The sequence below is a fragment of the Burkholderia sp. Bp9142 genome, from assembly GCF_003853415.1.
In the GTDB taxonomy this organism is placed as follows: Bacteria; Pseudomonadota; Gammaproteobacteria; order Burkholderiales; family Burkholderiaceae; genus Burkholderia.
This window is the reverse complement of record NZ_QTPP01000035.1, coordinates 1-57,381: the sequence shown is the minus strand read 5'-3', so window position 1 is coordinate 57,381 and position 57,381 is coordinate 1. Positions and strand designations below refer to the sequence as shown.

Annotated in this window: 52 protein-coding genes, 3 tRNA genes and 1 pseudogene (1 of these 56 only partly in view); 41 read left to right on the top strand and 15 right to left on the bottom strand. The window is 66.5% G+C overall.

Annotated elements, in window-relative coordinates; all coding sequences use genetic code 11:
* The 6 genes from DIE22_RS29520 to ftsB form a co-directional block, all read left to right on the top strand.
* Positions 1-1,029, top strand: the 3' end of a protein-coding gene (locus DIE22_RS29520; RefSeq protein ID WP_124500753.1) for a DNA internalization-related competence protein ComEC/Rec2. It extends 1,461 nt beyond the left edge of the window; only the last 1,029 of its 2,490 coding nucleotides appear in the window; the start codon falls outside the window, past its left edge; its stop codon occupies positions 1,027-1,029.
* 229 nt (positions 1,030-1,258) lie between these two features.
* The gene (locus tag DIE22_RS29505; RefSeq protein WP_124500754.1) at positions 1,259-2,104 is read left to right on the top strand and encodes an alpha/beta fold hydrolase; all 846 of its coding nucleotides are present in this window, start codon (positions 1,259-1,261) and stop codon (positions 2,102-2,104) included.
* A 182-nt stretch (positions 2,105-2,286) separates the two neighbouring features.
* Positions 2,287-3,945 carry a CTP synthase gene (locus tag DIE22_RS29495; protein WP_124500755.1) on the top strand — a complete coding sequence of 553 codons (1,659 nt, stop codon included), beginning with the start codon at positions 2,287-2,289 and terminating at the stop codon, positions 3,943-3,945.
* The gene (gene kdsA / locus DIE22_RS29490; protein WP_124500756.1) at positions 3,942-4,796 is read left to right on the top strand and encodes a 3-deoxy-8-phosphooctulonate synthase; all 855 of its coding nucleotides are present in this window, start codon (positions 3,942-3,944) and stop codon (positions 4,794-4,796) included. Before DIE22_RS29495 ends, kdsA begins: the two co-directional genes overlap by 4 nt.
* Positions 4,797-4,902: 106 nt before the next feature.
* Complete coding sequence (eno, locus tag DIE22_RS29485; RefSeq protein WP_124500757.1) at positions 4,903-6,186, top strand: phosphopyruvate hydratase; 1,284 nt, start codon at positions 4,903-4,905, stop codon at positions 6,184-6,186.
* 82 nt (positions 6,187-6,268) lie between these two features.
* Positions 6,269-6,697, top strand: a complete 429-nt coding sequence (ftsB, locus tag DIE22_RS29480; RefSeq protein WP_124500758.1) for a cell division protein FtsB — start codon at positions 6,269-6,271, stop codon at positions 6,695-6,697.
* A 94-nt stretch (positions 6,698-6,791) separates the two neighbouring features.
* Here the strand turns inward: ftsB and DIE22_RS29475 are convergent, their stop codons facing one another.
* The 3 genes from DIE22_RS29475 to DIE22_RS29465 all read right to left on the bottom strand — a co-directional run bounded on the left by DIE22_RS29475 (position 6,792) and on the right by DIE22_RS29465 (position 8,780).
* On the bottom strand, positions 6,792-7,145 hold the full coding sequence (locus DIE22_RS29475; RefSeq protein ID WP_124500759.1) for a hypothetical protein: 354 nt from the start codon (positions 7,143-7,145) through the stop codon (positions 6,792-6,794).
* A 134-nt stretch (positions 7,146-7,279) separates the two neighbouring features.
* The gene (gene hslO / locus DIE22_RS29470) at positions 7,280-8,230 is read right to left on the bottom strand and encodes an Hsp33 family molecular chaperone HslO (RefSeq protein WP_124500760.1); all 951 of its coding nucleotides are present in this window, start codon (positions 8,228-8,230) and stop codon (positions 7,280-7,282) included.
* 25 nt (positions 8,231-8,255) lie between these two features.
* Positions 8,256-8,780, bottom strand: coding sequence for a gamma carbonic anhydrase family protein (locus DIE22_RS29465; RefSeq protein WP_124500761.1), 525 nt, complete (start codon positions 8,778-8,780; stop codon positions 8,256-8,258).
* Positions 8,781-8,930: 150 nt separating this feature from the next.
* Between DIE22_RS29465 and DIE22_RS29460 the strand changes: the two genes are divergently transcribed.
* From DIE22_RS29460 to DIE22_RS29415, 10 genes are all read left to right on the top strand, one after another.
* A complete protein-coding gene (locus DIE22_RS29460; RefSeq protein ID WP_124500762.1) occupies positions 8,931-9,782 on the top strand; it encodes a ferritin-like domain-containing protein in 852 nt (283 codons plus the stop codon).
* Between the two features lie 184 nt (positions 9,783-9,966).
* Positions 9,967-10,857, top strand: a complete 891-nt coding sequence (locus DIE22_RS29455) for an alpha/beta fold hydrolase (RefSeq protein WP_124500763.1) — start codon at positions 9,967-9,969, stop codon at positions 10,855-10,857.
* A gap of 79 nt (positions 10,858-10,936) precedes the next feature.
* Positions 10,937-11,767, top strand: coding sequence for a 3',5'-nucleoside bisphosphate phosphatase (locus DIE22_RS29450; RefSeq protein WP_124500764.1), 831 nt, complete (start codon positions 10,937-10,939; stop codon positions 11,765-11,767).
* Between the two features lie 70 nt (positions 11,768-11,837).
* Complete coding sequence (locus DIE22_RS29445) at positions 11,838-12,470, top strand: L-threonylcarbamoyladenylate synthase (RefSeq protein WP_124500765.1); 633 nt, start codon at positions 11,838-11,840, stop codon at positions 12,468-12,470.
* A 45-nt stretch (positions 12,471-12,515) separates the two neighbouring features.
* A complete protein-coding gene (locus DIE22_RS29440; protein WP_124500766.1) occupies positions 12,516-13,178 on the top strand; it encodes a site-2 protease family protein in 663 nt (220 codons plus the stop codon).
* An 8-nt stretch (positions 13,179-13,186) separates the two neighbouring features.
* Complete coding sequence (locus tag DIE22_RS29435) at positions 13,187-14,389, top strand: tryptophan--tRNA ligase (protein WP_124500767.1); 1,203 nt, start codon at positions 13,187-13,189, stop codon at positions 14,387-14,389.
* Between the two features lie 9 nt (positions 14,390-14,398).
* Positions 14,399-15,001, top strand: a complete 603-nt coding sequence (locus DIE22_RS29430; protein ID WP_124500768.1) for a bifunctional 2-polyprenyl-6-hydroxyphenol methylase/3-demethylubiquinol 3-O-methyltransferase UbiG — start codon at positions 14,399-14,401, stop codon at positions 14,999-15,001.
* Positions 15,002-15,048: 47 nt separating this feature from the next.
* Positions 15,049-15,954, top strand: coding sequence for a 4-hydroxy-tetrahydrodipicolinate synthase (gene dapA / locus DIE22_RS29425; protein ID WP_124500769.1), 906 nt, complete (start codon positions 15,049-15,051; stop codon positions 15,952-15,954).
* 106 nt (positions 15,955-16,060) lie between these two features.
* Positions 16,061-17,206: an outer membrane protein assembly factor BamC gene (gene bamC, locus DIE22_RS29420; protein ID WP_124500770.1), complete on the top strand. Its 1,146-nt coding sequence runs from the start codon at positions 16,061-16,063 to the stop codon at positions 17,204-17,206.
* Between the two features lie 4 nt (positions 17,207-17,210).
* The gene (locus tag DIE22_RS29415) at positions 17,211-17,987 is read left to right on the top strand and encodes an MBL fold metallo-hydrolase (RefSeq protein ID WP_059545806.1); all 777 of its coding nucleotides are present in this window, start codon (positions 17,211-17,213) and stop codon (positions 17,985-17,987) included.
* A gap of 310 nt (positions 17,988-18,297) precedes the next feature.
* Here DIE22_RS29415 and DIE22_RS39350 read toward each other — a convergent pair whose 3' ends face one another.
* Both DIE22_RS39350 and DIE22_RS29400 read right to left on the bottom strand, forming a co-directional pair.
* Entirely contained in the window at positions 18,298-18,543 is a 246-nt protein-coding gene (locus DIE22_RS39350) for a hypothetical protein (protein WP_011657350.1), read from the bottom strand.
* A 54-nt stretch (positions 18,544-18,597) separates the two neighbouring features.
* Positions 18,598-19,818, bottom strand: a complete 1,221-nt coding sequence (locus DIE22_RS29400; protein WP_124500772.1) for a cupin domain-containing protein — start codon at positions 19,816-19,818, stop codon at positions 18,598-18,600.
* A 32-nt stretch (positions 19,819-19,850) separates the two neighbouring features.
* Between DIE22_RS29400 and DIE22_RS29395 the strand changes: the two genes are divergently transcribed.
* Entirely contained in the window at positions 19,851-20,399 is a 549-nt protein-coding gene (locus tag DIE22_RS29395; protein WP_124500773.1) for a peptidylprolyl isomerase, read from the top strand.
* Here DIE22_RS29395 and DIE22_RS29390 read toward each other — a convergent pair.
* The 4 genes from DIE22_RS29390 to DIE22_RS29375 form a co-directional block, all read right to left on the bottom strand.
* Positions 20,379-21,650, bottom strand: coding sequence for a hypothetical protein (locus DIE22_RS29390; RefSeq protein WP_124500774.1), 1,272 nt, complete (start codon positions 21,648-21,650; stop codon positions 20,379-20,381). The genes DIE22_RS29395 and DIE22_RS29390 overlap by 21 nt on opposite strands.
* Positions 21,631-24,288: a DNA mismatch repair protein MutS gene (gene mutS, locus DIE22_RS29385; RefSeq protein WP_124500775.1), complete on the bottom strand. Its 2,658-nt coding sequence runs from the start codon at positions 24,286-24,288 to the stop codon at positions 21,631-21,633. The genes DIE22_RS29390 and mutS overlap by 20 nt, the downstream gene beginning before the upstream one ends.
* Before the next feature lie 209 nt (positions 24,289-24,497).
* Positions 24,498-26,120, bottom strand: a complete 1,623-nt coding sequence (locus DIE22_RS29380) for an NAD(P)/FAD-dependent oxidoreductase (protein WP_124500776.1) — start codon at positions 26,118-26,120, stop codon at positions 24,498-24,500.
* 304 nt (positions 26,121-26,424) lie between these two features.
* On the bottom strand, positions 26,425-27,228 hold the full coding sequence (locus DIE22_RS29375) for an inositol monophosphatase family protein (protein ID WP_124500777.1): 804 nt from the start codon (positions 27,226-27,228) through the stop codon (positions 26,425-26,427).
* Between the two features lie 279 nt (positions 27,229-27,507).
* Here DIE22_RS29375 and DIE22_RS29370 point away from each other — a divergent pair, with 279 nt between their 5' ends.
* Positions 27,508-28,329: an RNA methyltransferase gene (locus tag DIE22_RS29370; protein ID WP_124606642.1), complete on the top strand. Its 822-nt coding sequence runs from the start codon at positions 27,508-27,510 to the stop codon at positions 28,327-28,329.
* A 291-nt stretch (positions 28,330-28,620) separates the two neighbouring features.
* A complete protein-coding gene (gene cysE / locus DIE22_RS29365; RefSeq protein ID WP_072437251.1) occupies positions 28,621-29,394 on the top strand; it encodes a serine O-acetyltransferase in 774 nt (257 codons plus the stop codon).
* A gap of 31 nt (positions 29,395-29,425) precedes the next feature.
* Here cysE and DIE22_RS29360 read toward each other — a convergent pair whose 3' ends face one another.
* From DIE22_RS29360 to DIE22_RS29345, 4 genes are all read right to left on the bottom strand, one after another.
* Positions 29,426-30,226, bottom strand: a complete 801-nt coding sequence (locus DIE22_RS29360) for a UDP-2,3-diacylglucosamine diphosphatase (protein ID WP_124500779.1) — start codon at positions 30,224-30,226, stop codon at positions 29,426-29,428.
* A 26-nt stretch (positions 30,227-30,252) separates the two neighbouring features.
* On the bottom strand, positions 30,253-30,744 hold the full coding sequence (locus DIE22_RS29355; RefSeq protein WP_006483987.1) for a peptidylprolyl isomerase: 492 nt from the start codon (positions 30,742-30,744) through the stop codon (positions 30,253-30,255).
* Between the two features lie 88 nt (positions 30,745-30,832).
* Positions 30,833-31,408, bottom strand: a complete 576-nt coding sequence (locus DIE22_RS29350; RefSeq protein WP_124500780.1) for a peptidylprolyl isomerase — start codon at positions 31,406-31,408, stop codon at positions 30,833-30,835.
* A gap of 39 nt (positions 31,409-31,447) precedes the next feature.
* Positions 31,448-32,170: a tetratricopeptide repeat protein gene (locus DIE22_RS29345; protein WP_185640709.1), complete on the bottom strand. Its 723-nt coding sequence runs from the start codon at positions 32,168-32,170 to the stop codon at positions 31,448-31,450.
* A 234-nt stretch (positions 32,171-32,404) separates the two neighbouring features.
* Here DIE22_RS29345 and cysS point away from each other — a divergent pair, with 234 nt between their 5' ends.
* From cysS to tilS, 4 genes are all read left to right on the top strand, one after another.
* The gene (cysS, locus tag DIE22_RS29335) at positions 32,405-33,805 is read left to right on the top strand and encodes a cysteine--tRNA ligase (protein ID WP_124500781.1); all 1,401 of its coding nucleotides are present in this window, start codon (positions 32,405-32,407) and stop codon (positions 33,803-33,805) included.
* 43 nt (positions 33,806-33,848) lie between these two features.
* Entirely contained in the window at positions 33,849-34,718 is an 870-nt protein-coding gene (locus DIE22_RS29330; protein WP_124500782.1) for a DNA-3-methyladenine glycosylase, read from the top strand.
* A 99-nt stretch (positions 34,719-34,817) separates the two neighbouring features.
* Positions 34,818-35,789, top strand: a complete 972-nt coding sequence (locus DIE22_RS29325; RefSeq protein ID WP_124500783.1) for an acetyl-CoA carboxylase carboxyltransferase subunit alpha — start codon at positions 34,818-34,820, stop codon at positions 35,787-35,789.
* 43 nt (positions 35,790-35,832) lie between these two features.
* Positions 35,833-37,254, top strand: coding sequence for a tRNA lysidine(34) synthetase TilS (tilS, locus tag DIE22_RS29320; protein WP_124606641.1), 1,422 nt, complete (start codon positions 35,833-35,835; stop codon positions 37,252-37,254).
* Between the two features lie 122 nt (positions 37,255-37,376).
* Here the strand turns inward: tilS and DIE22_RS39345 are convergent.
* A pseudogene (locus DIE22_RS39345) lies at positions 37,377-37,614 on the bottom strand (hypothetical protein); the annotation flags it as partial.
* Here DIE22_RS39345 and DIE22_RS29315 point away from each other — a divergent pair.
* From DIE22_RS29315 to DIE22_RS29240, 15 genes are all read left to right on the top strand, one after another.
* Entirely contained in the window at positions 37,597-38,850 is a 1,254-nt protein-coding gene (locus tag DIE22_RS29315) for an aspartate kinase (protein WP_124500785.1), read from the top strand. The pseudogene DIE22_RS39345 and the gene DIE22_RS29315 overlap by 18 nt on opposite strands.
* 110 nt (positions 38,851-38,960) lie before the next feature.
* Positions 38,961-39,054: transfer RNA gene (locus DIE22_RS29310), tRNA-Ser, on the top strand.
* A gap of 196 nt (positions 39,055-39,250) precedes the next feature.
* Entirely contained in the window at positions 39,251-40,624 is a 1,374-nt protein-coding gene (locus DIE22_RS29305) for a hypothetical protein (RefSeq protein WP_124606640.1), read from the top strand.
* Positions 40,625-41,075: 451 nt separating this feature from the next.
* Positions 41,076-42,605 (top strand): NADH-quinone oxidoreductase subunit M, encoded by a 1,530-nt coding sequence (locus DIE22_RS29295; RefSeq protein ID WP_124606638.1) that lies wholly within the window; start codon positions 41,076-41,078, stop codon positions 42,603-42,605.
* Positions 42,606-42,652: 47 nt separating this feature from the next.
* Entirely contained in the window at positions 42,653-42,889 is a 237-nt protein-coding gene (locus DIE22_RS29290; RefSeq protein ID WP_124500789.1) for a hypothetical protein, read from the top strand.
* 15 nt (positions 42,890-42,904) lie between these two features.
* Positions 42,905-43,792 carry a ubiquinol oxidase subunit II gene (gene cyoA, locus DIE22_RS29285; protein WP_124500790.1) on the top strand — a complete coding sequence of 296 codons (888 nt, stop codon included), beginning with the start codon at positions 42,905-42,907 and terminating at the stop codon, positions 43,790-43,792.
* A gap of 3 nt (positions 43,793-43,795) precedes the next feature.
* Positions 43,796-45,802: a cytochrome o ubiquinol oxidase subunit I gene (cyoB, locus tag DIE22_RS29280; protein ID WP_124606637.1), complete on the top strand. Its 2,007-nt coding sequence runs from the start codon at positions 43,796-43,798 to the stop codon at positions 45,800-45,802.
* On the top strand, positions 45,802-46,410 hold the full coding sequence (cyoC, locus tag DIE22_RS29275; protein WP_124500792.1) for a cytochrome o ubiquinol oxidase subunit III: 609 nt from the start codon (positions 45,802-45,804) through the stop codon (positions 46,408-46,410). The genes cyoB and cyoC overlap by 1 nt, the downstream gene beginning before the upstream one ends.
* Complete coding sequence (cyoD, locus tag DIE22_RS29270; RefSeq protein WP_011352504.1) at positions 46,411-46,743, top strand: cytochrome o ubiquinol oxidase subunit IV; 333 nt, start codon at positions 46,411-46,413, stop codon at positions 46,741-46,743.
* Positions 46,744-47,103: 360 nt separating this feature from the next.
* A complete protein-coding gene (locus tag DIE22_RS29265; protein ID WP_124500793.1) occupies positions 47,104-47,466 on the top strand; it encodes a hypothetical protein in 363 nt (120 codons plus the stop codon).
* 201 nt (positions 47,467-47,667) lie between these two features.
* Complete coding sequence (locus DIE22_RS29260; protein WP_124500794.1) at positions 47,668-49,551, top strand: extracellular solute-binding protein; 1,884 nt, start codon at positions 47,668-47,670, stop codon at positions 49,549-49,551.
* Positions 49,552-49,603: 52 nt separating this feature from the next.
* Positions 49,604-50,647 (top strand): microcin C ABC transporter permease YejB, encoded by a 1,044-nt coding sequence (locus DIE22_RS29255; protein WP_124500795.1) that lies wholly within the window; start codon positions 49,604-49,606, stop codon positions 50,645-50,647.
* Between the two features lie 75 nt (positions 50,648-50,722).
* Entirely contained in the window at positions 50,723-51,820 is a 1,098-nt protein-coding gene (locus DIE22_RS29250; RefSeq protein ID WP_124500796.1) for an ABC transporter permease, read from the top strand.
* Positions 51,817-53,439, top strand: coding sequence for an ABC transporter ATP-binding protein (locus DIE22_RS29245; RefSeq protein WP_124500797.1), 1,623 nt, complete (start codon positions 51,817-51,819; stop codon positions 53,437-53,439). Before DIE22_RS29250 ends, DIE22_RS29245 begins: the two co-directional genes overlap by 4 nt.
* Before the next feature lie 128 nt (positions 53,440-53,567).
* Positions 53,568-54,242 (top strand): C40 family peptidase, encoded by a 675-nt coding sequence (locus DIE22_RS29240; RefSeq protein ID WP_124500798.1) that lies wholly within the window; start codon positions 53,568-53,570, stop codon positions 54,240-54,242.
* A gap of 101 nt (positions 54,243-54,343) precedes the next feature.
* On the opposite strand, the gene DIE22_RS29235 is transcribed toward DIE22_RS29240, so the two are convergent.
* A complete protein-coding gene (locus DIE22_RS29235; protein ID WP_124500799.1) occupies positions 54,344-55,270 on the bottom strand; it encodes a patatin-like phospholipase family protein in 927 nt (308 codons plus the stop codon).
* A gap of 281 nt (positions 55,271-55,551) precedes the next feature.
* Here DIE22_RS29235 and gltX point away from each other — a divergent pair, with 281 nt between their 5' ends.
* From gltX to DIE22_RS29220, 3 genes are all read left to right on the top strand, one after another.
* Positions 55,552-56,961 carry a glutamate--tRNA ligase gene (gene gltX, locus DIE22_RS29230; protein WP_124606636.1) on the top strand — a complete coding sequence of 470 codons (1,410 nt, stop codon included), beginning with the start codon at positions 55,552-55,554 and terminating at the stop codon, positions 56,959-56,961.
* A gap of 128 nt (positions 56,962-57,089) precedes the next feature.
* Positions 57,090-57,165 (top strand) — tRNA-Ala (locus DIE22_RS29225).
* A 140-nt stretch (positions 57,166-57,305) separates the two neighbouring features.
* Positions 57,306-57,381 (top strand) — tRNA-Glu (locus tag DIE22_RS29220).

Here is a 57,381-nt window from a genome sequence, read left to right as displayed (position 1 = left end):
GCATTCCGGCTCGCGCATGCGGCGCTCGAACCGATGATGGTGCTGCTCGGGCACCTCGCCGACTGGCCTGCCGGCGTGTTCTGGCTGCGCATGCCGGACTGGCCGGTGCTGGCGCTTGCGTGCGTGGGTGTCGTGTGGGCATTGATGCCGCGCGGCTGGCCGCTGCGCTGGGCAGCGCCGATGACGTGGCTGCCGCTGGTCGCGCCGGCGCCCGATGCGCCGCCGCCCGGCGGCTTCCGGCTGACCGTGCTCGACGTCGGGCAGGGCGCGGCGGTACTGGTCGAGACCGCGCGCCGGACCTTGCTGTTCGATGCGGGGCCGGGGGCGGAGTCGACCCATGCCGGTACGCGGATCGTTGCGCCGTCGTTGCGTGCACGCGGAATCCGGACCGTCGATTCGCTCGTGCTCAGCCACGCGGATGCCGATCACGCGGGCGGTGCGGAGGCCGTCTATGCGGCCGCCGAGGTCCGCCAGCTGCTTGCAGGCATTGCGCCGCAGCACCGGCTGTGGCGCGACGCGCAGGCGGCTGGCGTGGCGGATCGGCTGCCTTGCACGGCCGGGCAGCGGTGGACCTGGGACGGTGTCGCGTTCACGATGCTGTGGCCGCCGCGCGTCGCGGGCGCGGGGCCGTCGAACGAACGGTCGTGCGTGCTGCGCATCGACGCGGGCGGCACGTCGGCACTGCTGACGGGCGACATCGAAGCGCGCGCCGAGCGGCGGTTGGTGGCCGGCTCGCGCGATGCACTGGCCGCGCAGATCCTCGTCGTTCCGCACCATGGCAGCCGCACGTCGTCGGTCGAGCCTTTCCTCGATTCGGTCGGGCCGCGCGTCGCGGTATTTCCTGTAGGCTATCGCAATCGCTTCGGGCATCCGCACCGGACCGTCCTTGCGCGCTATGAGGCGCGCGGGATTCCGCTGCCGCGCACCGATTGCGACGGGGCCGTGCGGTTCGACGTCGCGCCGGCGGGCGGCGGTTTCGCGTTCGAGCGTTACCGCGATGCGCAGCGACGGTACTGGATGGACCGGTGATCGGCGTGAGGGCGCGCGCCAAGAAAAGAACCGGGGTAGGCGCTGAAGTGCCAACTTCCGTCGACCGCGAAGCATGGGACGGGGGTAAGTGCTAAAGCACTAACTCCGGTCGACCGCGAAGCATGGGACCGGAGTAAGCGCTAAAGCGCCAACTCCGGTCGACCGCGAAGCATGGGACGGGAGTAAGTGCTAAAGCACTAACTCCCGTCGACAAAGGAGACATCGGCGTTTGAAGGACATCCTCCACTTCTCGCATGCGAACGGTTTTCCGGCATCGACGTACCGGACGATCTTCGCCGAGCTGGCAGACGACTACGAGCTGCGCTACATCGAGCGCATCGGTCACGATCGCCGCTACCCGGTGACGCGCGACTGGCCGCATCTCGTCGAGCAACTGCTCGACGACATCGGCGGCCGCTACGAGCGCCCGGTCTGGCTCGTCGGCCATTCGCTCGGCGGCTACCTGTCGCTGATGGCCGCGCTGAAAAAACCGCAATGGGTGCGCGGCGTGGTGATGATCGATTCGCCGATCATCGCCGGATGGCGCGCCGGCGCATTGCGCGCAAGCCAGTGGGCCGGACTCGACGAACGGCTGTCGCCGGCGGCCGCGACGCGCAACCGGCGCACGCGCTGGGTGAGCCGCGACGAAGCCTGGCGGCACTTTCACGAGAAACCCGCGTTCGCCCGCTGGGACGAGCGGATGCTGTCCGACTACATCGACTACGGCATTCCGCAGGCGGGCGCCGACGGCGAACGCGCGCTCGCCTTCGACCGGCAGGTCGAATACCTGATCTACCGGACGTTGCCGCACACGCTCGGCCCGCGGCTCGCGCACGGCGCGCCGGTGCCGCTCGGTTTTCTTGCCGGCACGCGCTCGCGCGAAGTGCGGCAGGTCGGACTCGATGCGACGCGCCGCGCGGCGCGCGGGCGCATCGAGTGGCTCGAGGGCAGCCACCTGTTCCCGATGGAGCGGCCGATCGAGACGGCCCGCGCATTGCAGCGGATGCTGAATTCGCTGAAGGCGGCGGATGGCGGCGTGCCGCATGACGGCGTGGCGCTCGCGAGGCGCGCCTGACGCCTGATGCATCGTCCGGCGCACCGCGTCCCGCATGCGCGGTTGCACCGACCGGCCCGCCGGTTTGCCCCGGGCGCGCACGGCTGGCGCGGCGCAGCGCGAAAGGGCGGGATCATCGCGTCGATTGCTGAGAGAAGGGCGGGCTTTACGGTATAATCCGTTTTTCCCGCGAGCATCCAGCGATGACCAAATATGTTTTCGTCACCGGCGGCGTAGTTTCCTCCCTCGGCAAGGGTATTGCCGCCGCCTCCCTCGCCGCGATCCTCGAATCGCGCGGTCTGAAAGTCACCCTCCTCAAACTCGATCCCTACATCAACGTCGACCCCGGCACGATGAGCCCGTTCCAGCACGGCGAAGTGTTCGTGACGGAAGACGGAGCGGAGACCGACCTCGACCTCGGCCACTATGAGCGCTTCATCAGCACGAAGATGCGCAAGGCCAACAACTTCACGACCGGCCAGATCTACGAATCGGTGATCCGCAAGGAACGCCGCGGCGACTATCTCGGCAAGACCGTGCAGGTTATCCCGCACATCACGAATGAAATCCAGGCGTTCATCGAGCGCGGGGCGGCATCGGCTACCTGCGGCGAGCCGGACGTCGCGATCGTCGAGATCGGCGGCACGGTCGGCGACATCGAGTCGCTGCCGTTCCTCGAGGCCGCGCGCCAGATGAGCCTGCGCCTCGGCCGCAACAGCGCGTGCTTCGTGCACCTGACGCTCGTGCCGTACGTCGCGACGGCCGGCGAGCTGAAGACGAAGCCGACCCAGCACAGCGTGCAGAAGCTGCGCGAGATCGGCATCCTGCCGCACGTGCTGCTGTGCCGCGCGGATCGCCGCATTCCGGACGACGAATCGAAGAAGATCTCGATGTTCTCGAACGTGCCCGAAGACGCCGTGATCTCGGTGTGGGACGCCGACAGCATCTACAAGATTCCGCAGATGCTGCACGACCAGGGCCTCGACCGGATCATCTGCGAGGAGCTGAAGCTGTCGCCGAAGGACGCCGACCTGAGCATGTGGTCGGAGCTCGTCGAGAAGCTGGAGAACCCGAAGCACGAAGTGACGATCGGCATGGTCGGCAAGTATGTCGATCTGACCGAGTCGTACAAGTCGCTGATCGAGGCGCTGCGCCACGCATCGCTGCATACGTCGACCAAGGTCAACATCGAGTACATCGATTCGGAAGAGATCGAGACGAACGGTGTCGACAGCCTGAAGCACCTGGATGCGGTGCTCGTTCCGGGCGGTTTCGGCCGTCGCGGCACGGAAGGCAAGATCGCGGCGATCCGCTACGCGCGCGAGTCGAAGGTGCCGTACCTCGGCATCTGTCTCGGCATGCAGCTCGCGGTGATCGAATTCGCACGCGACGTCGTCGGCCTGAAGCAGGCGAACAGCACTGAATTCGAGCCGGACACGCCGGAACGCGTGGTCGCGCTGATCACCGAGTGGTACGACCGCGACGGCAAGGTCGAGACGCGCACCGAAGAGTCGGATCTCGGCGGCACGATGCGCCTCGGCTCGCAGCGCTGCCCGATCAAGCCCGGCACGATGGCCGAAGAGATCTATGGCAAGGATGTGAACGAGCGCCATCGCCACCGTTATGAAGTCAATAACCGCTTCGTGCCCCAGCTCGAAGCCGGCGGCCTTATCATCAGCGCCCGTACCCCGAGCGAGGATCTGCCGGAAATGATGGAGCTGCCGCGTTCGATGCACCCGTGGTTCGTCGGCGTCCAGTTCCACCCGGAATTCACGTCGACGCCGCGCGACGGCCATCCGCTGTTCAAGTCGTTCGTCGAAGCCGCGCTCGCCAACAAGCAAGCGCGCGGAGTGAAAGCATGAAGCTGTGCGATTTCGAGGTCGGTCTCGACCAGCCTTTCTTCCTGATCGCGGGTACCTGCGTCGTCGAATCGGAGCAAATGACGATCGACACGGCAGGCCGCCTGAAGGAGATCTGCGAGAAGCTGAACGTGCCGTTCATCTACAAGTCGTCCTACGACAAGGCGAATCGCAGCTCGGGCAAGTCGTTTCGCGGCCTCGGAATGGACGAGGGCCTGCGGATCCTCGGCGAGGTGAAGCGCCAGCTCGGCCTGCCGGTGCTGACCGACGTGCATTCGATCGAAGAGATCGAGCAGGTCGCGTCGGTCGTCGACGTGCTGCAGACGCCCGCGTTCCTGTGCCGCCAGACCGACTTCATCCAGGCGTGCGCACGCTCGGGCAAGCCCGTCAACATCAAGAAGGGCCAGTTCCTCGCGCCGCACGACATGAAGAACGTGATCGACAAGGCGCGCGACGCGGCGCGTGAAGCCGGTCTGTCGGAAGACCGCTTCATGGCGTGCGAGCGCGGTGTCTCGTTCGGCTACAACAACCTCGTGTCCGACATGCGTTCGCTCGCGATCATGCGCGAGACGAGCGCGCCGGTCGTGTTCGACGCGACCCACTCGGTGCAGCTGCCGGGCGGGCAGGGCACGAGCTCGGGCGGCCAGCGCGAATTCGTGCCGGTGCTCGCACGTGCCGCGGTCGCGACGGGCGTCGCGGGCCTGTTCATGGAAACGCACCCGAATCCGGCCGAAGCGAAGTCGGACGGCCCGAACGCGGTGCCGCTGAACCGGATGAGCGCGCTGCTGGAGACCCTCGTCACGCTCGATCAGGCGGTGAAGCGCAATCCGTTCCTGGAAAACGATTTCAACTAAAGATCGAATGAACCTTGCGGCGGCTTCGCGCGTCTGTAGCGAAAGCAGTGTCGGCACGCGTGCCGTCGCAGTTTGAAGAATCCATCGTCATTCTCAGAGGAAACCCATGAGTGCAATCGTAGATATCATCGGCCGCGAGATTCTGGATTCGCGCGGCAACCCCACCGTCGAATGCGACGTGCTGCTCGAATCGGGCACGATGGGCCGCGCGGCGGTGCCGTCGGGCGCGTCCACCGGCTCGCGTGAAGCGATCGAACTGCGCGACGGCGAAACCGGCCGCTACAACGGCAAGGGCGTGCTGAAGGCCGTCGAGCACATCAACACCGAAATCTCCGAAGCCATCATGGGCCTCGACGCGTCGGAACAGGCGTTCCTCGACAAGACGCTGCTCGAGCTGGACGGCACCGACAACAAGTCGCGCCTCGGCGCGAACGCGATGCTGGCCGTGTCGATGGCCGTCGCGAAGGCAGCCGCTGAAGAAGCCGGTCTGCCGTTGTACCGCTACTTCGGCGGCTCGGGCGCGATGCAGCTGCCGGTCCCGATGATGAACATCGTCAACGGCGGCGCGCACGCGAACAACAGCCTCGACATCCAGGAATTCATGATCGTCCCGGTCAGCCAGCCGACGTTCCGTGAAGCTCTGCGTTGCGGCGCGGAAGTGTTCCACGCGCTGAAGAAGATCCTGAGCGACCGCGGCATGAGCACGGCAGTCGGCGACGAAGGCGGTTTCGCACCGAACTTCGGCAGCAACGACGAGTGCCTGTCGACGATCCTGCAGGCGATCGAGAAGGCCGGGTACCGTGCGGGCGAAGACGTGCTGCTCGCGCTCGACTGCGCGGCATCCGAGTTCTACCACGACGGCAAGTACCAGCTCGCGGGCGAAGGTCTGCAACTGTCGTCGGCCGAATTCACCGACTACCTCGCGACGCTCGCCGACAAATTCCCGATCGTGTCGATCGAGGACGGCATGCACGAAGGCGACTGGGAAGGCTGGAAGCTGCTGACCGAGCGCCTCGGCAAGAAGGTGCAGCTCGTCGGCGACGACCTGTTCGTCACGAACACGCGCATCCTGAAGGAAGGCATCGAGAAGGGCATCGCGAACTCGATCCTCATCAAGATCAACCAGATCGGTACGCTGACCGAAACGTTCGCGGCAATCGAAATGGCGAAGCGCGCGGGCTACACGGCCGTGATCTCGCATCGCTCGGGCGAAACGGAAGATTCGACGATCGCGGACATCGCGGTCGGCCTGAACGCCGGTCAGATCAAGACGGGTTCGCTGTCGCGCAGCGACCGCATCTCGAAGTACAACCAGCTGCTGCGCATCGAGGAAGATCTCGGCGATATCGCGAGCTACCCGGGCAAATCGGCTTTCTATAACCTGCGCTAACGCGCTACTATCGGGTTCGTCATCTCGACGCCGCTCTGTGCATGTCGCGCGGAGCGGCGCTTCTTATATCTGCGTCTTCTACATGCGGCTTGTCACTGTCGTCCTGATTGCCTTGCTGGCGCTCATTCAGTACCCCCTATGGTGGGGACACGGCGGCTGGTTGCGGGTGCACGAATTGCGTCAGCAACTCGGCGACCAGTTGCAGAAGAATGCGGACGAGAAGCTGCGCAATGAGCGGATCGCGGGCGAAGTGCAGGATTTGCAAGGCGGCACCGCGGCCATCGAGGAGCGTGCGCGCTACGAGATGGGCATGGTGAAGGACGGCGAAGTATTCGTGCAGTTCGTGTCGCCGAATGCGCCGGCCGTGCCGTTGAACAACGCGCCTTCGAACACGACGTCGACGCGCGGTGCCGTGTCTGCGGCGCCCGTACGTGTCGTGCCGAACCCGCAGTCGATCGCGAAGCCGTCACGGCATCACGGCGGCGAGAAGGGCAAGGCCGCGCATCACTGAGCGCGGTAGTCCGAATCATTGAACAAGCGCGGGAAATGCCGCGCTTTTTTATTTCCTGCCGGTTTTCAATCGACTCGATCGGCGCGGTGAAGCATTACCACCACCAGCCCGGGTAGCCATAGCCGATGCCGGTGCCCCACCGGTTTCCCCAACCGCCGCTGTAATAGCCGCCGTAGACGGTCACGGGCGGCGGCGCGTAATACGCCCAGGCGCGCGCGGCGGCCTCGGCCGCCATCGCGTTGTTCTGCTCGCGCAGCACCTGCCGGTCGATCTCGTCGTAGCGTTTGCGCTCCGCGCTCGACAGCGCTGGCGGCTGGCCGCCCGATGCGCCCGGTTCGGGCAGGCGGCTCAGGATCGTCGACGAAGGCGGCTGCACCGCGCAGCCGGCGAGGGCCAGCGTGCCGGCGGCGACGCCGGTCAGGACGAAGGTGCGGAACGGGCGATTCATGTGTTTCTCCAGCAGCGCGCCGACAGCGGAAAGCGGCTTGCGCCGAAGGCCGGGCCTGCGGCGCCTGAGCCGTGCGTGCGACGCTCGTGCGTCATTATGCGCCCGCGCCCGCGTCGCGGGCACGGGCGCGCGGCTCAGTGACGCTGGTCGGTCGCGGGCGTGATGCCGGTCGCGAGTCCCGGCGCGGCGAACAGCTGCGCGACGTCGACGGGATCGAATTCGTAGCGCTGGTTGCAGAATTCGCAGTGGATCTCGACGTGACCGCGCTCGACGATCACGCTGTCGACTTCTTCGCGGCCGAGCATGCGCAGCATCGCGCCGACCTTCTCGCGCGAGCACGAGCACTGGAAGCGCGTGCCGGCCGGTTCGAAGTGCTGCACGTTTTCCTGCCAGAAGAGCCGGCGGAACACGACTTCCGGTTCGACCTCGAGCAGTTCCTTCGCGGACAGCGTGCCGCCGAGCGTGCAGACGCGCTCCCACGTGTCGGCGTCCGTCTCGGCGTTGCGCGGCACGATGCCGCCGTCGCCTGGAAGCTTCTGCAGCAGCATGCCGACCGCGCGGTCGCGATCGGCCGCGAGCCACAGCCGCGTGTCGAGCTGCTCCGAATGGTGCATGTACTGTTCGAGCATCTGCGACACCGATTCGAGCGGACCGTCGACGCCGTTCAGCGGCACGATGCCCTGGTACGGCTGCTGGCCCGGCAGTTTCTCGGCCGGGTCGAGCGTGATCACGCAACGGCCGTGGCCGCTCGCGTTGACGAGCGACGCGAAGCTGGTGTCGTCGCCGATCGTCTGCGCCGCGTCGCCGGCGAACTTGGCCGTGGCCCGCATCGACAGGTCCGAGCCGCACTGGACGACCAGCATCTGGACCGGCCCGTCGCCGAAGATCTGCATGATCAGGGTGCCGTGAAATTTCAGGTTCGCGGACAGCAGCGCACACGCGGCCATCATCTCGCCGAGCACCGTGCGCACCGGGGCAGGGTAGTCACGGCGGGAAAGCACCTCTTGCCACGTGTTGCGCAGCGACACGATCTCGCCGCGCACGGGTGCCGAATTGAACATGAATTTCTGTAACTGGTCGCTCACTCTTCTTCCTTGAAATCCGCGCGAATCACCCGATCCGCACGAGTTGCTCCTTGAAATGCGCACGCCGCTCGACGTACGTCTTCGCATTTGCGCGCAGCCGCGCGATGTCGTCTGCCGACAGCTCGCGCACGACTTTCGCCGGGGCGCCGACAATCAGCGAGTTGTCCGGGAACGTCTTGCCTTCCGTCACGACCGCGCCGGCACCAACCAGACAGTTGCGGCCGATGACCGCGCCATTCAAGACCACCGCCTGAATCCCGATCAGCGACCCTTCGCCGATCGTGCATCCGTGCAGCATCGCCTGGTGCCCGATCGTCACGTTTTCGGCAATCGTCAGGGGAAAGCCGGGGTCCGTGTGCAGGACCGCGCCTTCCTGGACATTGCTGCCGGTGCCGACCGTGATCGTCTCGTTGTCGCCGCGGATCGTCGCGCCGAACCATACGCTCGCGTTTTCCTCGAGCACGACCTTGCCGATGATGGCCGCCGTATCGGCGACGAATACGCTTTCGTGGATCGTCGGGGCCGTCTCGCCCAGTTTGTAGATCGTCACGGAGTCTCCTGGTCTCTTCGATGATGGGCGCCGGTAGAATGGCGCGTCTGGCGTGCCGTGCGCATTGCGTCGCGGCACAAACACTTATTGTAAACCGTCACGCGCATGCGCTCCCGCGATGCGCGCGGACGGTGCCCCCGTTTGACGAGCATGGAGCCTTCTTCTTTCACCGCTGCGCCGCGCTGCGTGCGCCGCGCGGCGCTCGACGCGCTGCGGATGTCCGAGCCGGCCGCCAAGGCCGCGCGGGTCCGCGCGTTGTACGACGCGCTGCTGGCCGGGCAGGCCGCGATCGCGCCGGCGCTCGACCTGGGCGAGCCGGCCGACCTGCCCGGCCGTCCGGCGCGCCCGCCGCTCGTCGAGCCGCGCCAGCTCGAGCGCCGCAGCATGCGCTCGCCCGCGGGGCGCGCGGTGCTGCTGCACGCGCTCGCGCATATCGAATTCAATGCGATCAACCTCGCGCTCGACGCCGTGTGGCGCTTCGCCGGGATGCCGGACGCGTTCTATGCGGACTGGCTGAAGGTCGCGGCCGAGGAGGCCTGTCACTTTGCGCTGCTGTCCGACCGGCTGGCCGGGTTCGGGCATGCGTACGGCGATTTCCCCGCGCATAACGGGCTGTGGGAGATGTGCGAGCGGACCAAGGCCGACGTGCTCGCGCGGATGGCGCTCGTGCCGCGTACGCTCGAGGCGCGCGGGCTCGACGCGTCGCCGCCGATCCGCGCACGGCTCGTGCAGGCGGGCGACGACGCATCCGCGGCGATCCTCGACGTGATCCTGCGCGACGAGATCGGCCATGTCGCAATCGGGAATCGCTGGTTCCGGCACCTGTGCGACGAGGCCGGCCGCGATCCGGTGCCTACCTACCGCGAACTCGCCGAGCAGTACCATGCGCCGCGGCTGCGCGGGCCGTTCAATTTCGACGCGCGTCGCACCGCGGGATTCGAGCAGGCGGAGCTGGACGAACTCGCCGCGCAGGACGCGGCGGACGGCAAGCCGGCGAGTTAGGGCGGCTACGCGGTGCGAAAGCCGGCGCCGGCCGGCCATGCGACCGTTCGGCGCCATTCCTGGGGTACCCGATGCGGCGGCTCCCTGTCGCTAGAGACGCTAGAGAACTGCCTCGACTGCCGGCCGCCGGAACGGAAGCGTCGTCGCTATAATCGAACGATCATTCTTTTTTCTGGCGGTTGCAATGAGTGCCTCGAGTTCTGTTTCCGATTTCGTCACGGTGCGCGGCGTCAAGCTGCATGTGCGGCGCTGGGGCCGGCCCGATGCGCCGACGCTGTTCATGCTGCACGGCTGGATGGACGTCGCGGCATCGTTCCAGTTCGTCGTCGACGCGCTCGCGGGCGACTGGCAGGTGATCGCGCCGGATGCGCGCGGCTTCGGCCTGTCTGACTGGCCGGTCGCGCGGCAGGGCGGCGGTCATTACTGGTTCCACGCGTACCTGGGCGACCTCGATGCGCTCGTCGATCACTATGCGCCGACTGGCGAAGTGAACCTGATCGGGCACAGCATGGGCGCGAACGTCGTGTGCCTGTACGCGGGCGCGCGGCCGGAGCGCGTGCGGCGCGTGGTCGACCTCGAAGGGTTCGGGCTCGCCCCCGCTCGGGCCGAGCAGGCGCCGCGCCGGCTGCGCGGCTGGCTCGACGAACTGCGCGAGCCGCCGGTGCTGCGCCCTTACGCGTCGCTCGACGACGTGGCGGCCCGGCTGATCAAGACCAATCCGCGGCTCGATCCGGGCCGTGCCGCGTTCCTCGCCGCGCACTGGTCGAAGCGCGGCGACGACGGTCTGTACCACCTGCTGGCGGACCCCGCGCACAAGATGGCGGGCCCGCTGCTGTACCGGCTCGACGAGGTGATGGCCGTCTGGAAGCAGGTGCGTGCGAAGGTGCTGCACGTCGAGGCCGTCAATTCGCCGACGCTCGCATACCTCGCGGGCGACATCCCGCTGCCGGAGTTCAAGGCGCGCTTCGGCGCGTTCCCCGACTGGCGCGAAAAGCTCGTCGACGATGCCGGTCACATGGTCCATCACGACCAGCCGGAGCAGATCGCGGCGCTGATCGAGGCGTTCTGCGCGTAGCCCGGCGGCAGCAGCAGGGCAGGCGGGCGGCGCAATTGCCGCGTTGCAGTAGAATGAAGCCTCACCTGCCATACCGACGATGAACGCTGATCTCCACTGCCATTCGAATGTTTCCGACGGGTTGCTGTCGCCTGCCGACGTCGCGCGCCGCGCCCATGCCGGCGGCGTGACCCTCTGGGCGCTGACCGACCACGACGAGATCGGCGGCCAGGCGGCGGCGCGCAGCGAGGCGGAGGCGCTCGGGATGCGTTACCTGGGCGGCGTCGAGATCTCGGTCACGTGGGCGTCGCGCACCGTGCACATCGTCGGCCTCAACATCGATCCGTCGAACCCGGCGCTCGTCGATGGCCTCTATCGCACGCGCCACGGCCGCGCCGCCCGTGCGCGGGCGATCGCCGCGCAGCTCGAGACGCTCGGCATTCCCGGCGCGTACGAAGGCGCGCTGAAGTACGTCTCGAATCCCGACCTGATCTCGCGCACCCACTTCGCGCGCTTTCTCGTCGAGAACGGCCACGCCGCATCCACTTCCGACGTGTTCGACCGCGTGCTCGGCGACGGCAAGCCCGGATTCGTCCCGCACCGCTGGGCGACGCTGTCCGACGCCGTCGCATGGATTCGTGCGGCGGGTGGCGACGCCGTGGTCGCGCACCCGGGCCGCTACCGCTATACGCCGGTCGAATTCGACGCATTCTTCGCCGAATTCATCGATCTCGGTGGCCGCGCGATCGAGGTCATCACGGGCAGCCACACGCCCGATCAGTACCGCGAATACGCGGACGTCGCGCGCCGCTTCGGCTTCGAGGTGTCGCGCGGTTCGGATTTCCATGCGCCGGGCGAGGGCCGCATCGAGCTCGGCAGCCTGCCGCCGTTGCCGCCCGACCTGAAACCGGTCTGGGAGCGCTGGCTCTGACGCGCAGCGGCCGCTTGCCGTTCGCGCTGCCGTCGGCGCGCATCCGACTTCTCCCTCTTTACGTGTCCCCATGTCCCAGTTCTTCAGGATTCATCCGGATAATCCGCAGCCGCGCCTGATCAAGCAGGCCGCGGACATCGTCAGCAAGGGCGGCGTGATCGCGATGCCCACCGACTCGAGCTACGCGCTCGCGTGTCACCTCGACGACAAGGACGCGGTCGAGCGCGTGCGCCGCATTCGCGGCCTCGACGAGAAGCAGCACCTGTCGCTGCTCGTGCGCGACCTGTCGGAACTGGCCAACTTCGCGATGGTGGACAACCGCCAGTACCGGCAGATCAAGTCGGTGACGCCGGGCCCGTACGTGTTCATCCTGCAGGCGACCAAGGAAGTGCCGCGCCGGCTGTCGCACCCGTCGCGCAAGACGATCGGGCTGCGCGTGCCCGATCACGCGATCACGCTCGCGCTGCTCGAATCGCTGGGCCAGCCGCTGCTTGGCACGACGCTGATCCTGGCGCCGGACGACGAGCCGCTCAACGATCCCGAGGACATCCGCGCGCGGCTCGAAAAGCAGGTCGATCTCGTGATCGACGGCGGTGCGTGTCCGCGCGAGCCGTCGACGGTGATCGACCTGACGGGCGACGAGCCGCAACTCGTGCGAGCGGGGCGCGGCGCGCTCGAACCGTTCGGGCTGTCGGCCGCGTAAGTGCCGATCATTTTTGCGCGAGTGCGCTTGTTACAATAACGCGATATGAATGCTTCCCTGATACAGACCATCGCCGTCTACGCGCTGCCCGTGATCTTCGCGATCACGCTGCACGAGGCCGCGCACGGCTATGCCGCGCGCCTGCTCGGCGACAACACCGCCTACATGATGGGGCGCGTGTCGTTCAACCCGATGCGCCACATCGATCCGCTCGGCACGATCGCGATCCCGCTCGCGATGTATTTCCTGACCGGCGGCGCGTTCCTGTTCGGCTATGCGAAGCCGGTGCCGGTATCGTTCGGCAACCTGCGCGACCCGCGCTGGGGCAGCCTGTGGGTGTCGCTCGCGGGCCCGGCCTGCAACTTCGTGCAGGCACTGATCTGGGGCGTGCTGACCATCGTGCTGCCCGCGGCTGGCATCGACGAGCCGTTCTTCACGCGGATGGCCTATGCGGGCGTCAGCGCGAACCTGGTGCTCGGCGTGCTGAACCTGTTTCCGCTGCCGCCGCTCGACGGCGGCCGCATCCTGGCGGCGCTGCTGCCGCCGAAGCAATCGATCGCGCTGTCGCGCATCGAGCCGTACGGTTTCATCATCGTCCTCGTGCTGGTCGCGACGGGCGTGCTGACGAACTTCTGGCTGCGGCCGCTCGTGAACGCCGCGGCCGGCGTGCTGAGCGCCATCCTGTCTCCATTCGCCTCGCTTTTCTAACGACAATCATGTTCCCAGATCGTATTTTCTCCGGCATGCGACCCACCGGGTCGCTGCACCTCGGCCACTACCACGGCGTGCTGAAAAACTGGGTGAAGCTGCAGTCCGAGTACCCGTGTTTCTTCTGCGTGGTCGACTGGCATGCGCTGACGACGCACTACGAAACGCCCGAGGTCATCGAGAAGAACGTGTGGGACGTGCTGATCGACTGGCTCGCGTCCGGCATCGACCCGGCGCAGGCGACGCTGTTCATCCAGAGCAAGGTGCCCGAGCATGCGGAACTCGCGCTGCTGCTCGGCATGAGCACGCCGCTCGGCTGGCTCGAACGCGTGCCGACCTACAAGGAGCAGATGGAGAAGCTGAAGGACAAGGACCTGTCGACCTACGGCTTCCTCGGCTACCCGGTGCTGATGGCGGCCGACATCCTGCTGTATCGCGGCTCGCTCGTGCCGGTCGGTGAAGACCAGGTGCCGCACGTCGAGATGACGCGCGAGATCGCGCGCCGCTTCAACTACCTGTACGGCCGCGAGCCGGGCTTCGAGGAGAAGGCGCTCGAGGCCGCGAAGAAGCTCGGCGGCAAGCGCGCGAAGCTCTATCACGAGCTGCGCAATGCGTACCAACAGGAGGGTGACGACGAGGCGCTCGAACAGGCGCGCGCGATGCTGCAGGAATCGCAGAGCCTGTCGATGAGCGACCGCGAGCGCCTGTTCGGCTATCTCGAAGGCGCGCGCAAGATCATCCTGGTCGAGCCGCAGGCGCTCTTGACCGAAGCGTCCCGGATGCCGGGCCTCGACGGCCAGAAGATGTCGAAGTCGTACGGCAATACGATCGGCCTGCGCGAGGATGCGGAGACGATCACGAAGAAGGTCCGCACGATGCCGACCGATCCGGCGCGCGTGCGCCGCACCGATCCGGGCGATCCCGACAAGTGCCCGGTGTGGCAGCTGCACCAGGTCTATACGGACGAGACGACGCACAAGTGGGTGCAGAACGGCTGCCGCTCGGCGGGCATCGGCTGCCTCGACTGCAAGCAGCCGGTCGTCGAAGGGATCCTGCGCGAACAGCAGCCGATGCTCGAGCGCGCGCAGAAGTACATGGACGATCCGTCGCTGCTGCGCGCGATCGTCGCGGACGGTTGCGACAAGGCGCGCAAGCACGCGGTCGAGACGATGCGCGACGTGCGCGAGGCGATGGGCCTGTCGTACACCTGACCTGACGGCATGCGCGAACCTGTCATTGCCGCCGCGGGCGGCCACGTCGCCCAGACCGAGCCGTCGCGCTGGGTCGCCCGGTGGTCGCGGCTCGTTCCGGCGGGCGGCGCGGTGCTCGACGTCGCCGCGGGCGGCGGCCGCCATGCGCGCTGGTTTGCGTCGCACGGGCATCCGGTCGTCGCGCTCGACCGCGATCCGGCCGCGCTGGCCGCATTGCGGGCGATTCCCGGCGTCGACGCGCGCGACGCCGATCTCGAGGGCGCGCCCTGGCCGCTGCCGGCCAATGCGTCGTTCGCGGCCGTGATCGTCACCCATTATCTGCATCGTCCGCTCTGGCCCCATCTGCTCGATGCGGTGGCGCCGGGCGGCGTGCTGATCTACGAAACCTTCGCGCAAGGAAACGAAACGGTCGGCAAACCGTCCAATCCCGCGTTCCTGCTCGCTTCGGGCGAGCTGCTGGACGCGGTGCGCGGCCGCCTGCGGGTGGTCGCGTACGAGGACGGATTCGTCGCCGCGCCGCGCGAAGCGTTCGTGCAGCGCATCTGCGCGGTACGCGAGGGTGCGACCCCGACGGCGGGGGCGGGAATTCCACGTTACGAACTGCCCGGCTAATCCGCTACAATCTCAACGTTTACCGGTACATCAATCAATCGCGTTTCATGGCTAACGGCACCCAAGACGGCATTCAAATCCGCGGCAGCATCCCCGCGATCGTCACCCCGATGCTCGAAGACGGCAGTCTCGACCTGCCGGCGTTTCGCAAACTGATCGACTGGCACATCGAGGAAGGCACCGACGCACTCGTCGTGGTCGGCACGAGCGGCGAGTCGGCAACGCTCAACGTCGAAGAGCACATCCTGATGATCCGCACGGCGGTCGAGCATGCGGCGAAGCGCATCCCGATCATCGCTGGCGCGGGCGGCAATTCGACCGCGGAGGCGATCGAGCTGACGAAGCACGCGAAGGCCGTCGGCGCCGACGCGACGCTGCAGGTCGTGCCGTACTACAACAAGCCCACGCAGGAAGGGATGTACCGGCACTTCAAGGCGATCGCCGAAGCGGTCGACCTGCCGGTGATCCTGTACAACGTGCCGGGCCGCACGGTCGCGGACATGGCGCACGAGACCACGCTGCGCCTCGCGCAGGTGCCGGGCATCATCGGCGTGAAGGAAGCGACGGGCAACATCGATCGCGCCGCGCACCTGATCAAGGCCGCGCCGAAGCATTTCGCGATCTACAGCGGCGACGATCCGACCGCGATCGCGCTGATGCTGCTCGGCGGCCACGGCAATATCTCGGTGACGGCGAACGTCGCACCGCGCGCGATGAGCGACCTGTGCCGCGCGGCGCTGGCCGGCGATGTCGCGACGGCGCGCGAGCTGCACATGAAGCTGCTGTCGCTGCACAAGAACCTGTTCATCGAGGCGAACCCGATTCCGGTGAAGTGGGCGCTGCAGGCGATGGGCAAGATGCAGGGCGGCATCCGCCTGCCGCTCACGCCGCTCGACGCGCGCTGCCACGATGTCGTGCGTTCGGCCCTCGTCGAGGCCGGCGTTCTCGCCTGATGCACAGGCGGCCGCGCCCTGCGGCCGCCGACCCCTCATCAACCCGCACCGGCCGGCTCCGTCCGGCGCCGCTCCTGACGAGCGTTCTAGCAAGACGAAGGATTTCATGAAACGTTTCGCCTTTTCCTCTCGCGCCATCCAGGTTTCGGTGGTGGCGCTGGCGCTGGGCGCGCTCGCCGGCTGCGATACGCTGAACGACTATCTGGCTCCTGACCGGGTCAACTACAAGAACACGGGTTCGGCGCCGCCGCTCGCGGTGCCGAGCGACCTGAAGCCGGTGCCGACGACCCAGCAGTTCGTCGCACCGCCGAGCAACGCCGGTCTCGGCACGCTGCCGCCGCGGGCGACGACGGCCGCAGGCAACGCGACCGACGGCGTCCCGAGCGCGCAGGATCCGCTCGGCATGCATATCGAGCGCGACGGCGACCGTCGCTGGCTCGTGGTGGATGGGCGCACGCCCGAGCAGCTGTGGCCGATCCTGAAGGAATTCTGGCAGGAGAACGGCTTCTCGCTGAAGACCGACGCACCGTCGACCGGCATCATGGCCACCGACTGGGCCGAGAACCGCGCGAACATTCCCGACGACTGGTTCCGGCGCACGATCGGCAAGGTCATCGACTTCGCGTACTCATCCGGCACGCGCGACCGTTTCCGTACGCTCGTGAACCGCACGCCGAACGGCAACACCGACATCTCGATCACGCACAGCGCGATGGAGGAAATGATGGTCGGCCCGCAGGGCGGCACGTCGTCGCGCTGGGAAGAGCGTCCGCGCAACCCGGTGCTCGAGGCCGTGTTCCTGTCGAAGCTGATGCAGAAGTTCGGTCTGAGCGACGCGCAGGCGAAGCAACTGCTGACCGATGCGCGTCCCGCGACAGCGCCGGCGCAGGTCAGCGACACGAGCAGCGGCGCCGCGACGCTGCAGCTCGCGGAATCGTTCGACCGCGCATGGCTGCGCGTCGGGCTCGCGCTCGACCGCACCAACTTCGCGGTCGACAATCGCGACCGCGAGAAGGGCCTGTACACGGTCCGCTACGCGAACACGATGGAAGAGCTCAAGCGCGACGGGCTGTTCGGCAAGCTGTTCTATGGCGGCCCGTCGGCGGCCAAGCCGGGCAAGGAATACCTGGTCAACGTGCGCGCGCAGGGCAACGGCGGCACGCAGGTCGCGGTGGTCAACGCGAACGGCCAGGTCGACAACTCGTCGGACGCGCAGCGGATCATTTCGCTGTTGCACGCCCAGCTGAACTGACCGCGTGCGCTTCGCCAGCCTCGGTAGCGGCAGCGAAGGCAACGCGCTGGTCGTCGAGGTCTCGAGCGGCACGACGACCACCCGCGTGCTGCTCGACTGCGGTTTTTCAGCGAAGGAGGTCGAGCGCCGCCTCGGCCGCCTGAATCTCGGCATCGACGATCTCGATGCGATCCTCATCACCCACGAACACAGCGACCACGTCGGCAGCGCGCTGACGCTCGCGCGGCGCGGGTCGTTGCCGCTCTACATGAGCTGGGGCACGGCGCGCGCGGTGGGCGCGGACGAGGCCGATGTCGATCTCCACGTGTTGTGGGGCGACGAGACGGCCGCGATACGCGATCTGGCCGTGATGCCCTATACGGTGCCCCACGACGCGCGGGAACCGCTCCAGTTCGTCTTCATGGATGGTTGCCGCCGGCTCGGCGTGCTGACCGACGTCGGGATGGCCACACCGCACATCACGGCCGTCCTGAGCGGTTGTGACGCGCTGGTGCTCGAATCCAACCACGATACCGCGATGCTGGCCGGGAGCCGTTATCCGCAGTCGCTGAAGGCGCGGATCGGCGGCAATCACGGCCACCTGAGCAACGATGCTGCCGCCGGCATCCTCGCGTCGCTCGAACGCAGCCGCCTCCAGCACCTGGTCGCCGCGCACCTGAGCCAGCAGAACAACCGGCCCGAGCTGGCCCGCCAGGCGTTGGCCGGCGTGCTGGGAACGGACGGGGAGGACGTGGTCGTGGCCACGCAGGACGCGGGCTTCGACTGGCTCACGCTAGGCTGAGCGGCGCGGGAGAGGGCGGAACGGCACCGGGTTGCCGGGCGCGACGTGCGTGCGGAACCGACAGGCATAAAAAAACCGGCCCGAAGGGCCGGTTTTTTTTTCAGCTGATGCTGAGGCTTACTGGCTTGCGCCCGAAGCCGGAGCAGCCGTCGCTGCCGAAGCAGCCGACGCCACAGCAGCAGCTGCGTCGCTCGCAGCAGCCGTCGCCGACGAAGCAGCAGCCGAAGCGTCGCTCGCAGCACCAGCAACTGCCGAAGCAGCCGTCGAAGCAGCAGCAGCTGCGTCGCTTGCAGCCGACGAAGCAGCTTGATCAGCGCTCTTGTTGCAAGCAGCCAGTGCAACAGCAGCCAACAGGGAAGCTACGAGGAGGGATTTCTTCATGATCACGTCCTTTTATGGTTAAAGGTAAGCAACAGCGCGAAACAATACCGGTAATGTGCTCCAACACCGACCTGGGCCGCTGGTGGAGACGCACTTCTAGAGCGTGAATCTTCCCTACGGCTTGGGCGGAAATTATATGCACTTTCCTATCGACCGTCGACAAATGCGGGGTCAATACGTTGTCTTTCCCATACAGAATTTGATCTGCACGGGCATACGGGACGACTCACTAAATCCGGTTTCCGACCCGTATCCAGCCCGCACAATACCACTCGTGCAGCAAGGCTGTCATTGAGGGAACCCGGGATAGTGTTACAAACCGTTTCGCCTCCATGTGGCGCAGATTGGCCAGTTCGGGCAGCCATTCGCTGGCTTGCTCGAGCGGTTCTTCCTCGCCATTAATGAAGTACGAGCGCGCGTTATACATCAATGCGGCCCTTCTGTCGAGATACACGCCTCGGCGTGACGCCTGCGTGACGAACGCGGCCTCGGACAGCGGGCGTGCCGGCGGCTCGAATACGACGTTCGATTTCGGCTCGCTCAGGTAGCAACCGAGGAATTCGGCGACGTCGCGCTTGCGCCAGCGGATCGCATCGACGATCTCGGCGACACGCTCGACCATCGCCGGCGGCAGTTGCGCAGGCGCGTCGACCGCCGGCTGTTTCGGGTCGCGATAGAGCGCGTCGCCGCGCTCGTCACGCAGGCCGCCGCGTTCCGCGAGGTAGTACAGGAATTGTGCGCCCAGTTCGCCGGCGGACGGGGCCCGAAAGCCGATCGAGCAGGTCATGCATTCGCCTTCGGCCACGCCGTCGTGCGCGATGTGCGGCGGCAGGTACAGCATGTCGCCCGGCTCCAGCAACCATTCGTCGCTCGGCTCGAAATGCTCGAGAATCTTCAGCGGCACGTCCGGCTGCAGCGACAGGTCCTTCTGCGCGCCGATGCGCCAGCGGCGGCGGCCCTCGACCTGCAGCAGGAACACGTCGTACGAGTCGAAGTGCGGGCCCACGCCGCCGCCGTCCGTCGCGTACGAAATCATCAGGTCGTCGAGGCGCGCGTCCGGGACGAAGCGGAAGCGGTCGAGCAGCGCGCGTGCCGCGTCGACGTGCAGGTCGAGCCCCTGGACGAGCAAGGACCAGGACTTGCGCGACACGGCGGGCAGCGCGCCCGGCTCGAACGGACCGTGCGCCAGTTGCCACTTGTTACGAAAATGGGTGATCAGTCGCGATTCGGCATCATAGTCGGCTGCCAGCTCGAACAGCGCGTCGCGCGTGACCGGCGGCTTCACGCCGGGGATCGCCTGGCGGATCAGCAGCGGCTTCTTCTGCCAGTAGCGGCGCATGAACTGCGCTGGCGAGAGACCGCCGAGCAGCGGCGTGGGAAGATCGGAGGGCGGCGCGCCGAGCGGGGTGGCAGCGGCATCCCGCGGTTCGGCTTGAGACCGGTTGCGCATCGTATAATGAGATTTGTATTTGGGAGAATTGGATGAAAATCGCAAAAAACACCGTCGTGTCGGTCACTTACAAGCTGTCGGATGCGCAAGGCAATCTGATCGAGGAAAGTGACGAGCCGATGGTCTATCTGCACGGCGGCTATGATGGCACGTTCCCCAAGATCGAGGAACAGCTCGACGGCCACGAGCCCGGTTACCAGGCGCAGATTCAGCTCGAGCCGCAGGACGCGTTCGGCGACTATGATCCCGAACTCGTGAAAATCGAGCCGCGCGACCGTTTTCCCGAGCCGCTCGAAGTGGGCATGCAGTTCGAAGGCACGCCGGAAGACGGCGACGAGGAAGTGGATTCGCTGATCTACACGGTCACCGACGTCGCCGAAGACAAGGTCGTGCTCGACGGCAACCACCCGCTCGCGGGCATGGCGCTGCGTTTCGCGCTCACGGTCAAGGACGTTCGCGAAGCGACCGAGGACGAGATCGAGCATGAGCACGCGCACGGCGCGGAAGGCCTCGAAATCGTCGACGAAGACGAGGACGAAGACGAGGACGGCGACACGCCGTCAGGGCGTACCCTGCACTGAACTGGCAGGCAGGCCCGGCGCCGGCCCTGAAGCAGGGGGCGGCGCGGGCCACGAGGCGCCGCCCGGCGTCGTGCCGTCGCCCTGCAGCGGCGGCGCGACCGACGACGAGTCGGGCAGTGCCGGCAAGGCCGGGATTTCGGGCATCTGCGGCAGCGGGACATCGTCACGCGGCACGGCCGGCAGCGTGGGCGGGATCGGCAGGTTCTTCGGGACGTCCTGCAAGCTGACATTGAAGATCGTCTGACGGGCCGGCGACACGCTGACCTTCACCCATTGATTCGCCGGATGACGCGGTCCGATCGCGACGCGCGTCACATTTCCCACCAGCACACCGTCGTCCGCATGCAGCGGGCGATCGATCAGGAAGCCGTTCGCAAGCGGCTCGCTGCTCGCGTGCATCACCAGGATCGGGCCGCGGAAAGTCGCTGCCGCCTTCACCAGCGTTCGTTTCAGCTCACGGAAGCCGTCGCGGACGCGCGGCCGGTTGAAGCGCAGCCATGCAAAGCGTTCGGCGCGCTCATAGCGATCGAATTGCGGATCGCCTTCGAAAATCACCACCATTGCGCGCGCTTCGCGCCGCTTCGCATATTCGGCCGCATGGTCGATCCAGAAGCCGTTCGCGATGATGCGGTCCTCGAATTCGCCGTTGCGGCCGCCGGCCGTCAGGTAATGGTTGTTCGGCGCCGGTGCGTTCAGCGCGACGTAGACGACGTCGTCGTGCATCCAGCGCGCGTTTTCGCGATAGGGCCGGAACCGCGCGACTTCGCTTTCGCGCGTGATCTGCAGCGCGCCGGGGTCGGGCAGCGCTGCGTCGGCAAGCAGCGTCTGGCGCAGGAAGTCCAGGCGTTCGACCGGGTCGTAGCCACCGCCGGCCGCCGTATTGCACGTCACCCAGTCGTCGTGGCCGGGAATGAACACGAGCGGCACGCGCGACGCGTCCAGGATCGCGCCGCGCTGCGTGTACAGCGAGTCGCGGCACGCTTCCTTCGCACCCTTGAGGTCGCCCGCATAGACGACGAAGGCCAGGTTGCGCTCGCGCGCGATCGACTCGAACAGCCGCTGAGCGGCCGGCTCGTCGGCCGGCACGTCGATCACGCCCGACACGACCGCGAACGAGTAGGGTGCGGCGGCACGCTTGGGCGGCGCCGCCAGCGCGCCGGCCTGCGTCAGCACGAGCACCGCCGCGACCAGCGCGGCGGCGGCGCGGGCCGGCCGGCCCGGCGGGACGCGTTTACGCGTGCCCGTCGGCATCGTGCGAGCGGAGGAGCGTGCGCAGCTCGTACAGCAGGTCGAGTGCTTCGCGCGGCTTGAGGTCGTCGGGATCGATGTCGCGCAGCTTTTCGAGCGCCGGATGCGGGATATCGGACGGCGCCGGCGCTTCCGCGCATTCGAATTCGTCGGCCGTGGCGGGCGGCGCGCTGAACAGGTCGAGCTGCGGCGTGTGCTGCGTGGCCGACTGCTGTTCGAGATACGCGAGATGCTTGCGAGCGGCGCGGATCACCGGCGCCGGCACGCCCGCGAGCTGCGCAACCTGCAGCCCGTAGCTCTGGTTCGCCGGGCCTTCGTTGACCGCGTGCAGGAACACGATGCCGTGGCCGTGCTCGACGGCCGACAGGTGGACGTTCGCAGCTTGCGGAAATTCGGCCGGCAATTGCGTCAGCTCGAAGTAGTGTGTCGCGAACAGCGTGTAGCAGCCGTTTTGCGCCAGCAGGTGGCGCGCAATGGCCCACGCAAGCGCGAGGCCGTCGAACGTCGACGTGCCGCGGCCGATTTCGTCCATCAGCACGAGGCTTTGCGGCGTCGCGTCGTTGAGGATCGCGGCGGCTTCGGTCATCTCGACCATGAAGGTCGAGCGGCCACCGGCGAGGTCGTCGGCCGCGCCGATCCGCGTGAAGATGCGGTCGATCGGGCCGAAGCAGGCCGACTTCGCGGGCACGTAGCTGCCGACGTATGCCATCAGCGCGATCAGCGCCGTCTGCCGCATGAACGTCGACTTGCCGCCCATGTTCGGGCCGGTGATCAGCAGCAGCTTGCGCTCGGCGCCGAACCGGCAGTCGTTCGCGATGAACTGCTCGACCTGCGCTTCGACGACCGGATGGCGACCCTGTTCGATCTCGATGCCGATTTCGTCAGTGAAGGCGGGGGCGACCCAGTCGAGCGTGCGGGCACGCTCGGCGAACGCGGCGAGCACGTCGAGCTCCGCGAGCGCCGACGCGACGCGCTGGCACTCGGGGATGAACGGCAGCAGCGCCTGCAGCACGCCGTCGTACAGCGCGCGCTCGCGGGCCAGCGCGCGCTCCTGCGCGGACAGCGCCTTGTCCTCGAAGGTCTTCAGTTCGGGCGTGATATAGCGCTCGGCGTTCTTCAGCGTCTGGCGGCGGCGATAGTCGTCGGGTACCTTGTCGGTCTGGCCGCGCGTGACCTCGATGTAGAAGCCGTGCACCTTGTTGTATTCGACGCGCAGGTTCGCGATGCCGGTGCGGGTGCGCTCGCGCGCCTCGAGATCGATCAGGAATTGGCCGCAGTTCTCGGAGATGTCGCGCAGCTCGTCGAGTTCCGCGTCGTAGCCGCGCGCGATCACGCCGCCGTCGCGCACCATCGCGGCCGGCTCGGGGGCGATCGCGCTCGTCAGCAGGTCGAGGCATTCGGCGGGCGGCGCGAGTGCCGCGTCGACGCGCATGAGCGCATCCGCGTTGGCGACGATCGCGCTGATGCGCTCGCGCAGTGCCGGCAGCGCGGCGAACGTATCGCGCAGGCTCGACAGGTCGCGCGGCCGCGCGGACAGCAGTGCGAGGCGCCCGGTGATCCGCTCGACGTCGGCGATCTGGCGCAGCGCGCTGCGCAGTGCGTCGAGGCTCGCGTTCGCGGGCGCATCGAGCAGCGCGCCGATCGCTTGCTGGCGCGACTGCGCGGCGACCGACGCGCGCGGCGGATGATGCAGCCAGTGACGCAGCAGGCGGCTGCCCATCGTCGTGCAGCAGGTGTCGAGCAGCGAGTACAGCGTCGGCGATTCGGTGCCGCGCAGCGTTTCGGTCAGCTCGAGGTTGCGGCGGGTCGCCGGATCGAGCCCGATGTATTCCGTTTCGTTCTCGACCTTCAGGCTGCGCACGTGACGCAGTTGCTGGCCCTGCGTGGCTGCCGCGTACAGTAGCAGCGCGCCCGCGGCGCCGCACGCGCTCGTCAGCGAATGCGCGCCGAAGCCGTCGAGGCCGGCGACGTCGAGCTGGTCGCACAGGCGCTGCGTGCCCGATGCGATGTCGAAGTGCCATGCCGGCACGCGCTTGATCGCGCCGGCGCCCGCGGGCACCGCGTCGGTCGTGCCGTCCGCCGTCAGGATCTCGGCCGGGCGGATGCGTTCGAGCGCGGCGCCGAGCTGGTCGGGTTCGATTTCGGCGAGCCGCAGCGCGCCGCTCGCGAGGTTCAGCCACGCGAGGCCGATGTTGACCGCGACGCCGCGCTTGTTGTGGCCCGTGCACATCGCGAGCAGGTAGACGTCGTTCTTGTCGGACAGCAGTGCGGCATCGGTCAGCGTGCCGGGCGTGACGACGCGCACGACCTTGCGCTCGACCGGCCCCTTCGACGTGGCGGGGTCGCCGATCTGCTCGCAGATCGCGACCGATTCGCCCATCTTCACGAGCTTCGCCAGATACTGTTCGACCGCGTGATGCGGGACGCCGGCCATCTTGATCGGCGTGCCGGCCGATGCGCCGCGCTGCGTGAGGGTCAGGTCGAGCAGGCGCGCGGCTTTCTCCGCGTCTTCGAAGAACAGCTCGTAGAAGTCGCCCATCCGGTAGAAGACGAGCGTGTCGGGGTGATCGGCCTTGATGCGCAGGTACTGCTGCATCATCGGAGTGTGGCCAGCAAAGGCCTCGGGCGACAGCGTGGTCATAGATCCGGCGTAAAGTTGTTGCTTGAGTTGCCCGAGTTTACCAGTGGCTTCGGTGCACAAGCGCGAAGTTCGCCGTTCGGCCAGTTGTCGGAGATCGCGATAGGCGGCGGTCAGCCCGATACGGCGATTTGATGTTGTTCCCGGGCAGGCATTGAAATGCCGGCTTCACCCGGCGCACGGACCTTCGTGCGCCGAGTCTCGCCAGCCAGTCAGGACGCGTGCGCCGACATCAGATCGAGCGCCACCGCCTGCGCGACTTCGATACCGTCGATGGCCGCCGAGTAGATGCCACCCGCATACCCGGCGCCTTCACCGGCCGGATACAGCCCTTCGACGTTCACGCTCTGGTAATCGTCCTTGCGTCGAATGCGGATCGGCGACGACGTGCGCGTCTCCACGCCGGTGAGCACCGCATCGTGCATCGCGAAGCCCGCGATCTTCTTGTCGATCTGCGGCAGCGCTTCACGAATGGCTTCGATCACGTAGTCGGGGAGCGCGGTGCTGAGATCGGTCGGGCGCACGCCCGGCTTGTATGACGGCACCACGGAGCCCAGCGACGTCGACGGCCGGCCGGCGATGAAATCCCCGACCAGCTGGCCCGGCGCGCTGTAATCGCCGCCGCCGAGTTCGAACGCGCGCTCTTCCCACTTGCGCTGGAACGCGATGCCCGCGAGCGGGCCGCCCGGATAGTCTTCCGGCGTGATGCCGACGACGATGCCCGCGTTCGCGTTGCGCTCGGCGCGGGAATACTGGCTCATGCCGTTGGTGACCACGCGGCCCGGCTCGGAGGTTGCCGCGACCACCGTGCCGCCCGGGCACATGCAGAAGCTGTAGACCGCGCGTCCGTTGCTGCAGTGATGGACCACCTTGTAGTCGGCCGCGCCGAGTTGCTTGTGGCCCGCAAACTTGCCGAAGCGGCTGCGATCGATCACCCCTTGCGGATGTTCGATCCGGAAACCCAGCGAGAACGGCTTCGCTTCGACGTAGACGCCGCGATCGTGCAGCATCTGGAACGTGTCGCGCGCGCTGTGGCCCACGGCCAGCACGACGTGGTCGCAGCGGAGCGTTTCGCCGTTCGACAGCTTCAGCGAGCGCACCTTGCCCTGATCGATGTCGATGTCCTCGACCCGGGTTTCGAAGCGCACTTCGCCGCCCAGTTCGTGGATGTTCGCGCGCATCTTTTCCACCATGCTGACGAGGCGGAACGTGCCAATGTGCGGCCGGCTCAGATACAGGATGTCTTCCGGTGCGCCGGCCTTGACGAATTCGTCGAGCACCTTGCGACCGTAGTGGTGCGGATCCTTGATCTGGCTGTACAGCTTGCCGTCGGAAAACGTCCCGGCGCCGCCTTCGCCGAACTGCACGTTGGACTCGGGATTGAGGACGCTCTTGCGCCACAGGCCGAAGGTGTCCTTGGTGCGCTCGCGCACGGCCTTGCCGCGTTCGAGGATGATGGGGCGGAAACCCATCTGCGCGAGGATCAGGCCCGCAAACAGGCCGCACGGCCCCATGCCGATGACGACCGGGCGCAGGAAGTCGCCGTGCTCGGGCGCCTTTGCGACGAAGTGGTACGCCATGTCGGGCGTGACGCCGCAATGCGGCGTGCCGGCGAGTCGTGCAAGCACGGCCGCTTCGTCCTTGACCTCGACATCGACGATATACGTGAGCTTGATGTCGGAGCGCTTGCGCGCATCGTGCGCACGGCGGAACACCGTATAACGGAGGAGGCCGTCTGCCGCCACGCCAAGTTCCTCGAGGCGCGCGCGAATCGCGGCTTCCAGGGCGCTCTCGGGGTGGTCGAGCGGGAGTTTAAGTTCGCTTAGCCGTAACATGAATATTCGGATACGGTCGCCACGAAGTCGTGGCGGTGTTGAGACGGGCGGGGGCCGGCGTGCAGGCCGCGTGCGCTGCCCGGGCATCCCGGAAGCCGATCATTCGCCATCGGAAAGCGCGGTACGCGCGGCGGCACACCCAGGCCGGACCACTCGGGCAATGTCGGGACGGACGCCTGAAGCAACCCCTGCGTAGAGAAGATTACCTTGCCTCCCGGACAACCGGAAGGCAACGCGCGCTCCATCGTGACGGTGCCGGCGAGTGGTTGATGCGAAAGCCGCGCCGCACGGGCGCGGCCCTGGCTTACTCCGCTGCCGGATGCAGGCGGCTGTAGCGGTTCAGGATCGGGATCATCTGCGCGTAGATCTTCGGGTTCGCCGCGACGATCTCATGGCGATGCAGGAAGTCTGCGTCGCCCGTGTAGTTGCCGACGAGGCCGCCGGCTTCGGTGATCAGCAGGCTGCCCGCCGCCATGTCCCACACGTTGATGCCTTGCTCGAAGAACGCGTCGAGACGGCCGGCCGCGACGTTCGCAAGGTCGAGTGCGGCCGCGCCCGGACGGCGCAGGCCCGTACAGGCCTGCGTCATTTCGGTGAACAGTCGCGCGTATGCGTCGAGGCCGTCCTTCTCGCGGAACGGGAAGCCCGTGCCGACCAGCGCGTCTGCCAGGCGGTCGCGGCGGCCCACGCGGATGCGGCGGTCGTTCAGGTACGCGCCGCGGCCGCGGGTGGCCGTGAACAGGTCGTTCTTGTTCGGATCGTAGACGACGGCCTGCGTGACGACGCCCTTGTGCTCGAGCGCGATCGACACGCAGTAGTACGGGAAGCCGTGGATGAAGTTGGTCGTGCCGTCGAGCGGATCGATGATCCACTTGAATTCGGATTCGTTCTCCGATTCGCCCGATTCTTCCGCGAGGATCGCATGGTCGGGGTAGGCGGTCTTCAGCGTCTCGATGATCGCCTCTTCGGCGGCCTTGTCCACTTCGGTGACGAAGTCGTTCTGCTGCTTCTTGCGGATCTCGATCAGGTCGAGGTCGAGGGAGGCACGGTTGATGATCTGTCCGGCGCGGCGCGCAGCCTTGACAGCAATGTTGAGCATGGGATGCATGAGCCTGGATCCTGTAGCCGGCGGCACGGGCCGCCACGAAGTGGAACACGCCGCCTGGAACGGCGCAAACGTGCCGGGCGGGATGAGACGCGAATTGACAAAGAGCGGGGTACGACCCGCGCCGCACGGGATGCGACGCGTAAACACATGATTTTACCCGATTTTCGAGCGTTTCAGGTGGCCCGAGTGCGGGGAAACCCCACTGGCCGTCCGGACGAGTGGGTTTGCCGGGGCGAAGGCGATACCATACTGCCATTCCGATGAACCGAGTCGTATGTAGTGGAAACTCCGCAGAACCCCGCCGCGCCGTCCGAACCGGGCGCGGCCATGTCCCGGCTGCCGTCCGGCGGCTTCACGTCCACCCGTTTCGTGCTCGTCGAGCCGAGCCACCCCGGCAACGTCGGCGCGGCCGCTCGCGCGCTGAAGACGATGGGTTTCTCCAGGCTCGTGCTGGTCGCGCCGCGCGTGCCGCACGTGCAGAGCGACCCCGAGGCGATCGCGATGGCGAGCGGCGCCGACGACGTCCTGGCGTCCGCGCATGTCGTGCCCACGCTCGGCGACGCGCTGTCCGGCGTCCACTGGTCGATCGCGCTGACCGCGCGCACGCGCGAATACGGGCCGCCGCGCCTTGCGCCGCGCGCGGCCGCCGAGCAGGCGTGCATGCAGGTCGGCACCGGCGACATCGCGCTCGTGTTCGGCAACGAGCGCACGGGCCTCGCGAACGAGCACGTCGAGCAGTGCAGCGTGCTCGCGCACATTCCGGCGAATCCGGCCTACAGCTCGCTGAACCTCGCGCAGGCCATACAGGTGCTCGCGTATGAGCTGCGCGTCGCGTTCCTGGAGCAGGGGGCCGAGCCGCACCAGGCGCAGGCCGAGGCCGGCACGCTTGCGCAGAGCGACGAGATCGAGCGGATGTACGCGCACCTCGAGAACGCGCTGATCGCGCTCGATTTCCTCGACCCGCGCAACCCGAAGAAGCTGATGCCGCGGTTGCGGCGCCTGTTCGCGCGCACCGGTCTCGAGCGCGAGGAAGTCAACATCCTGCGCGGCATCGCGAAGCACATCCTGCTGAAGTCCGGTACGCCTGACGGCGACGCGTAAGCGGCCGGACCGTCGGCTGCCGGGCGCTCAGGCGTTCGGTGCTGCTGCATATCCGCCTGCGCGGCCGCGTTGTATCGGCCGTCCGATGGCTGCGCCCCGGCACGCGCGAATCCACGCGGATCGTGCCGCCCGAGTCACAACAAGGGTCCCGCGCGAATACCCGCGCCGCCGGCGGGGTGAACGCGCGACGTTGTGCGGCCGGGCGCGAGTGGCCCTACAATCGCCGGACGTCATAAGCAAATTACCCGGCGCGATAACGGCCGGCCTTTTCCCCCCAGCCCAGACCAGATCATGTTCACAAGACTGCGCGAAGACGTTGCGACGATTCGCGAGCGGGATCCCGCCGCTCGCAGTGCCTGGGAAGTGCTGACCTGTTATCCGGGGCTGCACGCGCTCGTGCTGCATCGTTTCGCGCATGCGTGCTGGCGCGCGAAACGCTACTGGCTCGCACGTTTCGCGTCGCAGGCCGGGCGCTTCCTGACGGGGATCGAGATTCACCCGGGCGCGACGATCGGCCGGCGCGTGTTCATCGATCACGGGATGGGTGTCGTGATCGGCGAAACCGCGATCATCGGTGACGACTGCACGATCTATCAGGGCGTGACGCTCGGCGGCACGTCGCTCACGCGCGGCGCGAAGCGCCATCCGACGCTCGAGGCCGGCGTGATCGTCGGCGCGGGCGCGAAGGTGCTCGGCGGTTTCACGGTCGGTGCGGGCGCGAAGATCGGTTCGAACGCGGTCGTCGTGAAGCCGGTACCGGCAGGCGGCACCGCGGTCGGCAATCCGGCGCGCATCGTGATGCCGGCGCAACCGAAGCCGCAGCCCGAGCGCGCCGCGTTCTGCGCATACGGGATCACACCGAACGCGGACGACCCGATGTCACTCGCGATTCACGGGCTGATCGATCACGCGGCGAAGGAAAGCCGGCGCGTCGACGAGATCGTCGCGGCGCTCGAGCGACTCGGCACGCATCTGGAAACGTTGCAGGGCGCGGACGCGGCGCGCCTCGACCTGCGCAGGCTGTCGGCGGTGCTGGAAGGCAAGGCGGTCGAGCGCCAGTCGTAACGCGGCGCTGCCGCCAGCGCCGCCGATCGCGTCAGTCGAGCGGCATCGCGTGGATGCCTTCGGCGTCGACGCGCAGATAGCCACCGCGCCGCATGCCGTGGTCGAGATCCCAGTCGGGCAGTACCCAGCGAATCCCGCCTGGTTCGACGTGGCACGCGGGGCGATGCGTGTGGCCGTGAATGATCACGCTGGCGCGGCTCTTCCGGAACAGCGCGGCCACGCCTTCACGCGTGACGTCGTAGATCGCCGAAACCGGGCGCATCCGGCCCGCTTCGCTGTTCGAGCGCATCCGCTGCGCGAGCGCGCGGCGCCAGCGGAACGGCCAGGCGAGAAACAGTGCCTGCGCGACGCGATTGCGGGCAAACCGGCGAAATACCTGATAACCGCGATCGGCCGTGCATTGCGCGTCGCCGTGGGCGAGCACGATGCGCTGGCCGAACGCCATGATCAGCGCCGGGTCGGGCAGCAGCATCGCGCCGGCCGCCTTCATGAAGCGCCGGCCGAGCAGGAAATCGCGGTTGCCGTGCATCACGTAGAGTGCGATGCCGCGCTCGGAGAACGTATGCATCAGCGCGGCCATGCGTGCCGCGAACGGATCGTCGTCGAGCACGTCGTCGCCGATCCAGTATTCAAACAGGTCGCCGAGGATGAACACCGAGTCGGCGCTGTCGGCGGTGTATTTCACGAAATGCTCGAACGCGGCGACCGTCTTCGGAATCGCCTCGCTCAGGTGCAGATCGGAGAGAAACAGGAACGGGCGTGCGGCTTGCGCGTATTCGCGCTCGCCCGGCACGCCCGCGGAGACGCTTCGCGGCGGACTCTCCTGCAACATCGAAGTGCCTCCGTAACAACCGTGGGTCAGACCACCACGGCCTTTTCGATCACGACATCGTCGGTCGGGACGTCCTGGTGGAAGCCCGCGTTGCCCGTCTTGACGCCCTTGATCTTGTCGACCACGTCCTGGCCTTCGACGACCTTGCCGAACACTGCGTAGCCCCAGCCCTGCGGCGTCGGCGACGAGTGGTTCAGGAAGTCGTTGTCGTTCACGTTGATGAAGAACTGTGCGGTCGCCGAGTGCGGATCGTTCGTACGCGCCATCGCGATCGTGTAGTTGTCGTTCTTCAGGCCGTTGTTCGCTTCGTTGTCGATCGGCGCGTCGGTCGGCTTCTGCTTCAGGCCCGGTTCGAAGCCGCCGCCTTGAATCATGAAGCCGTTGATCACGCGATGGAACACCGTGCCGTCATAGTGGCCCTTCTTCACGTAGTTGAGGAAGTTCTCGACCGTCTTCGGTGCCTTCGCGGCGTCCAGCTCGAGCTTGATCACGCCGTGGTTCGTGTGCAGTTCAACCATGATGAATCCCTTCGGTAAGGCGGTTTAAATGGCACGCGGCCGGTCGTGCGACGCGGCCGCGTGTGGCGCCGGACGTGCCGGCAGGTGCTTATTTCGAGACGATGCTGGCCGATTCGATCAGGACCGGCTGGGCCGGCACGTCCTGCATCGGGCCGCGCGAGGTCGTCGCCACGCCTTCGATCTTCTTCACGACGTCGAGGCCCGACACGACCTTGCCGAACACCGCATAGCCGTTGCCGTCCGGGTTCGGGTAGTCGAGGCCGCTGTTGTCGACCGTGTTGATGAAGAACTGCGCGGTGGCCGAGTTCGGATCGCTGGTACGCGCCATCGCGATCGTGCCCGTCAGGTTCTTCAGACCATTGCGGCTTTCCAGCGGGATCGGCGCGCGGGTCGGCTTCTCCTCGAAGCTGCTCTTGTAGCCGCCGCCCTGGATCATGAAGCCCTTGATCACGCGATGGAAGATCGTGCCGTTGTACTGGCCGGCCTTCACGTAATCGAGGAAGTTGGCGACCGTTTTCGGCGCTTTCTCCGGGTAGAGCTCGACACGGATGTCGCCCTGCGAGGTCTTCAGCTGCACGACGGGGTGCGCGGTAGCCGATTGCGCGAAAGCAGGCGCGCTCGCGAGAAGGGCGGCGCCGCCAAGCGCCAGCAACAGACGTTTCATTGCGATCCTCAGGTTGGGAGGGAAGGAAGGTTGCGCCGCTTACTGCGACGGCGCGACGTACGGCGCCGCCAGCGCACCGGACGGACCGTTGAACTGGAACGTCGGCGACATCGGCAGCGTGGTGGTGCTCACGTTCGCGGCGGCGCGATCGGTGTACGCGCGCGTGGCCGGCGTGACGGTGCGCGCGTTCGGTGCCGCCTTCGGCGGCGACACGATCTTCTGCAGGTCGGCGAGGCGCTGCGCGGTCGCGCCGCTCGTGCGGCCGAGCGATTGCGCGCGCTTGTACGATTCGGCCGCGAGGCGCAGGTAGAGGTCGCCGAGGTTCTCGTACGCGAGCGAGTAGCTCGGGTTCGATTGCGTCGCGGTGACGAGCGCGCTGCGCGCTTCGTCGTAGCGGCCGTGCTTCGCGTAGAGCGCAGCGAGGTTGTTGTACGGTTCGGGCAGTTCGGGGTAGGCCTGCGTAATCGCGACGAACTGCTGGATCGCGTCGTCGTCGCGGTTCAGGCGGGCGAGCACGGTGCCGCGCTTGAACTGCGCCTGCACGTCGTGCGGATTCGCCGCGATGCGCGCGTCGAGTTGCGCGAGCGCCTGCTTCCACTGCTTGCCGGTGATCGACGCGTCGATTTCGGGCGTGCCGTCGGCGGTGGCCGGGGCCTTTTGCGCATGTGCCGAGGGGGCCGCGAAAAGCGTTAGCGCGACGCCCATGACGGCGGTCGCAACGAGGGTCGCAGCGCTCGGCGCGCGGCCGCGATGAGGTTTCATAGGCGTAAATCGGAATGTTATACTCCGAGCCATTCTAACAAAACGTCTGCGCGTTCCGGCGAGCGGCAGACAGTCTTTCTTTGCCTCTCGTGGCCGTCACCGCTGTGCTTGCAGCCTGACCGCCCCATGTGATATCGAGGACGCCCGGTGTCGTGCTGCGGCAGAGGGTCCGTCCGTTTCGCATGCAGGGCGAGCTTCGCCAGGGCGGTTTCCTTCGGCTCACGGTTCATCTCTATGGAATCACTGCGCATCTACAACACGCTCGCGCGTGACAAGCAAGTTTTCGTGCCGCGCCAGTCCGGCGAAGTGCGGATGTACGTATGCGGGATCACCGTCTACGACTATTGTCACGTGGGCCACGCGCGCATGCTGGTCGTGTTCGACCTCGTCCAGCGCTGGCTGCGTGCGATCGGCTATCGCGTCACGTACGTGCGCAACATCACCGACATCGAGGACAAGATCATCCGCCGCGCGGTCGAGAACGGCGAGACGATCAAGTCGCTGACCGACCGGTTCATCGGCGCGATGCACGAGGATGAAGCCGCGCTCGGCATCCAGCGGCCCGACATCGAGCCGCGCGCGACGCAGTTCATTCCGCAGATGCTCGGGATGATCGAGCAGCTCGAGGCGAACGGCTACGCGTACCAGGCGACCGACGGCGACGTCAATTATTCGGTGCGCAAGTTCGCGAACTACGGGAAGCTGTCGGGCAAGTCGCTCGACGACCTGCGCGCGGGCGAACGCGTCGCCGCGAACGACGCGAAGCAGGATCCGCTCGATTTCGTGTTGTGGAAGCGCGCGAAGGCGGAAGATCCGGAAGGCGCGTCGTGGGCATCGAAGTACGGGATGGGCCGGCCGGGCTGGCACATCGAATGCTCCGCGATGGGCTGCACGCTGCTCGGCGAGCATTTCGACATCCACGGCGGCGGGCAGGACCTGCAATTCCCGCACCACGAGAACGAGATCGCGCAAAGCGAAGGCGCGACCGGCCAGACGTTCGTCAATTACTGGATGCACAACGGCTTCGTGCAGGTCGACAACGAGAAGATGTCGAAATCGCTCGGCAACTTCTTCACGATCCGCGAGGTGCTCGAGCGGTACGACGCCGAGGTCATGCGCTTCTTCATCGTGCGCACGCACTACCGGTCGCCGCTCAATTACAGCGACGTGCATCTCGACGATGCGCGCGCGTCGCTCACGCGCCTGTACACGGCGCTGAAGGATGTCCAGCCCGACACGCTCGCGCTCGACTGGAACGAGCCGCATGCGCGGCGTTTCGCGGCCGCGATGAACGACGACATCAATACGCCGGTCGCCGTGGCGACGCTGTTCGAGCTGGCGGGCGAGGTCAATCGCACGGGCGATGCGTCGCTCGCGCGGCAACTGAAGCAACTGGCGGGCCTACTCGGCCTGCTCGGCCGCGAACCGCGCGCGTTCCTGCAGCAGGGCGCCGGTGCCGCCGCGCAGGCAGGCGGGCTCGCAGCCGACGAAATCGAAGCGAAGATCGCCGCGCGCGTCGCGGCGAAGCAAGCGAAGGACTATGCCGAAGCGGACCGGATTCGGGCGGAACTGCTCGACGCCGGCATCGCACTTGAAGACAAACCGGGCGGATCGACCGAATGGCGTCGCGTATGAGCGCGGTGCGTTCCACTGACCGATCCGTCAGGTAGGAGGCAAGATGGCAACGGCCAGAAAAGCGCCGGTCAGGCGTGCGACTCCGGTCGCCGTGCGTCCGGCAGCCAAGCGCGCGCCGGCGGCGAAGGCGGACGCGACGCGCGCCGTGCCGAACGGCGCGCTCAACGGTCATGCGAAGCCCGCACGGGCGAAGGGCGCGGATGCGGCGCAGCCGGAGGTCGCGATGGCAGCCGCCGACGCGGCCCGCAAGGTGCGTGCATCCGATGCGGCAGCCGACGGCGCCGATGGCGTCGTGCGTCCCGCATACTGGGATAAGGCGTGCGCCGATCTCGTCAAGCGCGACCGCATCCTGAAGAAGCTGATCCCGAAGTTCGGGCCCGCGCATCTCGTGAAGCGCGGCGACCCGTTCGTCACGCTCGCGCGTTCGGTCGTCGGCCAGCAGATCTCGGTGCCGTCCGCGCAGGCGCTGTGGGCGCGCATCGAGGATGCGTGTCCGAAACTCGCACCGCAGCCGGTCATCCGGCTCGGCGCGGACAAGCTGATCGCGTGCGGACTGTCGAAGCGCAAGACGGAATACATTCTCGATCTCGCGCAACACTTCGTGTCCGGCGCGCTGCACGTCGACAAATGGACGTCGATGGACGACGAGGACGTGATCGCGGAACTCACGCAGATCCGCGGCATCAGTCGCTGGACGGCCGAGATGTTCCTGGTCTTCAACCTGTCGCGGCCGGACGTGCTGCCGCTCGACGATCCGGGCCTGATCCGCGCGATCAGCGTCAATTACTTCAGCGGGGAGCCCGTCACGCGCAGCGAGGCGCGCGAAGTGGCCGCCAACTGGGAGCCGTGGCGTACCGTCGCGACCTGGTACATGTGGCGCAGCCTCGACGCGCCTGACGCCGACGCCGATTGAAGGCTATCGGGTTTTAAACATCAATAGTTGAGAGCCGGTCTTGCATATCGCCCGCGCGGGTAGAATACGCGCTGCCGCAAGACCCAAGGATTCGAACACATGAAGACCACGTTTCTGGATTTCGAACAGCCGATCGCCGAACTCGAGGCCAAGATCGAAGAGCTGCGATTCGTGCAGGACGACTCGGCTGTCGATATTTCGGAAGAAATCGAGCGGCTGTCGAAGAAAAGCCAGCAACTGACGAAGGACCTCTACGCGAACCTGTCGCCGTGGCAGGTCTCGCAGATCGCGCGGCATCCGCAGCGTCCGTACACGCTCGATTACGTTGCGGAACTGTTTACCGATTTTCACGAACTGCATGGCGACCGCGCATTCGCGGACGATCTGTCGATCGTCGGCGGTCTCGCGCGCTTCGGCGGCCATCCGTGCATGGTGATCGGCCACCAGAAGGGCCGCGACACGAAGGAGCGCGCGGCGCGCAACTTCGGGATGCCGCGTCCGGAAGGCTATCGCAAGGCCGAACGGCTGATGCGTCTCGCCGAGAAGTTCGGGCTGCCGATCTTCACGTTCGTCGATACGCCGGGCGCATACCCCGGCATCGGCGCGGAAGAGCGCGGCCAGTCGGAAGCGATCGGCCACAACCTGTACGTGATGGCCGAACTGAAGACGCCGATCATCACGACCGTGATCGGCGAGGGCGGTTCGGGCGGTGCGCTCGCGATCGCCGTGGCCGACACCGTGATGATGCTGCAGTTCTCGACGTACTCGGTGATCTCGCCGGAAGGCTGCGCGTCGATTCTGTGGAAGAGCGCCTCGAAGGCGCCCGAGGCCGCGGAAGCGCTGGGCCTGACCGCTCATCGCCTGAAGGCGCTCGGCCTGATCGACAAGATCATCAACGAGCCGCTCGGCGGCGCGCACCGCGACCCGAAGGGCATGGCCGCGCTGCTGCGCCGCGCGCTCGCCGATTCGCTGCGCCAGTTCCAGGGCATGAGCATCGATGCGTTGCGCGAGCGCCGCTTCGAGCGCCTGATGGCCTACGGCAAGTTCAAGGAAACCACGCCCGGCGCATGACCGGCGTGTTCGCATCGCGCGCCGTCCGGCGCGCGTCCGTCTCGTGATCCCCCCGACCGAATTCTCCGCCGACCGCGTCGTACTCGATGCGGTCGGCGTTGCGCTTGCCGATCTGCCGGCCGATGCGCGCATCGCGATTGCGTACAGCGGCGGCCTCGACTCGACGGTGCTGCTCGACGCGGCCGTGCGCGTCGCGGGCGCGGCGCGCTGCGTCGCGCTGCACGTGCATCACGGCCTGAGCGCGAACGCCGACGCATGGGTCGCGCACGCGCAAGCGACGGCCGAACGACTCGGCGTCGCGTTCGAATCGGAGCGTGTCGACGTGCCGCGCGACAGCGGCCTCGGCATCGAGGCGAGCGCGCGCGAGCGCCGATATGCAGCGCTCGATGCGATGTGCGAACGTCATGGCGTGGCGGCGCTCTGGGTCGCGCAGCATGCGGACGACCAGGCCGAGACCGTCCTGCTGCAACTGCTGCGCGGGGCAGGGATCGCGGGCCTGGCCGCGATGGCGCCGCGCTATCGCCCCGACGGCGCGAGCGTCGAGCGCGTGCGCCCGCTGCTGCGATTGTTGCGAGCGCAACTGGAGCGCTATGCGGCGCAGCGCGCGCTCACGTGGATCGATGACGAATCGAACGACGACACGCGCTATGCGCGTAATGCATTGCGCATCGACGTGCTGCCGACGCTCGCCGTGCATTTCCCGGGCTTTCGCGATGCGCTGGGCCGTGCGGCCCAGCATGCGGCGGCCGCGCAGCGGCTGCTCGACGACCTGGCCGAACTGGATTTCGCCGGCGCCGCGCGCAACGAAGGCCGCGCACTGTCGCGCGATGCGCTGGTCGCGTTCGACGACACGCGCGGCGCGAACCTGCTGCGTTTCTGGATGCGCCGGCTCGGCCTGCCCGGTGCGTCGGCAGGCCGGCTCGCGAACATGATGCGGCAACTGCGCGCTGCGCACGACGCGCATGCGCTGCGGGTCGATCACGCGGGGCAGTGCCTGCGGCTCTATCGCGATATCGTGTACTGGGAGGCGGGCGACAGCGCCGAGCCGGCCGACGACGGCACCGGGACGCCGCGTCCCGAGTCTTCGCTTGCATGGGACGGACAAGAAGTCTGGCGCGTGCCGGCATGGCGCGGCACGTTCGTGTTCGCGCCGGCCGAGGCCCGCAGCGACGGGGCGGTGCCGGAGGCGCTGCTGCGCGGCGCGCCGCTCGCCGCGCGAGCCCGTGCGGGCGGCGAGCGGCTGCGTACGTCGCCCGGCGGCCCGGGACGCACGCTGAAGAACCTGTTCCAGGAGCGCGGCGTGCCGGCCTGGCAGCGCGACGTCCCGCTGCTGTTCGCGGGCGACCGGCTCGTCTACGTGCCGCGGCTCGGCGTGAATCATGGCGACGGGCTTTCCGGCGACGGGCTATCCGGCGACGGCGGGTGGCGCCGGATCGAATGGCGTCCCGACCTGCTGATCGCGTAGCGGCGGCACGCTTTCCGGCGCATGATCGCGCGCCGGTTTTCACCATTTGGTAAACAGCGCCGGAACGCTTGCCAAACCGGCGAGCGGCTTGTCAAGCGGGCCTCTATCGGGTACGCTCGGTCGTTTGCTCGGCTCGATTTTTGAGCGTTTTGTGCAGGTTTTCCGCGTGACGTACCCGGTTTGCGCGGCCTGATCGGCCTTCCGGGCAAAATCCGTCACGCTTGCGTGTTGCGTCCCAGCCGTTCCCCTCGTCGTCCGTCCACAGCCACAAGCCGCGTGACCGAACGGCAACGCGGCCTGCCCAGCGCGCCCGTGCGGTTTCTCCTCCAGTTCAGAACGACAATGGCACTCATCGTACACAAATACGGCGGCACTTCGATGGGCTCGGTCGAGCGCATCAAGAACGTCGCGAAACGCGTCGCAAAATGGCATCAGGCCGGGCACCAGATGGTGGTCGTGCCGTCCGCGATGTCCGGCGAAACCAACCGTCTGCTCGGTCTCGCGAAAGAGATTTCGAGCCAGCCGAGCCCGCGTGAGCTCGACATGATCGCGTCGACCGGCGAGCAGGTCAGCGTCGGCCTGCTGTCGATCGCGCTGCAGGAAATCGGCGTCGAAGCCGTGAGCTATGCCGGCTGGCAAGTGCCGATCAAGACGGACAGCGCGTTCACGAAGGCGCGTATCCACTCGATCGACGACGAGCGCGTGAAGGCCGATCTGAACGCCGGCAAGGTCGTGATCATCACGGGCTTCCAGGGCGTCGATCCGGACGGTCACATCACGACGCTGGGCCGTGGCGGCTCGGACACGTCGGCGGTGGCGGTCGCGGCCGCGCTGGATGCCGAAGAGTGCCTGATCTACACGGACGTCGACGGTGTCTACACGACCGACCCGCGCGTGGTCGAAGAGGCGCGACGCCTCGACCGCGTGACGTTCGAGGAAATGCTGGAAATGGCCAGCCTCGGCTCGAAGGTCCTGCAGATCCGCTCGGTCGAATTCGCCGGCAAATACCAGGTGAAGACGCGTGTGCTGTCGAGCCTGACCGATCCGCTGATTGCGCTCGACGAAGAAATGCGCTCGGGCACCCTGATTACTTTTGAAGAAGACGAGACCATGGAAAAGGCAGTCATTTCCGGCATCGCGTTCCAGCGCGACGAAGCACGCATTGCGGTGATGGGCGTGCCCGACAAGCCGGGTATCGCGTATCAGATCCTCGGCCCGGTCGCCGACGCGAACGTCGACGTCGACATGATCATCCAGAACCAGAGCGTCGAAGGCAAGACGGACTTCACGTTCACGGTCGGTCGCGGCGATTACCAGAAGGCGATGGACATCCTCACCAATCAGGTGAAGGGTCATGTGAGCGCCGAGCGCGTGCAGGGCGACCCGAAGGTGTCGAAGGTGTCGGTCGTCGGCGTCGGCATGCGTTCGCACGTGGGCGTCGCGAGCAAGATGTTCCGCACGCTGTCGGAAGAGGGCATCAACATCCAGATGATCTCGACGTCCGAAATCAAGATTTCGGTGCTGATCGACGAGAAATACATGGAGCTGGCCGTCCGCGCGCTGCACAAGGCATTCGAACTCGACCAGGCGGCGTGAATTTTTTGTGATGCATTGAAGAAAATGCATCACGGAAATTGACGAGCGGTTCGAAACCCTATATTATTTCGTTCTCGTCGCACTGCCTCCCTGGTGCGAGCGAAAGTTTGGGAGACGTGGCCGAGAGGTCGAAGGCACTCCCCTGCTAAGGGAGCATCTGGGCCAAAACCTGGATCGAGGGTTCGAATCCCTCCGTCTCCGCCAAAAGCGGTGACAAAGCCCCGCAAGTTCTCGGACTTGCGGGGCTTTTTCTTTTCCTGATTCTTTTCACGCTTCCTTTCCGGACTTGCCGCTCGGCGCCACGTTTCGTCCGGGCTTCCAATCAAGGCTCGACTTGAGCGACGCTCATGCGCTAAATAGGCGTATCGCCTCGCGCGGCTCACGTGGAGTTCCTGCACGCATGCATTCCGTTCTGACCATCCTTTCGCATCGACCCGTCGACGGGCTCGTCGACAATCACGAGCGATACGCGAGAGGCCACGGCTATCGGCACGCGATCGTCGACGGCACGCACGTGTACGGCGAGCGCCAGCAGGCGCTGCACAAGTACCACGCGATCAACGCGCAGCTCGTCGCGATGAGGCAGGGCGCGTTGCTGCTCGTGCTCGATCCGTTCTCGGTCGTGTTCGGCCAGCATGCGTTGCCGGATGTCGCGCACGGTTATGACGCGATCGTCACGACGCAGACGTCGAAGTCGCCGTTGCCGGCGGCGAGCGGCATGATCTTTCGCAACGTGCCCGATGTGCGCGAGCGCCTGCGCAAGCTGGCGCTCGACCTGGGCAAGTGGGCGATGCGCGTGCCCGAGCGGCAACACGCATGCGAGGCGACGCTGCTGGCGGAGCATTTCCCGCCGTTGCCGTTCGACCAGCCGCTTGCGACCGGCTATTTCGCGTCGGCCCAGACGGTGTGGAGTGACGGGCATGCGATCGACGCGGTCGTCGGCGCGCATCCGCTCGTAGCGCACCAGGCGCCCGAATGGCGGCAGATCGATGGCGTATGGGCGCCGACGCCCGACTACGACTTTCGCTACGTGCTCGCGCTCGTCGACGATGCGGCGCGGGTCCGGCAGGGCGAGCAGCCGCGCGCGATGGACGATTGGCGCGCCGCGCAGCAACGAACGCGCGAGCCGGCGCGGCACCTGAACCCGCACGCAGGCATCGCGTTCGTGAGCCTGCACACGTCGCACATCGCCGGTTACGGCGATCTACACGAAGAGAACTTCGTTCGCTACTGCACGCGACACGGCTATGCGTACCACGCGTATCGCGAACCGCCCGCGTTCCTGCCGGCCGGCGTCGATGCGAACTGGGCAAAGCTGCACCTGATTCGCGAACATCTGCCTGATCACGCGTTCGTGTTCTGGGTCGACGCCGACATTCTCGCGATCGACCAGCGCCAGACGATCGACAGCGTGATCGACGGTCGCGATTTCGTGATCGGCACCGACCACACGGCCTGGGCGATCAACTCGTGCATGATCGGCGTGCGCAACGTCGCGCCGATGCGGGAACGGGTCGAGCGCATGTGCGCGCGCATCGAGAGCTTCGACGATCGGTCGTCGGTCTACGCGAGCGGCGGCGACCAGCAGGCGATCTATGTCGAACTGCTCGAGGCGGGCATGATCGACGCGCGCTACATCGTCGACGCGATGTCGCTCGCGTCGTCACCGGTCTACGCGACGCGCGACAGCCGCTTCGTCCATTTCCCCGCGCAACACAACCACTATCGTGCGGTGACGATGCGCGTGTGGGACCGGCTCAGCCACCAGCGCTGACAGAGTGCGCCGCAAGTTCCGGTGCATTCCGGATCGCGGCGCCCGGCACCCGGTGAAATAAAAATGAAAGAAAGCGTGTAAGAAAAGAATCGCCCCCATTCATCCTTCCCCTCATTTTCTTCTCGCGCCCCCAAGCGCCGCGTTTCCGAAAAAAATGCGGCATCGCATCGATTCGCGCGATTGATGCAGCGTCGCAATACAAAAAATTACGCATGAAAATCAGTGGCCTATCTGTACGCCACGAAATGGCGCTCTGTTGCGCTGCAAAAAATAATCGTTCGCCTTATGCTCGTTAACCCGATTGCGCTTGAGCGGCGTCAAGCTTTGCCCTGATTCCGCTTTACATTTTGCCAACATTGTCGATCCACGAAATCTATCTGTCGATTTGATTTCGTTCCTTTCGTCACGCCTGTTCCCGATGCAGTGCGCGACCTTCCCAAGGCCTGTTGACATGCATGATTTCCCTTTCCTGAGCCTGGCGATCTGGGTTCCGATCCTGTTCGGCGCGTGCCTGCTGCGCGCCGGCTCCGACCGTCATCCGCATCGCACGAGGCTGATCGCGCTCGTCGGCGCACTCGCGGGGCTGGCGGCCGTCGTGCCGCTCGTCGCCGGTTTCGATTCGCACTCGGCCGCGATGCAGTTCGCCGAAACCCGCAACTGGCTGGCGGCCTTCAACGCCGGCTGGCGCGTCGGGATCGACGGCGCGTCGCTGTGGCTCGTCGTGCTGACCGCCTTCACGACGCTCGTGGTCGTGATTGCGTCGTGGGAGTCGGTCACGGTGCGCGTCGCGCAGTACCACGCGTCGTTCCTGATCCTGTCGGGGCTGATGGTCGGCGTGTTCGTCGCGCAGGACGGGCTGCTGTTCTTCATCTTCTTCGAGGCGACGCTGATCCCGCTGTATCTGCTGATCGGCACGTGGGGCAGGGAGCATCGCGTCTACGCGGCCGTGAAGTTCTTCTTCATCTCGTTCGCGGGTTCGCTGCTGCTGTTGATGGCGATGCTGTACCTGTTCGCGAAGTCGCATACGTTCGACATGAACGCATGGCGCACGCTGCAGCTCGGCTTCGCGCCGCAACTGCTGGTGTTTCTCGGTTTTTTCGCCGCGTTCGCGGTCAAGGTGCCGATGTGGCCCGTTCATACGTGGCTGCGCGACGTCTACACGGACGGCCCGACGGGCGCCGCGCTGATGCTCGCGATGCTCAAGCTCGGCGGTTACGGCTTCCTGCGCTTCGCGCTGCCGATCACGCCGGACGCGAGCCACTTCTTCGCGCCGGCCGTGATCGCGCTGTCGCTGTTCGCGATTGTCTACGCGAGCCTGATCGCGCTCGCGCAGACCGACCTTGGCAAGCTGCTCGCGTATTCGACGGTCGCGCATATGGGGATCGTCACGCTCGGGTTGTTCCTGTTCAACCGGATCGGCGTCGAAGGTGCGATCGTGCAGCTCGTGTCATACGGCTTCGTCGCGGGCGCGATGCTGCTCTGCGTGAGCGTGCTGGTCGATCGCACGAAGCAGCGCGAGATCGCCGCGTACGGCGGCGTGGCGGGCGTGATGCCGCGCTTCGCGACGTTCGCGCTGCTGTTCGCGATGGCCAACATCGGCCTGCCGGGCACGTCGGGCTTCGTCGGCGAGTTCATGGTCATCATGGGCGCGATCCGCGTCAACTTCTGGATCGGTGCGATCGCGGCGCTCACGCTGATCCTCAGCGCGTCGTACACGCTGTGGATGGTCAAGCGCGTCGTGTTCGGCAAGATCGCGAGCCCGCGCATCGCGAAGCTCGCCGACTTGAGCCGCCGAGAGATCGTGATGTTCGCGTCGCTCGCGCTGATCGTGCTGATGGTCGGGGTCGATCCGAAGCCGTTCACCGACGCGATCGATCCGACCGTCGCACGGCTGATCGACGACGCCAGCCATTCGAAGCTGCCGGCCGGGGACGGCGGCGCACCGGCGCAGCCGGCGTACATGGCATCGGCGCACGGCTGATCGCGTGACGTCGCGCCCGACGGGCCGCATCGCACGACGATGCGGCCGTGGCGCGCACCACCATCGGGGCAGGGCGGGCCCTGTCCGGCGTCTTCGGCGGGTTTCCTGTCGGCTCGCGGCTGGCTTCCGCCTGCGTGAAATTGCCCCGCGACAATCTGTCTCACAGCAGATTTTGCAATGATGATTTGCCGCATCCATCGGTTTTTCATCGCGCCCGCGCGACGTATGATTCGGCCACTTTCGTGGATCGAATGCGCATCGGGCATACGCAACGGATTCAATGACCCTCGGGCTGTGTGATGAAAAGAAGAGCTTCAAAAGGCTGGACGGCGCTGATGTCGATCGGCGCGGCGTTGAGCCTGTCAGGCTGTAATTTAGATGTACTAAATCCGAAAGGAAGCGTCGGCGCTGCCGAAAAGGCGCTGATCGCAACCTCCACTTGGGCGATGCTGCTCGTCGTCGTGCCGGTGATCCTGCTCACGCTGTGGTTCGCGTGGCGATACCGCGCATCGAACCGCAACGCCACCTACGCGCCGAACTGGTCGCACTCGACCGCGATCGAGGTCGTGATCTGGACGGTGCCGACGCTGATCATCCTGTTCCTCGGCGTGCTCACGTGGAAAACCACGCACGAGCTCGATCCGTACAAGCCGCTCGAGTCGTCGGTGAAGCCGATCGACGTCGAGGTCGTCGCGCTCGACTGGAAGTGGCTGTTCATCTATCCGGAACTCGGCATCGCGTCGGTCAACCAGCTCGCGATTCCGGTCGGCACGCCGGTGAACTTCCGCATCACGTCGGATTCGGTGATGAACTCGTTCTTCATTCCGCAGCTAGGCGGCCAGGTCTACGCGATGGCCGGCATGCAGACGCGCCTGCACCTGATCGCCGATGAAGCCGGCGACTACGCGGGCACGTCCGCCAACTTCAGCGGCCGCGGCTTCTCCGACATGAAGTTCCGCACGCTCGCCGAGCCGCGCGAGCAGTTCGACGCATGGGTGCAGAAGGTGAAGGCCTCGCCCGAGCGGCTCGACGCGACCGTGTACGGCAGCGTCGCGCAGCCGAGCGAGAAGGCGCCCGTGCGCTACTTCTCGTCGGTCGATCCGCGGCTCTTCCACAACATCATCGCGAAATACAACGACGGCCACGTCCTCGACCTGAAGGACGCCGCCTGCGGCACGAAGGGGTAACGCATGTTCGGCAAACTCACACTATCGGCGATCCCGTTCGATCAGCCCATCATCATGGTGGCCGGCGCCTTCATGGGGCTGGTCGTGCTGGGCATCCTCGCCGCGCTGACGATCACCGGCCGCTGGAAGTGGCTGTGGACGGAATGGCTGACGACGGTCGACCACAAGAAACTCGGCGTGATGTACATCATCGTCGCGCTGATCATGCTGCTGCGCGGCTTCGCCGACGCGATCATGATGCGCATGCAGCTGGCGCTCGCGTACAACGCGCCCGGCTACCTGCCGCCGCACCACTATGACCAGATCTTCACGGCACACGGCGTGATCATGATCTTCTTCATGGCGATGGTGTTCATGGTCGGCCTGATGAACCTGGTCGTGCCGCTGCAGATCGGCGCGCGCGACGTCGCGTTCCCGTTCATCAACTCGCTCTCCTTCTGGATGACGGCGGTCAGCGCGATCCTGATCAACATCTCGCTCGTGATCGGCGAGTTCGCGCAGACGGGCTGGCTCGCGTATCCGCCGCTGTCGGAGCTGCAGTTCAGTCCGGGGGTAGGAGTCGACTACTACCTGTGGGCGCTGCAGATCTCGGGCGTCGGCACGCTGCTGACCGGCGTGAACTTCTTCGTGACGATCATCAAGATGCGCGCGCCCGGCATGACGCTGATGAAGATGCCGGTGTTCACGTGGACGGCCCTCTGCACGAACGTGCTGATCATGGCGTCGTTCCCGATCCTGACCGCGACGCTCGCGCTGCTCGGCCTGGACCGTTACCTCGGCATGCACTTCTTCACGAACGAAGCCGGCGGCAACGCGATGCTGTACCTGAACCTGATCTGGGCGTGGGGCCATCCGGAGGTGTACATCCTGATCCTGCCGGCGTTCGGCATCTTCTCGGAAGTCATCGCGACGTTCTCGAAGAAGCCGCTGTTCGGCTACAAGACGATGGTGTACGCGACCTGCGCGATCATGGTGCTGTCGTTCCTCGTGTGGCTGCATCACTTCTTCACGATGGGTTCCGGTGCGAACGTGAACGCGTTCTTCGGGATCATGACGATGATCATCGCGATCCCGACCGGCGTGAAGGTGTTCAACTGGCTGTTTACGATGTACCGCGGCCGGATCGAATTCACGACGCCCGTGCTGTGGACGATCGGCTTCATGGTCACGTTCACGCTCGGCGGGATGACCGGCGTGATGATGGCGATCCCGGGCGCGGACTTCGTGCTGCACAACAGCCTGTTCCTGATCGCGCACTTCCACAACGTGATCATCGGCGGCGTGCTGTTCGGCTATCTCGCGGGCTTCAACTACTGGTTCCCGAAGGCGTTCGGCTTCAAGCTGAACGAGAAGCTCGGCAAGGCTGCGTTCTGGTTCTGGCAGGTCGGCTTCTACGTCGCATTCGTACCGCTCTACGTGCTCGGCTTCATGGGCATGACGCGTCGCCTGAACCACTACGACAACCCGGCGTGGCATCCGTGGCTGCTGGTTGCCGCGTTCGGCGCCGTGCTGATCGCGATCGGCATCGCATGCCAGCTGCTGCAACTGGTCGTCAGCATCCGCAACCGCAACCTGCCGGCGTATCGCGACACCACGGGCGATCCGTGGGGCGGCCGCACGCTGGAATGGGCGACCTCGTCGCCGCCCGCCGACTACAACTTCGCGGTGATTCCGCCAGTGCGCACGCTGGATGCGTACGCCGACATGAAGGCACGCGGCGACGGCCGGCCGAACCCGGCGACGATCCGCGACATCCACATGCCGTCGAACACGTGTGCGGGTCTCGTGGTCGCGATCTTCAGCCTGGTGCTCGGCTTCGCGCTGGTGTGGCACATCTGGTGGATGGCGATCGGCGGCCTGGTCGGCATCGTCGCGACGCTCGTGGTCTACAGCTCGCGTGACAACGACGGCTACTACATCCCGGCGTCGAAGGTGCGCAAGATCGAAGAGAAGCAACCGGCGGCGCGCGTGGCCACGCGTGTCGACGACGTGGAACTGGAGGCCAACTGATGCTGCAGAAAACCTTGAGCGCAACCCTGCTCGAGCACGACGACCATCCGCCGTCGCACTCGGTGTTCGGCTTCTGGCTGTACCTGATGACCGACTGCGTGATCTTCGCGGCGCTGTTCGCGACGTTCGCGGTGCTCGGCAACCAGTACGCGGGCGGTCCGACCGCTAAGGACCTGTTCGACATTCCGGGCGTCGCGGTGGAAACCGCCGCGCTGCTGCTGTCGAGCATCACCTACGGCTTTGCGATGCTGGCCGCGTACCAGCAGCGGCGTGGCGCGCTGCTCGCGTGGCTCGCGGTGACGTTCGTGCTCGGCGCGGCGTTCCTTGCGATGGAACTGCGCGAGTTCTCGCACCTGATCGCGGAAGGCGCGGGCCCGCAGCGCAGCGCGTTCCTGTCGGCGTTCTTCACGCTGGTCGGCACGCATGGGCTGCACGTGACGGCAGGCCTCTTGTGGATGATCGTGCTCGCGGGGCAGATCGTATTGCGCGGCGGTGACCTGACCGATCGCGACCTGCGGCGCCTGACGTGCCTGAGTCTCTTCTGGCACTTTCTCGACATCGTGTGGATCTGCGTGTTTTCCTTTGTCTATCTCGCGAGCGTGATCTAAATGGCCCATTCGCATTCGTCTCAACTCGAAGAAGGGCACGGCAGCGTCGGCGGCTACGTCGCCGGTTTCATCCTGTCGGTGCTGCTGACGGCCGCGTCGTTCGGCCTCGTGATGGGCGGCGTGCTGTCGCCGCACGCGTCGCTGATCGCGCTGGCCGTGCTGGCATTCGTGCAGATCGTCGTGCACCTCGTGTACTTCCTGCACATGAACGGTTCGTCCGGCCAGCGCTGGAACGTGATGGCGTTCAGCTACACCGTGCTGACCGCGGCGATCCTGATCGTCGGCACGCTGTGGGTGATGCACAACGTCAGCATGAACATGATGTCGCGTTGAACGGCATCGCGGCGCGATGCGCCGGTCATCGAGAAGCGGCACGCGCGTGCCGCTTTTTTTTCGCCCGCCGGATGCCGGCGCATCGCTTCGACGATGGTGAGCCGACGAGGGAGCCAGCAGGCCGGAAGCAGTATGATTTGGCCCGCGAAGGGCGCCTGACAGGCGCAAATCCGGCGCGAAAGCCGGTGGCGGCGGACGGGAAGGGCCGCCGCGGCCATGCCGGGCCGCCAGTTGTTACAAGACGTTAGCGAGCGCGTCCTGGTGCGACGCTGCGCATCAGTTCTTACAAACTTGAAATATGCCGACACGGCGCTTGCCGTTATAGTCGAATCACACATCAAACAACTCGAAGAGGAATCCATGAAGACTTTGCGTGTTGCCTCGCTCTTGACCGGTATGACGGCCTTGCTCGTGTCGGGCGCAGCAATGGCGGGAGTCAATGTCGGGATCAACGTCGGCGTGCCGGCTCCGGTCTACGTCGCTCCCGCGCCGGTGTATGCGCCGCCGCCGCCGCCGGTCGTCTACCAGCCGGCGCCTGTCTATGCGCCGGCGCCCGTCTACGTGCCGGCACCGGCGATCGTGATCGGCTGGCACGGCGATCGCTACTGGGACGGCCGACGCTACTGGGGCCGCGACGAGTGGTATCGCCATCATGGCCGCGGCTGGGGCGGCGATCGCGGTCACGGTCACTGGGATAACGGCCGCCACAACGGCTGGCGCTGATCGACATGCGGCGCACGCGCGACGTGTGTGCCGCACGAGAAAAAACCGCCCGCGTGGCGGTTTTCTTTTATCCGCGCGGGCCGCGCGCGGATGGCGTGACGCACTGACGCCACGCACGAAAAGCCGAGAACTGGCTCGACGTCGAACTGAATGGGTAGAATCGACCCGTGTTCCATCCCTCAATCGACCGACAGGGCCTCTATGACGAAGGGTTCGCCCCGGGCCGCCGCCGCGCGCATCCGTTTCGGCGTCGCGCATGCGGTACGAGCCGCCGGCCGCACGGCGGCAGCATGGGCAATACAGGCGGTGCTGGCCGCGACGGCCGCGCACGCGGCCTATGCGATCGCGCAGTACGGCGAGCCGAAATATCCGCCGGGCTTCAAGCATTTCGACTATGTGAACGCGGATGCGCCGAAGGGCGGTACGCTCGTGCTCGCGAACCCGAGCCGGCTGACGTCATTCGACAAGTTCAATCCGTTCACGATGCGCGGCAATCCCGCACCGGGCATCGACATGCTGTTCGAGAGCCTGGCGACCGGCAGCTCGGACGAACCGGCGTCCGCCTACGGGCTGCTCGCCGACGACATCGAGATCGCGCCGGACCGCCGCTCGGTCACGTTCCACCTGAATCCGCGCGCGCGTTTTTCGAACGGCGACCCGGTCACGGCCGACGACGTCAGGTTTTCGTTCGACACGCTGAAGAGCAAGCAGGCCGCGCCGCAGTTCGGCGCGTATTTCGCTGAAATCGCGAAGGCCGTGGTGATCGACCGCGCGACCGTGAGGTTCGAATTCCGCAGCGCGAACCGCGAGCTGCCGCTGATCGCCGGCGGCGTGCCGGTGTTCTCGCGCAAGTGGGGGCTGCGCGCGGACGGTACGCGGATCCCGTTCGACCAGATCGCGTTCGAGCAGCCGATCGGCAGCGGCCCGTACCTGATCGAGCACTACGACAACGGCCGCACCATTACGTACCGGCGCAATCCCGCGTACTGGGGCGCCGACCTGCCGGTGCGGGTCGGCACCAACAACTTCGAGCGGATCGTCTACAAGCTGTACGGCGACGGCGTCGCGCGGCTCGAGGCGTTCAAGGCCGGCGAGTACGACGTGCTGGTCGAATACATCGCGCGCAACTGGACGCGGCGCGACGTCGGCAAGCGCTTCGACAGCGGCGAGCTCGTCAAGCGCGAATTCCGCCAGCACAACGGCGCGGGCATGCAGGGTTTCTTCATGAACCTGCGCCGGCCGCTGTTTCGCGACGCGCGCGTGCGCCAGGCGCTCGATCTCGCGTTCGATTTCGAATGGCTGAACCGCCAGTTGTTCTATGGCGCGTACACGCGCCTCGACAGCTATTTCGCCGACACGGACCTGCAGGCGACCGGTACGCCGGGCCCGGGCGAGCTGAAGCTGCTGGAACCGTTGCGCGCGCAGCTCGACCCGGCCGTGTTCGGCCCGATGGTCACGCAACCGAGCACGAACCCGCCGGGCTCGCTGCGCGCGAACCTGCTGAAGGCGCGCGCGCTGCTCGCGCAGGCCGGCTGGACCTATCGCGACGGCGCGCTGCGCAACGCGCAGGGCGAGCCGTTCACGTTCGAGGTCCTCGACGACGCAGGCGGCGCGATGCAAGGTGTCGTGACCGCCTATCAGCGCAATCTCGCGAAGCTCGGCATCGACGCACGCTTTCGCACGGCCGATTACGCGCTGCTGCAAAAGCGGCTCGACGCGTTCGACTACGACATGACGACGGTCCGCCTGCCGGGCGTGCAGGTGCCGGGCGCGGAGCAGTTCTCGCGCTATGCCAGCAAGTTCGCCGACGAACCGGGTTCCGACAACATCATCGGGCTGAAGTCGCCGGCTGTCGACGCGCTGCTGCACGCGCTCGGCGCCGCGCAGACGCGCGACGACCTGCTCGACGCGACGCATGCGCTCGACCGTGTGCTGATGCATGGCTACTACGCGGTTCCGCAGTGGTACAGCACGACGCACCGGATCGCGTACCAGCGCACGCTCGACTATCCGCGCACGCTGCCGCTGTACTATTCGGCCGAGGGCTGGGTCGTGTCGACCTGGTGGGCCAAGCCCGATCACTGAGGCCTGCCGGCCCTTCGTTCAACCCAGCCTATCGATCGCGAGTCGACGCCCTATGTGGAGCTACATCCTCAAACGCCTGCTGCTGATGATCCCGACGCTCGCCGGCGTGCTCACGCTCACGTTCGCCGTGATCCAGTTCGTGCCGGGCGGCCCGGTCGAACAGGCCGTGCAGGAGCTGCGCAAGGGCGCGACGGAGCAGGGCGCGACGCCATTCGGCATGCGCGCGCATACGGGCGTCGACGCGCAGCAGCTCGCGCAGCTCAAGGCACTGTACGGCTTCGACAAGCCGCCGCTCGAGCGCTACTGGCTGATGCTGAAGCGCTTCGCGCGCTTCGATCTCGGCGACAGCTACTTTCGTCACCAGAGCGTATGGTCGCTGATCGTGCAGAAGCTGCCGGTCTCGATCAGCATCGGGCTGTGGACGTTCTTCGTCACGTATCTGATCTCGGTGCCGCTCGGCATCGCGAAGGCCGTGCGCAACGGCTCGCCGTTCGACGTCGCGACGAGCCTCGTCGTGCTGATCGGCTATGCGATTCCGGGCTTCGTGCTCGGCGTGCTGCTGCTCGTGCTGTTCGGCGGCGGCTCGTTCTGGCAGCTGTTCCCGCTGCGCGGTCTCACGTCGGACAACTTCTCCCAGCTGTCGCTGATCGGCAAGGTGCTCGACTATCTGTGGCACATCGCGCTGCCGATCACCGCGTCGGTCGTCGGCAGCTTCGCGGTCATCACGATGCTCACGAAGAACGCGTTCCTCGACGAGATCCGCAAGCAGTACGTGCTGACCGCGCGCGCGAAAGGGCTCGCCGAGCGCACCGTGCTATGGAAGCACGTGTTCCGCAACGCGATGCTGCCGCTGATCGTCGGGTTTCCGGCCGCGTTCATCGGCGCGTTCTTCACCGGCAGCCTGCTGATCGAGACGCTGTTCTCGCTCGACGGCCTCGGGCTGCTGTCGTACGAGTCGGTCGTGCGGCGCGACTACCCGGTCGTGCTCGGCACGCTGTACCTGTTCACGCTGATCGGGCTCGCGACCAAGCTGATCTCCGACCTTTGCTACGTGTGGGTCGACCCGCGCATTCAATTCGACAACCTGGAGCGCTGACATGAAACCGACCGTCCGCACGCCGCTTGCCGGCGCGCCCGTCCGCCTGCCCGCGCTCGCCGGGCGAGGTGCGCGATGAACCGGGCCGTCGTGTCGCCCCGCATCGACGCCGCGCGCGCGCGCGTGTCGCCGTCGCCCGCGCGCCGCGTCTGGCAGCGCTTTCGCCAGCAGCGCCTCGGCTACTGGAGCTTCGTGATCTTCGTCGTCGCGTTCGCCGCGAGCCTCGCGGCACCGTTGTGGTCGAACGACAAGCCGCTCGTCGTGCGCTACGACGATCACTACTATTTCCCGATGTTCCATGCGTACCCGGAGACGACCTTCGGCGGCGACTTCCCGACGCCGGCCGACTATCTCGACCCGTACGTGCGCAAGCGGCTCGAGGCGCCGGGCAACTTCGTCGTCTATCCGCCGAACCGCTATTACTACGACACGCTGAACTACTTCTCGAGCGCGCCGAACCCGGCGCCGCCGTCGCGCGCGAACTGGCTCGGCACCGATGCGCAGGGGCGCGACCTGCTCGCGCGGCTCGTGTACGGGTTCCGCGTGTCGGTCGAGTTCGGGCTGGTCCTGACCGTGATCGGCACGCTGCTCGGGATCGCCGCGGGCGCGGTGCAGGGCTTCTTCGGCGGGCGCATCGACATCGTCGGGCAGCGGCTGATCGAGATCTGGAGTTCGCTGCCCGAGCTGTACCTGCTGATCATCTTCGCATCGATCTTCGAGCCGAGCTTCCTGCTGCTGATCGTGCTGCTGTCGCTGTTCGGCTGGATCGGCCTTGCCGACTACGTGCGCGCCGAGTTCCTGCGCAACCGCACGCAGGACTACGTGCGCGCGGCCCGCGCGATGGGGCTCACGAACTGGCAGATCATCTGGCGCCACGTGCTGCCGAACAGCCTGACGCCCGTGATCACGTTCCTGCCGTTCCGGATGAGCGGCGCGATCCTCGCGCTCACGAGCCTCGACTTCCTCGGGCTCGGCGTGCCGCCGCCGACGCCGAGCCTGGGCGAGCTGCTCGCGCAGGGCAAGGGCAACCTCGATGCGTGGTGGATCTCGCTGTCGACGTTCGGCGTGCTGGTCGCGACGCTGCTGCTGCTGACCTTCATGGGCGACGCGCTGCGCAACGCGCTCGACACGCGGATCGCCGACTCGGTGCGCGCGGCGGGAGGCCAGCGATGAGCGACACGGTCGTATCGAAGCCGGGCGAGCTGCTGCTGTCGCTCGAGCATCTGCATGTGCGCTTCGGCGACACGGTGGCCGTCGACGACGTGACGCTCGCGATCGGCCGCGGCGAGCGCGTCGCGCTCGTCGGCGAGTCGGGGTCGGGCAAGAGCGTGACCGCGCTGTCGATCCTGCGGCTGCTGCGCGACGCCGACGTGAGCGGCACGATCCGCTTCGCGGGGCACGACCTCGCCGGCAAGAGCGAGCGCGAGATGCGCGGGCTGCGCGGCTCGGACATCGCGATGATCTTCCAGGAGCCGATGACGGCGCTCAACCCGCTGTATACGATCGGCACGCAGATCGGCGAGACGATCGTGCTGCACGACGGCGTGACGGCGGCGGAGGCGCGCAAGCGCGCGATCGCGCTGCTCGCGCGCACCGGCATCGCGGAGCCGGAGAGGCGCGTCGACAGCTACCCGCACCAGCTGTCGGGCGGCCAGCGGCAGCGCGTGATGATCGCGATGGCGCTCGCATGCCGGCCGCGCCTGCTGCTCGCGGACGAGCCGACCACCGCGCTCGACGTGACGATCCGCGCGCAGATCGTCGACCTGCTGCTCGAGTTGCAGCGCGAGGAGGCGGAAAAGCGCGGGATGGCGGTCCTGCTGATCACGCACGACCTGAACCTCGTGCGGCACTTCGCCGAGCGGGTCGCGGTGATGGAGCGCGGCAGGCTGGTCGAAAGCGGGCCGGTCGAGCGGATCTTCGCGGAGCCGGAGCATCCGTATACGCAGCGGCTGCTGAACAGCCGGCCGCAGCGCGCGGTCGCGCCGGTGATGCCGATCGCGCCCGTGGTGCTCGACGCGCGCCACGTCAGCGTGCAGTTCGCGCGCAAGCGGCCGGGCTTCGCGGGCTGGTTCGGCACGACGCCGGTGACGGCCGTCGCCGACGTGTCCGTGTCGGTGCGGCAGGGCGAGACGCTCGGGATCGTCGGCGAATCCGGCTCCGGGAAGTCGACGCTCGCGATGGCGCTGCTCGGGCTGCAGAAGACGGCTCACGGCGAAATCGAATTCCAGGGACGCGCGCTGTCGACCTATCGCGGCCGCGAGCAGACCGCGCTGCGCTCGAACATGCAGGTCGTCTTTCAGGATCCATTCAGTTCGCTGTCGCCGCGCCACACGATCGAGCGAATCGTCGGCGAGGGGCTGGAACTGCATCGCCCGGAACTGACACCGGACGCACGCCGCGCGAAGTCGGTGGCGGTGCTGCGCGAGGTCGGCCTCGACCGCACGGTGCTGCATCGCTATCCGCACGAATTCTCGGGCGGGCAGCGCCAGCGGATCGCGATCGCGCGCGCGCTCGTGCTGGAGCCGCGCATCCTGATCCTCGACGAACCGACCTCCGCGCTCGACGTGTCGATCCAGCAGCAGGTGCTGAAACTGCTCGCGAATTTGCAACAGAAATACAACCTCGGCTATGTATTCATCAGCCACGACCTGGAGGTGATCGGAGCGATGGCGCACCGTGTCGCGGTGATGCAGGGCGGGGCGATCGTCGAGTCCGGCGACGTGGCCGACATCTTCACGAGACCGTCACATCCTTACACACAAAAGCTGTTGAAAGCGGTCTGGAAAGCGTGATAGGCGTCCAATGGTCTGATCATCTCGATTGTATTTTTTAATTTGTTTTGACAAACGATTACGCGCTGGCTAGTATCGACCGAAATTTTCCGCCAATCAGCTGATTTTTAAGCAAATTCCATCGACCAATGCAGCATCGATCCCTGACCCAGGCATGCGCGCGCACCCTCGCCGGGCTGTTCATCGGCGCCCTGTTCGCAGCAGCTCCCGGCGCGTTCGCCGACGAAGTCAGCAGTTTTAACCAAAATGTCACCAATTCGACTCAGATCGGGTCGGGTTCCTCCCTCCAGCAGACCAGCGCGCAGCCGTCGACCGGCGGCGCGAAGTCGTTCCTCGCCGGCATGGCAGGCAAGGCAGGCGACGTGGTCGTCGGCGCGCTGAACATGATCGGCGTGCGCTATCGCTGGGGCGGTAACTCGCCGGATTCGGGCCTCGACTGCAGCGGCTTCGTGCGCTACGTGTTCCAGGACACGCTCGGCATGTCGCTGCCGCGCCGTGCGGAAGAAATGAGCCGCGTCGGCGAGAAGGTCAGCATGAGCAACCTCAAGCCGGGCGACCTCGTGTTCTTCAACACGATGCGCCGTACGTTCTCGCACGTCGGCATCTACATTGGCGACAACAAGTTCGTGCATTCGCCGTCGACGGGCAGCACGATTCGCGTCGACGATCTCGACAACGGCTACTGGGAAAAGCGGTTCACCGGCGCGCGCCGGCTCGAGTCGGAGTTTCCGATGAAGGCCGACGACCTGCGCCAGCGCGTGCGCGCAACGATCGGCGACGACGCGGCGAACGGCAGCAACTGACGCTCGCCGGCGCTCCGCCGGATCAAGGAAACCCTGTCACCGAAAGGCGGCAGGGTTTTTGTTTTTGGGGCGCGCCGTTACGCACCCCGCGCCGAGTCCGCTTACGCCGCCGCGGCGCCGCGGGCCGCCGCGAGCTTGCGCTGCAACTCGGGCATGATGCGCGCGACGGCTTCCTCGCCCGCGAGGATCGCGGCGTTGCGCTGGTTGAAGTCGCTGCCGCCCATCGCCGCGAGGTTCGGGCGGATCACGACGTCCGCGTATTTGTCGAGCTCGTAGGTCTTGATCGTCTGGCCCATGATCGTGAAGGTCTGCAGCAGCATCTCGATCGGATTGTTGGTCGCCGCGCCGTCAGGCCGCGACGAGATGTCGACCGCGATCACGAAGCTCGCGCCCATCTTGCGCGCGAACGACGCAGGCACCGGGCTCACGAGGCCGCCGTCGACGTACTCGCGGTTGCCGATCTTCACGGGTTCGAACACCGACGGCACGCTGCACGACGCGCGCACCGCGAGCCCCGTATTGCCCTGCTGGAACAGGATCGGCTGGCCGTTCTGCAGGTCGGTCGCGACGATGCCGAGCGGCTTCGCCATCTTTTCGATCGGCCGGTTGTTGAGCGTCTTGTTCAGGAAGTTCTGCAGCGCGACGCCCTGCAGCAGCCCGCGCGAGCGGAACGGCAGCGCCCAGTCGCTGATTGCCGCCTGATCCATGTCGAGCGCGATCTTGTTGATCTGCAGCCCGTTCATCCCCGACGCGTACAGCGCCCCGACCACCGAGCCCGCGCTCGTGCCCGCGACGATGTCGACCGGGATGCCGCGCGCCTCCAGCGCCTTCAGCACGCCGATGTGCGAGAAGCCGCGGGCGGCGCCGCCGCCGAGCGCGAGGCCGATCTTCACGGACTTCTCGCGCGACTGCGAGGGATTCGCGGTGTTGTCGGGGCGGGACTTGTCGCCGAACGACGTGCAGGCGGCGAGGCTGGCGGACGCGCACGCGATCGTGAAGTGGCGGCGCGACAGGCGAGGGGACGACATCGAATGGTTCTCCGGCGGCTTGGCAGCGGGCCGTGCGGCCCGCTGCGGCGATAGGTTCCGAGCGGCCGGCGCGGCGGAAACCGTGCGGCCGGCGCGGCGCCGGCTGGCGGCCGCGGCGCGGACATCATAAAGCAAGCCGCGCGCTTGGCGCGAAGACCGGCGCGAGTATAATTCCGGCTTCTTTCCCGTCCCGGGCGCGGCCGGCCCCATTGCTGTCCGGGCCGTCGCCGTCGATCCCGCGTCGAATCATTCATGCGCCCCAGGCGTTCGAGTTACCGTTTATGACCCGTCCTGTCCGTACCCGCTTCGCGCCGAGTCCCACCGGCTTCATTCACCTCGGCAACATCCGCTCCGCGCTCTATCCGTGGGCGTTCGCGCGCAAGATGAAAGGCACGTTCGTGCTGCGTATCGAGGACACCGACGTCGAGCGCTCGTCGCAGGAAGCCGTCGACGCGATCCTCGAGGGGATGCAGTGGCTCGGCCTGGATTTCGACGAAGGCCCGATCTACCAGATGCAGCGGATGGACCGCTATCGCGAGGTGCTCGCGCAGATGCTCGACCAGGGCCTCGCGTACCCGTGCTACATGTCGGCCGAGGAACTCGACGCGCTGCGCGAACGCCAGCGCGAGGCGGGCCTCAAGCCGCGCTACGACGGCACGTGGCGTCCGGAGCCGGGCAAGGTGCTGCCCGAGCCGCCGGCCGGCGTGAAGCCGGTGCTGCGTTTCCGCAACCCGCTGACCGGCACGGTCGTGTGGGACGACGCGGTGAAGGGGCGTATCGAGATCTCGAACGAGGAACTCGACGACCTCGTGATCGCGCGCCCGGACGGCACGCCGATCTACAACTTCTGCGTGGTCGTGGACGACATGGACATGAACATCACGCACGTGATCCGTGGCGACGACCACGTGAACAACACGCCGCGCCAGATCAACATCCTGCGCGCGCTCGGCGGCGAGCCGCCCGTCTATGCGCACCTGCCGACCGTGCTGAACGAGCAGGGCGAGAAGATGAGCAAGCGGCATGGCGCGATGAGCGTGATGGCGTATCGCGACGCAGGCTTCCTGCCGGAGGCCGTCGTCAACTATCTCGCCCGTCTCGGCTGGTCGCACGGCGATGCCGAAATCTTCTCGCGCGAACAGTTCGTCGAATGGTTCGACCTCGAGCATCTCGGCAAGTCGCCCGCGCAGTACGACCACAGCAAGCTGAGCTGGCTGAACGCCCATTACATCAAGGAAGCGGACAACGCGCGCCTTGCCGCGCTCGCGAAGCCGTTCCTCGACGCGCTCGGCATCGACGACGCGGCGATCGCGACGGGCCCGGCGCTTGACGCGGTGGTCGGCCTGATGAAGGATCGTGCGACGACGGTCAAGGAGATCGCCGAAGGCGCCGCGATGTTCTACCGCGTGCCGGCGCCGGACGCCGATGCGCTCGCGCAGCACGTGACCGATGCGGTGCGCCCGGCGCTGGCCGACCTCGTCGCTGCGCTGAAGGCGGCCGACTGGACGAAGGAAGCGGTGTCCGCCGCGCTGAAGGCGACGCTCGGCGCCCACAAGCTGAAGATGCCGCAGCTCGCGATGCCGGTGCGCCTGCTGGTGGCGGGCACGACGCATACGCCGTCGATCGACGCGGTGCTCGTGTTGTTCGGTCGCGATGCCGTGGTGTCGCGTATCGAGGCCGCGCTGGCCTGAGGTTGGGGTGGTAGCGAGGCCGCCCGCACGTGACGTTGCGGCGGTTTCGCAAAAAAATTCGCTCGAATCGCAAAAAGGGTATTTACAAGTTCAAAATCGGTCCATATAATCTCATTTCTGTTCTGCAAGGGGGTATAGCTCAGCTGGGAGAGCGCTTGCATGGCATGCAAGAGGTCAGCGGTTCGATCCCGCTTACCTCCACCATCAGAGCAGAACGGATTGATTTGCGAAGCAGTGGTGGTAGTAATAAATGCTTCACAAAATGATTTAAAGCAGTTAGAATTTCGGCCTTCGCTGTTGACGATGAGTGAATAGCGAAAGTCAGACAGATCTGAAAAGATCATGTCCCCTTCGTCTAGAGGCCTAGGACATCACCCTTTCACGGTGAGTACAGGGGTTCGAATCCCCTAGGGGACGCCA

Bases quoted from the DNA above. Each gene is read 5' to 3' on its own strand.
- DIE22_RS29495 (WP_124500755.1), top strand. From the start codon at position 2,287: ATGACCAAATATGTTTTCGTCACCGGCGGCGTAGTTTCCTCCCTCGGC.
- kdsA (WP_124500756.1), top strand. From the start codon at position 3,942: ATGAAGCTGTGCGATTTCGAGGTCGGTCTCGACCAGCCTTTCTTCCTG.
- eno (WP_124500757.1), top strand. From the start codon at position 4,903: ATGAGTGCAATCGTAGATATCATCGGCCGCGAGATTCTGGATTCGCGC.
- ftsB (WP_124500758.1), top strand. From the start codon at position 6,269: ATGCGGCTTGTCACTGTCGTCCTGATTGCCTTGCTGGCGCTCATTCAG.
- DIE22_RS29475 (WP_124500759.1), bottom strand. From the start codon at position 7,145: ATGAATCGCCCGTTCCGCACCTTCGTCCTGACCGGCGTCGCCGCCGGC.
- DIE22_RS29460 (WP_124500762.1), top strand. From the start codon at position 8,931: ATGGAGCCTTCTTCTTTCACCGCTGCGCCGCGCTGCGTGCGCCGCGCG.
- DIE22_RS29455 (WP_124500763.1), top strand. From the start codon at position 9,967: ATGAGTGCCTCGAGTTCTGTTTCCGATTTCGTCACGGTGCGCGGCGTC.
- DIE22_RS29450 (WP_124500764.1), top strand. From the start codon at position 10,937: ATGAACGCTGATCTCCACTGCCATTCGAATGTTTCCGACGGGTTGCTG.
- DIE22_RS29445 (WP_124500765.1), top strand. From the start codon at position 11,838: ATGTCCCAGTTCTTCAGGATTCATCCGGATAATCCGCAGCCGCGCCTG.
- DIE22_RS29440 (WP_124500766.1), top strand. From the start codon at position 12,516: ATGAATGCTTCCCTGATACAGACCATCGCCGTCTACGCGCTGCCCGTG.
- DIE22_RS29435 (WP_124500767.1), top strand. From the start codon at position 13,187: ATGTTCCCAGATCGTATTTTCTCCGGCATGCGACCCACCGGGTCGCTG.
- DIE22_RS29430 (WP_124500768.1), top strand. From the start codon at position 14,399: ATGCGCGAACCTGTCATTGCCGCCGCGGGCGGCCACGTCGCCCAGACC.
- dapA (WP_124500769.1), top strand. From the start codon at position 15,049: ATGGCTAACGGCACCCAAGACGGCATTCAAATCCGCGGCAGCATCCCC.
- bamC (WP_124500770.1), top strand. From the start codon at position 16,061: ATGAAACGTTTCGCCTTTTCCTCTCGCGCCATCCAGGTTTCGGTGGTG.
- DIE22_RS29400 (WP_124500772.1), bottom strand. From the start codon at position 19,818: ATGCGCAACCGGTCTCAAGCCGAACCGCGGGATGCCGCTGCCACCCCG.
- DIE22_RS29395 (WP_124500773.1), top strand. From the start codon at position 19,851: ATGAAAATCGCAAAAAACACCGTCGTGTCGGTCACTTACAAGCTGTCG.
- DIE22_RS29390 (WP_124500774.1), bottom strand. From the start codon at position 21,650: ATGCCGACGGGCACGCGTAAACGCGTCCCGCCGGGCCGGCCGGCCCGC.
- mutS (WP_124500775.1), bottom strand. From the start codon at position 24,288: ATGACCACGCTGTCGCCCGAGGCCTTTGCTGGCCACACTCCGATGATG.
- DIE22_RS29380 (WP_124500776.1), bottom strand. From the start codon at position 26,120: ATGTTACGGCTAAGCGAACTTAAACTCCCGCTCGACCACCCCGAGAGC.
- DIE22_RS29375 (WP_124500777.1), bottom strand. From the start codon at position 27,228: ATGCATCCCATGCTCAACATTGCTGTCAAGGCTGCGCGCCGCGCCGGA.
- cysE (WP_072437251.1), top strand. From the start codon at position 28,621: ATGTTCACAAGACTGCGCGAAGACGTTGCGACGATTCGCGAGCGGGAT.
- DIE22_RS29360 (WP_124500779.1), bottom strand. From the start codon at position 30,226: ATGTTGCAGGAGAGTCCGCCGCGAAGCGTCTCCGCGGGCGTGCCGGGC.
- DIE22_RS29355 (WP_006483987.1), bottom strand. From the start codon at position 30,744: ATGGTTGAACTGCACACGAACCACGGCGTGATCAAGCTCGAGCTGGAC.
- DIE22_RS29350 (WP_124500780.1), bottom strand. From the start codon at position 31,408: ATGAAACGTCTGTTGCTGGCGCTTGGCGGCGCCGCCCTTCTCGCGAGC.
- DIE22_RS29345 (WP_185640709.1), bottom strand. From the start codon at position 32,170: ATGAAACCTCATCGCGGCCGCGCGCCGAGCGCTGCGACCCTCGTTGCG.
- cysS (WP_124500781.1), top strand. From the start codon at position 32,405: ATGGAATCACTGCGCATCTACAACACGCTCGCGCGTGACAAGCAAGTT.
- DIE22_RS29330 (WP_124500782.1), top strand. From the start codon at position 33,849: ATGGCAACGGCCAGAAAAGCGCCGGTCAGGCGTGCGACTCCGGTCGCC.
- DIE22_RS29325 (WP_124500783.1), top strand. From the start codon at position 34,818: ATGAAGACCACGTTTCTGGATTTCGAACAGCCGATCGCCGAACTCGAG.
- DIE22_RS29315 (WP_124500785.1), top strand. From the start codon at position 37,597: ATGGCACTCATCGTACACAAATACGGCGGCACTTCGATGGGCTCGGTC.
- DIE22_RS29305 (WP_124606640.1), top strand. From the start codon at position 39,251: ATGCATTCCGTTCTGACCATCCTTTCGCATCGACCCGTCGACGGGCTC.
- DIE22_RS29295 (WP_124606638.1), top strand. From the start codon at position 41,076: ATGCATGATTTCCCTTTCCTGAGCCTGGCGATCTGGGTTCCGATCCTG.
- cyoA (WP_124500790.1), top strand. From the start codon at position 42,905: ATGAAAAGAAGAGCTTCAAAAGGCTGGACGGCGCTGATGTCGATCGGC.
- cyoB (WP_124606637.1), top strand. From the start codon at position 43,796: ATGTTCGGCAAACTCACACTATCGGCGATCCCGTTCGATCAGCCCATC.
- cyoC (WP_124500792.1), top strand. From the start codon at position 45,802: ATGCTGCAGAAAACCTTGAGCGCAACCCTGCTCGAGCACGACGACCAT.
- cyoD (WP_011352504.1), top strand. From the start codon at position 46,411: ATGGCCCATTCGCATTCGTCTCAACTCGAAGAAGGGCACGGCAGCGTC.
- DIE22_RS29265 (WP_124500793.1), top strand. From the start codon at position 47,104: ATGAAGACTTTGCGTGTTGCCTCGCTCTTGACCGGTATGACGGCCTTG.
- DIE22_RS29260 (WP_124500794.1), top strand. From the start codon at position 47,668: ATGACGAAGGGTTCGCCCCGGGCCGCCGCCGCGCGCATCCGTTTCGGC.
- DIE22_RS29255 (WP_124500795.1), top strand. From the start codon at position 49,604: ATGTGGAGCTACATCCTCAAACGCCTGCTGCTGATGATCCCGACGCTC.
- DIE22_RS29250 (WP_124500796.1), top strand. From the start codon at position 50,723: ATGAACCGGGCCGTCGTGTCGCCCCGCATCGACGCCGCGCGCGCGCGC.
- DIE22_RS29245 (WP_124500797.1), top strand. From the start codon at position 51,817: ATGAGCGACACGGTCGTATCGAAGCCGGGCGAGCTGCTGCTGTCGCTC.
- DIE22_RS29240 (WP_124500798.1), top strand. From the start codon at position 53,568: ATGCAGCATCGATCCCTGACCCAGGCATGCGCGCGCACCCTCGCCGGG.
- DIE22_RS29235 (WP_124500799.1), bottom strand. From the start codon at position 55,270: ATGTCGTCCCCTCGCCTGTCGCGCCGCCACTTCACGATCGCGTGCGCG.
- gltX (WP_124606636.1), top strand. From the start codon at position 55,552: ATGACCCGTCCTGTCCGTACCCGCTTCGCGCCGAGTCCCACCGGCTTC.